Below are 57,671 nucleotides of genomic sequence, written 5' to 3' on the forward strand. Positions count from 1 at the left end.
ATGGAGATCAGCGCACAGATCGGCGCCGCGCTGGATCGGCTAAGCAAGGAGAACTGGACCAACACGCAAAGCCGGATGTGGCAATGACCCAAGGAAGGCCGTCGTGGGCGCCCCTAAAAAAAGTATCTTGGCCCCGAGGTCGAATCGATCTGTCCGTGGAAACGGGTCTACTTCAACCTGCCCCGTTTTGGCTTACATGCGAATGCCCAAACCTATCAGCGCCACCCTCTATCAGTGCAACGTGGAAGGCTCAATGGGCTGCATGACAGTGTCGATCATATGAATGACGCCATTGCTTGACACAATATCGACCCCAATCAGGTTGGCACCATCGATTCTGATCTTGTCGCCTTCCTTCGTGATGACGGCGGATTGGCCTTGCAACATTTTGGGATGCGACATGGTGCCCACGTCAGCGGAAGATGCGAGGCCAGGAAGGATGTGATACTTGAGCACGGACAGCAATTCGGCCCTGTTTTCCGGCCTTAGCCAATCCTCGACGGTCCCCTTCGGCAGCTTGGCGAATGCCCTGTCGTTCGGGGCAAACAATGTGTAAGGACCGGAGGCACTCAGCATCACGGTAAGCCCAGCGGCATCCAGCGCCTTTCGCAATACGATGAATGAACTGAGGGACTCGACCGAATCAACAAGATTGTCATTCGGGGTGTGGTTGTTGACATGAGTACTCATGACTTCTCCTGCGGAAAGGGTCCGCCTGCAACGCCGGAGCGGCCGATACGGCGCCGGTGTCTCAAGGCGGCAAAAGTAGGTTTATTGAGTCGTGTCCAAAACGTACCGGATGCTCACCGCTTCCGCGGATGGGTAGATGCTCGCTCATCCGGCTAGAGTCCTATCTCTCTGTTGACGACGTACCGTTAGACGCGACGGGCACTCATTGGCCATGAAGATCGCGTCGATACGTTCTTCCGCCTCATCGACGAGCAGGGCTAGCACGAGCTCGGCAGGAACATCCAGGCGCAGGTACTTGCGCGCAAAGTGATCGATCCGGCCTTGATCGTGAAGAACCTCGCAGGCCTCCCCGATAGCGATAATTTGATAACCGCGATAGTTCTCGCACATGGAATTGCTTTGCATAAAACAATCCTCACCCTCACTCCACAGATCTGCACTGGCAGCGCCCGAGTGCCTTCCATGGCGTGTTCAGTCGATGCGTTGTGGCGAGGTTTCCCCCGCCACAAACCCCTGTCGGTTAGTGTTTGGTTGGCACGATGACCGTATCGATGGCGTGGATGACGCCATTGCTCGATGCGATGTCCCGCTGAGTGATCTGGGCACCACCTATGCTGAGCGTCTCGCCGTCTTTCGTTACCGTTGCGCTTTGACCCTGCATCATCTTCGGCGCGGTCAATTTTTCGACCTCAACGGACGATGCCCGGCCTGGCAGAACGTGATACTTCAATACGGAAATCAACTCCGCCTTATTCTCCGGCTTGAGCCAGTTCTCGAGCGTGCCCTTGGGCAGCTTTTCGAACGCGGCATCCGTCGGCGCAAAGAAAGTGTACGGGCCGGAACCTTTCAGCACAGCGGTCAAATCAGCTGCTTCGAGAGCCTTGCTCAACGTATGGAATGAGCCGTTTGCTGCCGCTGTATCGATGATGTTCTTGGAAGAAACTTGAGAGGTGCTGGAATCATGAGTAGACATGAGTTCGCCTTGAGTGGTAATCCGCATGGCGGATTTTGAGCGGCCGAAGCCGCAGCTCCGATATGGAAATCGGAGAAATACTCAGTTGGCGTTAGGGGATAGGACCGCGCGGCTGAGACGCCTGCCAAGGAGAAGCATTTACTTTCCCGGCGCCTTGGTAGCATGCGCTTACAGTTGTTAGTTAAGGGTAACGCACCGAGGACGCCTTGGTTCCAATAAAGGACTATGCTGGGATCGCGACTATCCCAAAGGCAGCGGTCATGACGAGTGTTTCTGGCACGACGAAAAATGGATTTACGTACGAAGGCGACTACGAACAAGCAAGTACAGACCGCGTCACCTGGACAGCCACCTATCGACGCGGCGGTCATTTCTATGGAATGCGACACGGCCGAGTCAACGAGCTTACGGGTGTATCCGTGGCGGAGGTTGACGATGCTGTGAAGGACGACATTGAGTCGACGTGGACCCGGCCCATGTAAATGTGGATGTCGATATGTATCGCTATTTGATCGTGCTTGTTGCGTTGCTGCTCATGCCAAGGGCATTGCTTGCGGTTGCGCCAGCCGGTAACGCCGGACCGGCGGCAACGGTGGACGGTTTCTATCGCGCCAACGCGCAGCTCAAGGTTCAAGGCTTGCCCAACGACGAACAGTTGCGTGTATTGACGCCGTATCTAAGCGCTCGACTGCTGTCGGCGATGCGGGCAGCCAAGGCGCAGCAGCAGATCTGCATCCAGAAGCATCCGGGCGACAAGCCGCCGCTGATCGAGGGGGATTTGTTTTCCAGCTTGTTTGAAGGCCCCACGGGCTTTCAGGTAGGAGTCGCGCGTGTTTCCGGAATGCGTGCGCAGGTTCCAGTGCATTTTCGCTACGACCAGGCGGGAACAAAAGATCATCCGCGCTGGACGGATACGGTTTTGCTAGTGCGCGAGGGTAAGGCGAAACGGCTTTGGCGTATCGACGATCTGCGCTATGGCGGCAATTGGGGGTTTAGCCATGGAACGGGCGCGCTGTTGTCATCCATGCTGACTGATCCGGCGCTTTGCAAATAAAGCTTTTTGATTTCACCCCAATTCACGCACCACCACAGCCGGTGGCTTGCCGCTCATCTGCATTAGCCGAACGGCCTCGCGCTTGAACTCTGCCGTGAATCGTTGAGGCTTCTCCATCAAACACCTCCGTGAGAGTCCTCACTTTCAGGTGTCTGCAAAATCAGGAGTGGTCCATCTTCAGGCCCCCCTTTCCCGCCCCCTCCCCTTTTTTCCCCTTCCTACGCACAGCCCTATGGGCCTCTTTTTCGCAAAACCTACCGCTCACACCAGCACACGACTACACAAAACCTATACATCGGCCAACGCGCTGAGCACTCATTTTTTGCAATGCTTCCCAACCCGAGGCGACATTCTCTCTTGTTTTTCGCCACGGGAAAGTTACGCGCCGTGCATGCGCCATGAATCGAGATAGCTCGAGTCCTTGATAGAAATTGGAAATTGAAAATGTGAGGATACGTTTGTGTTTGATCTTAGGAAGCATCAGTACAACTATTTCTACGACTTGGTAACTGTGGTGGAAAACCTCATTCCCGAATATATCTGCGACCGGCTCGCCGCGCGGGTAAATGGTGTGATCGCGGAGGATCTTGTCGACCACGTCAAGCACAAGGCATTAGGCACCAATGCTGTTTCCGACCTCGGCGGTGAATACGACCACCATATTTTCAAGGGCGACGACATCCGGGCGCACTTGCCCGAGCTGAACGTGATCTACCATGCCGTACTTCCGTTAATTAGCGTGATCACGTGCGCAGACGCGGTAGTCTCGCCGTACCCGGTGTCGGATATCAATATCAAAGCATATCCACCCGGCGGCGGCACTCTCGGCCTTCACTACGATACCAATGGAATTACGGTCTTGTTGTTCCTGACGGACAATAAAGAGGCGCCGTTACGGATGCAGATCGAAAGGTCTCATCCGAGCAAGAAGGATCCGTGGATCGAGACGCGCAAAATTTACGCGAAAAAAGGCGCACTAGTGGTCATGCAGGGTCGAAAGACACTGCATGACAGCGAGCCAACAAGTACCGAACAGAAGCTCACGGTGGTCTACAACTACTACGAGCGTCACGACACCTATCGTCACGAGGACTTCGACAAATTCGTTTACTACGGCGTAAAGCCGACAGAACTGGCCTGACGCAAACTTAAGCTTACGAATTAATCGATTTCGCAGCGCGCAATGGAACATGCGCCGATAGCACTCGGCGCATCTTTAATAGGTGTCATCAAGGTGAAGAGATCAGATCTGATTATCGGTGCACTGGTCACGATCATGTGGGGGGCAAACTTCTCCGTGATCGAGATGGGCCTGAAAGCCCTCGATCCATTTACGCTGACGTTCCTGCGCTTTCTGTTCTCAGCAGTGCCGGCAATAATCTTTGTACCGCGCCCCAAGGACGTCGAGATCAAATATCTCGCACTTTATGGAACACTATTCGGCGCCGGAATGTGGTGGGTCGTGAACTTTGCGATGTACAACGGGCTGTCCGCTGGGATCTCGTCTGTCTTCCTCCAATTCAGCGCATTTTTTACGATCGTCCTGAGCAAAATCCTCTTCAACGAGAAGATCAACGCCATCCATGTGGCCGGCATGGCTTTGTCGGTCATCGGCCTGATCAGCGTCTTTCTTCTCTCTCACGAGCCATCGACAAACACAGGCGTAGCTCTGGTGCTGCTCGCCGCAGGCTCTTGGGCCGTGTGCAATCTTATTGTCAAGTCCAAGAAGCCGAAGAACATGATTGCGTTCATCGTCTGGTCGAGCGCATTTTCTGCACCCGCAATCTTCATCATGACGGTGGCAGTGAAGGGTTTCGCCCCATTCATCGAGATCAAGGACAACTTGACGATCCCGGCAATCATTTCGGTCTTGTTCCAGGCCTACGTGACGACGATCCTGGGATACATGGTTTGGAATAACCTCATGAAAAAGTATCCGTCCTCTGAGGTCGCCCCGCTTTCATTGCTGGTGCCGATTTCCGGAATGCTGTCATCCCACTTTTTCTTCAGCGAGAGCCTCGATCACTACCGGATTCTTGCCATTGCCCTGGTAATCGTCGGCCTTGGTGTATTTATCAATTCAGGGAAAATCTTGTCGCAGCTCAAGCGGATTGAATTGCGAAGTGATCGTCAGGCATAGATCCCGCGCTCTTAGCTCACGGCTTGCTGTTGCATTGCACTCCCACGGAAGGAAAAAAATGAGTAATGCTATTCGACGCCTCGATAGCGACCGGATGTTCGTAAGTACCATTGAGCGGTTTGAGAAATACGAATTTTCAGATGACCGGCATTCAGTACGAATTATATTGACCACTGGCAAGGCAGCCACGCTGGAAGCGGAAGCGAGCCATTACGTAGTGGTCTGTGATGGTGAATTTCAAGTTTCGCTGAAGAATGCGACGCATCATCTCTCGGAGGGCTGCTTCGGTAGTTTTCCGGGGGTTACTCAGATTAAGGGTGAAGGGCGTGCGTTTGTTTTGTCGAGCTTAGGCTATCGCAGCCCACTTCTCGCTGGCGGACCGGCTGAAGAGCAGGGACGCCTTCGCTACGTTGATGGTTGTACGACCAGCCTTTTGTTGCCTCCACCGGTCCGTGGCGAACCATGTCTCAACTTCATGCATTTACCGCGCAACGTTTCTCAGACGATGCATACGCATCCCTCACTTCGCGCAGGGATCATTCTGTCAGGGAACGGACAATGCAAGACAAAAAAAGGCGTGCTCGGATTCCATCCTGGCACAACCTTCTTCATTCCGCCCTACCTTCCACACAGCTTCCAAAGCAATGACGAAACTTTGCGCATCGCCATATTCCATCCGGATTCCGATTCTGGGCCGACGCACACGAATCACACGATGCTAAACCGCACCTTTGTTGGCGGTAAATCGGCACAGTTCATCACAAAACTTCATACGACGGACGGTGCGCAACAATGATACGCGCGAGTTCTCAACTGCAAAATTGGAGCCCGCAACTCTACGCCAACAACGCTCGATTCGTGGGCGACCTGGCTAGTGCAGCTGTAAAGCTATTGGATCCACAAGCTGGGGAGCGCGTTCTCGACATCGGTTGCGGCGATGGTTACCTGACGAAAAAAATTGCAGCGGGAGGTGCGCAACTCGTTGGCATCGACTACAGCCCCGAACTGGCAAGCGCAGCTCGTGCCCGGGGACTCGAAGTGCATGTTCTAAGCGCGGAAGTCATGGAATTTGACAACGAATTCGATGCCGCCTTTAGCAATGCAGCACTCCACTGGATGCTGAATGCTAAGGCACTGGTGGCAGGTGTCGAGCGGGCACTTAAACCGGGTGGGCGGTTCGTCGGTGAGTTTGCAGGCGCAAAGAACGCCTACCATATTCGGCGCGAGGTTCATGGTGCGCTTGCAAGGCGGGGAATTGACCCAGTGAAGGTCGACCCTTGGTATCTCCCGACAGCGGAAGAGTACCGCGAAGTGCTTGAAAGCGGTGGGCTTCGTGTCGCGACGATTATGCTGTTTGATCGCCCAGTGACCATCAATTACCCGATCGCAGATTGGATCAGGACGTTCGGCAGTCCGTATTTGGCGGCGCTAAAAGACGATAAGACTCGCGTTGAATTTCTTAATGAGGTAACGCGGAAACTAGAACCATATCTCCTGGGTAGTGATGGTCGTTGGACGGTGGATTACACTCGCGTGCGCTTCCGCGCAGAGAAGCTCCTATGAGAATAGCCCCGCACTGTCATTGTTAGCTCACCGAGCAGTCCAACCCTCTCAATGAGCTAACAATGACAATTGTAGTTACCAAGCCCGCCAAGCGCCTGTGAAAAGCTAGCAACTCAAACTCTTCGCATCGAGCGCTTCCGTCAACGAGAATATGCGCCTCATCGGCACCCACTTCTGCCCCGCTTCGCTCCACGGCAAACGCTGCTGGTAGCGATCCATCAACTGCTCCCACGCCTGCGTCTTCGCATCACTACCGCGCGTAGCGGATACGTCGTAATCGTCCGGCACCTGCACGGCCATCACGAGGCGGTTGCCGGTGCGGAAGATTTCCATCTGCTCGATGCCTGATGCGCGGATGGACGCCACGATTTCCGGCCACACGTTTTCCGGGCGATGCCAGCGTTCGTATTCGGCAATCGCTTCGGCGTCGTCTTTCAGGTCGAGCGCATAGTAGAGACGTGCCATCAGCGTGCAGCCTCCGCCACGTTGCGACGGCGCTGCCAGGCGAACAGCAGGACCACGGCGAAGCAGCACGCCGGTACGCTCATGGCCGTGGCGATGCTGGAGTGATCCGAGACGGCGCCCATCACTGCGGTGAGTACGGCGCCGCCGATGATCGTCATCACGAGCAGTGCGGAACCGAGTTTGCGTTCGTCGTCGCCCCGCCCTTCCACGCCCAGCGCGAAGACCGTGGGGTACATCACCGACATGAAGAAGCTGCACGCCGCCAAGGCATAAGCGCCGCTGCTGCCTGGATGAAGCACCGCGTACAGTGTCAGGCACACGTTGATCGCGGCGAAGGCCATCAGCAGCCGCACGGGCGCTATGTACTTCATCAGTGCCGTGCCGGCGAATCGTCCTGCCATGAAGCACACCAGTTCTGCCATGAGGAAGTTGGCGGCGTCCCTGGACGACGTGCCCGTCATCGTCGCCTGCACATAGCGGATGGTGTAGCTCCAGACGCCGACTTGGGCGCCGACGTAGAAAAACTGCGCGCACATCGCGCCGACAAAGCGTCGGTCGCGCAACAGCTTGCCCAATACGCCTGCGCCCGCGTGCGTGGCGGACGAGGTATGCGCCGTCACCGATTTGGGAAAGCGCGTCAGCATGATCAACAACGCCCAGCCGAGCACGACCAGGCCGATCACCAGATACGGCCACTGCACGGCATGCGTTTCGCTCGTGTAATACGCCGTGCGCTCGGCCGCGCTCATGGCCGAAATCTGCGCGGGTGATCGCTCTATACCCGAGAAAATGAAATGCTGGCCGATCAGCACGCCCGCGATCGAACCCAGAGGATTGAACGCCTGGGCCAGGTTGAGTCGCCGCGTCGCCGTTTCGCGCGGCCCGAGCAGGGTCACGAAGGGATTGGCCGAAGTTTCCAGAAACGCCAATCCGCTGGCTATCACGAACAAGGCGAGCAGAAACAGTTCATACGTGCCGACCGATGCGGCGGGCCAGAACAGCAACGCACCCACGCCGTAAAGCGCCAGGCCGAAGATCACCGCGCTCTTGTAGCCGAAGCGGCGCATGTACATGCCCGCCGGCATCGCCACCAGGAAGTAGCCGAGATAGAAAGCGCTCTGCACCAGCCCTGCGCGAAAATCGCTGAGCACGAAGGCCTTCTTGAATTGCGCGATGAGCACGTCGTTGAGGTTGTTGGCGCCGCCCCAAAGAAAGAACAGGCTGACGATCAGCGCCAGCGGAAGCCAGCCGGGCCGGTCGTTTTCGGCGGCGCCGGCCGCGGACACGGGAACCTCTTCTGTCACAGTGTGCACATCCACCCTCTTCTCCCGAACCACGCCTACCCGCGCGTGACGTTGCCGCCCATTTGTGCAAATATGAAACCGTTATTCATGGATACTACAAGACGCGCCGCAACATGCTAGCCCTGGACAGCTGATCGAAGACGCCTATTAGAGTCAGCAGCCGGTGACCAAAAGGGGAAAAAACCATGGCCAACCCACCTCCCAAATACCGTGCGCCCGCCCTGGACAAGGGCTTGGACATCCTCGAGCTTCTCGCCGGCGCGAAGCGCCCCCTGAGCATCGCGGAAATTTCCGAAGGCGTCGGGCGCTCGCGCGGCGAGATATTCCGCATGCTGCAGGTGCTGGAAGAGCGCGATTACATCGCGCGCGGCGAAGGCGACATCGGCTATTCGGTCACCCCGCGCCTGTTCCGTCTGGGCATGGAGCAGCCGCCCGTCAAAAGCACGATCGAGGCGGCCATGCCGGTGATGCACCGGCTCGCCGATATCAGCGGCCAGGCCTGCCATCTGGTGGTGCCGTCGGGCGAACAGATCGTGGTGGTCGCCCGCGTCGATCCGCCCGGCGAAGTGGCACTGGTGGTGCGCGTCGGGCATCGCCGTCCGATGGCGAAATCCACGTCCGGCCATGTGCTGCTGGCCTTCCAGGAAGAAAAGGTGCGCGAACGCTGGCTGGATCTCATCGCCCGTTACGAACCCACGCTGGAACGCAAAAAGCTGATGAAGCTGCTGACGCAATTGCGCACGCGCGGCTATGCCACGGAACCGAGCAACGTCGTCGACGCCGTGACGGATATTTCCGCGCCGGTGATGCAGCACGGCAGCGCCGTTTGCGCACTCACGATTCCGTATATCGAGCAGCAGACCACGGCGCAAACCATGGAAGACGTCATCGCCGAGCTGCTGAGTGCCACCCGCGAGATTTCCGATGCGTTGCAGTTCGGCATGCCTTCACGGCCCGACTGATCGTCTGCGCACGCCACCCACCACACGCACGAAGTCCTCGACTGCCTGACAGGTTCTGAAGCCATGCTCCTAAATCGACGTTTTCTTTTCGCCACTGCTGCGATGGCCCTATCCGTTGCCGGCAGCGCTTCGGCCCAGAATTTCGTCGATGTCAAACCTTCGCCGCAGCAGTTGCATTGGCAGGATCTTCAATTCGGCGTGATCGTGCATTTCGGCACCAACACGTTTCTGGATCGCGAATGGGGCGACGGCACGGCCGATCCCAAGGTGTTCAATCCCGATCATGTCGATCCGGACCAGTGGGCGCGTGCAGCCAAGTCTGCTGGCGCAACGTATGTTGTGCTCGTCGCCAAGCATCACGATGGGTTCTCGCTGTGGCCGACGGATCAGAGCGACTATTCGGTCAAGGCGAGCCCGTGGATGAATGGCAAGGGCAACCTCGTGCAGATGACGGAAGAAGCCGTCCGCAAAGAAGGCATGGAATTCGGCGTTTATCTCTCGCCCTGGGATCGCCACGAACCGCGCTACAAGGATTCCGCCGCCTACGATAAGTACTACCTCGCGCAGATGGACGAGCTGGTGCAGGGTTACGGCCCGCTGGTCGAATGGTGGCTCGATGGCGCCGGCAGCGCGGGTCATGTCTACGACTTCAAGAAATACGTCGAAGAACTGCGTACCTACCAGTCGAACACCATGGTCTTCGCCGATGTGTCGCTGTTCGGCTATGGCGACATCCGCTGGGTGGGACAGGAAGACGGACACATCCACGGCGAAAACTGGAACGTGATCGATCGCCATAGCGAACTGCGCTGGCGCCCGGTGGAAGTCGACACGCCGCTGCACAAGCTGCAATGGTTCTGGCATCCCGACAGCGACAAGACGCTCAAGAGCGTCGATGAGCTGGTCGACATCTGGGAAAACAGCGTCGGACGCGGCGGCCAGTTGATGCTTGGCATCGCGCCGAATCGCCATGGCCGGCTGCCGGATGCCGACGTGGCGCGTCTGAAGGAGTTCGGCGAAGCGCTGGAAGCGCGTTACGGTGTCGACAAGGATCTGGCGAAAAACCATCTCGCCGCCGATGCCAATGTCGCCGCCGCGCTGGATGGCGATCGCGATACGTTCTGGTCCGCGCCGGATGATGCTCATCACGCCACGCTCGAAGTCGATTTCGCCAAGCCGGTGACCTTCGATCACACGCTCACGATGGAATGGCTGAACGAAGGTCAATGCGTGCAGAAGTACGCGGTCGAAGCATGGACGAACGGCGCATGGACACCGGTGGTCAAGGCGGAAGCCATCGGCCATATGAAGATCGATCGCTTCGCACCCACCACGGCCACCAAGGTGCGGCTGAACATCCTGTCCAGCACATGCACGGCGCGCATTCGCGAGTTCCAGCTATTCGACGTGGGCGATCTTCACGCGACGACCAACTCGTAGGGACGATAGCGCGGCTCCCAGACAATCGCCTGAATGCGCTTGTCGAGCGTCGCCTCATCGCAAACGTCGGCTACGCCGTCGGCCTGGGCCTGGATAGCCACGGCCCTCGCCACAGCCACCGACACGGCACGCAATTGATCGACGGGCGGCAGCAGACGCCCGTGCGGGTCACTGACCGTCGGCGACATGTCCGCGACGACTTTGCCGGCGACCATGAACATCGCATCCGTCACGCGTTTGGCGCCCGCCGCCAATACGCCAAGGCCTACGCCCGGAAAGATGTATGAGTTGTTGGTCTGGTCGATGTCGAAGCGCCTGTCATGCCACTGCACCGGCGCAAAGGGACTGCCTGTACCGATCAACGCACGCCCGTCCGTCCATTCGATCAACTGCTGTGGCGTCGCCTCGCTGCGCGAGGTGGGATTGGACAACGGGAAAATCACCGGGCGCTCCACGTTCTGCGCCATCTCGCGAACCACCGGCTCGGTGAAGGCGCCCGTCTGACCTGACACGCCGATCAGCACGGTAGGTTTCGCGTTGCGCACGACATCGAACAAGCCGATCTGATCCGGCTTGCCCAGCGACCAGTCCTTCACGACGTCGCGTTGTTGCACGAACGGCGTCTGCGCGGGCGTGATGCCTTCCATGCCTTCTAGCAGCAATCCATTGCGATCGACCAGGAAGAACGCTTTGCGCGCCTGTTCTTCGTTCAAGCCCGCATCGACCATCACCCGCAGCAGCAACGAGGAAATGCCGCACCCTGCCGAACCCGCGCCCAGCACGGCAATGCGCTGATGGGTCAGCGGGATGCCCGTGACGTTGATCGCCGCGAGCAGCGTGCTCGCCGCAATCGCGGCGGTGCCCTGGATATCGTCGTTGAACGTGCAAAGCCGGTCGCGGTATTTGGCCAGCATGCGGCTGGCGTTGGAGCCGGCGAAATCTTCCCACTGGAGCAGCACGTTCGGCCAGCGCTCGATCACCGCGCTGACGAATTCCTCCACGAACACATCGTATTCCGCGCCCACGATGCGCTCGTGACGCCATCCGATGTAAAGCGGATTGGTAAGGCGCTCGTGATTGTTGGTGCCCACGTCCAGCAGGATGGGCAAGGTCAGATCCGGATGAATGCCCGCGCAGCCTGTATAGAGCGAAAGCTTTCCGATCGGAATGCCCATGCCGCCCGCGCCCTGGTCGCCCAGTCCGAGAATGCGCTCGCCGTCGCTGACGACGATCACCCGCACATGGTCGAAGCGCGAATCGGACAGGATCTCGCGAATGCGGTGCCTGTTCGGATAGCTCAGGAACAGACCGCGCGGCTTGCGCCAGATCTCGCTGAAATGCTGGCAGCCTTCGCCCACGGTGGGCGTATAGACCAGCGGCAGCAGTTCGTCGAAATGCCGTATCAGCACGGCGTAGAACAGGGTTTCGTTGGTGTCCTGCAAATCGCGCAGGAAGGCGTAGCGCTCGAAGTCGGTATTGAATGCGCGCATGACGCGGAGGCGGCGCTCGATCTGTTCGTCGATGGTGCCGATGTGGGGCGGCAGCAAACCGTGCAATCGGAAGACGTCGCGCTCTCGCTCGCTGAAAGCCATGCCCTTGTTCAACATGGGCTTGGTGACGAGATCGTAGCCGGTCAGGTGGGTCCTGATGGGCGAGTCAGAACCGAATGCGGGGAGTTCATACATGGCGCACGGTCTCCGTTGGCAATACGCGCCACTACACCACATTCTCCGTTACAGACGTGTCGCACATCGCGGCAACAACCGGGGATTGTATTCAGGAACAATCGATAACAATGGCCGGCAGTTAGTGACATATCCCTAACGAGCAAGGGTGTTGAATGCTCGCACCATAAGGAGGAGGAACGCTCATGAAAAAGCAAATCGGCGGTATTTTGGTGATCGGATTCGGCCTTGCCTGCAGCGCAAGCTTCGCTCAGGACCTTGGCAGCCTAGGCAGCAAATTGGGCGGCATGGTGCCCGGCGGCGGCTCGATGACGTCCGGCAGCATGGGGAACGTGGCCGGCCTCCTGGGCTACTGCGTCAAGAACAATTACCTAGGCGGCGGTTCCGGCGCATCGGGCATCCAGAATCAGTTGCTTGGCAAGATGGGTGGCCAGGCCAGCAGCGACTCGGGTTACCTGAGCGGCTCCAAAGGCATTCTGCAGGGCGGAAACGGCAAGACCATGGACCTTGGCAGCGTCGGCGGCGGCTCGAGCGACATGAAGTCGAAGATCACCACCAAGGTTTGCGATACCGTGCTCAAGCAGGGTAAATCGTTCCTGGGGCATTGAAGAACGGGCAAGCCGCTTCGCTTGCACGGAACATCCGCATCGGCGATGCATGCGCCGATGCGGATCGCCGGTTTCAGCTGCGCAATGCCGCTGCGTGATACGCGATATGCTCGCCGATAAAGCTGGCGATGAAGTAATAGCTGTGATCGTATCCGGGCTGCATGCGCAGCGTGAGCGGATGACCGGCGGCCTCCGCAGCCGTCTTCAGCAAGTGGGGACGGAGCTGCGTTCGGAGAAACTCATCCGCGTCGCCCTGATCGATCAGCAGTGGTAGCCGCTCGCTCGCTGTTTGTACGAGTTCGGTGGCATCCCACGCCTTCCAGGCTTCCCGATCGTCGCCGAGGTAGGCGGCGAACGCCTTCTCTCCCCACGGCACTTGCGAGGGTGCGACGATGGGGGAAAACGCCGACACGCTGCGATAGCGGCCTGGATTCCTCAAGGCAATCGTCAACGCACCGTGGCCACCCATGGAGTGACCGCTGACCGCACGCGCATTCGTCACAGGGCAATGCGCCTCGATCAAGGCAGGCAATTCATGCACGACATAGTCGTGCATGCGGTAATGCCGCGCCCAGGGTTCCCGCGTGGCGTTGATATAAAAACCGGCGCCGATGCCGAGATCGTAACCCTCGGCATCGGCAACACCTTCTCCACGCGGACTGGTATCCGGTGCCACCAGCGCAACGCCCTGCTCCGCCGCGTAGCGCTGCGCGCCCGCCTTGGTGATGAAGTTCTGTTCGGTGCACGTAAGGCCGGACAACCAGTACAGCACGGGCACCGGCTTCTTGGCGGCCTGCGGTGGAAGGTAAACCGCAAAGCGCATGTCGCAGCCAAGCACTTCGGAACGGTGCCCGTATACATCCTGCCAACCGCCGAAACAGGCGCGATGTTCAATGCGTTCCATGTTTGCGACGCCCTGGCTTAGAAATGGATGACGGTGCGAATCGATTTGCCCTCGTGCATGAGATCGAAGGCTTCGTTGATCCGTTCCAAAGGCAGCTTGTGCGTAATGAAGGGATCGAGCCGGATCTCGCCGCGCATCGCCTGCTGCACCATGCTGGGCAACTGAGTGCGGCCTTTCACGCCGCCAAAAGCGCTGCCGCGCCATACGCGCCCCGTCACCAACTGGAAGGGTCGCGTATGAATCTCCTTGCCCGCACCCGCGACGCCAATGATCACGCTCTCGCCCCAACCCTTATGGCAGCACTCCAGCGCCGCGCGCATTACGTCGACATTGCCGATGCATTCAAAGCTGTAATCGACGCCGCCATCCGTCATCTCGACGATCACTTCCTGAATCGGCCGGTCGTGATCTTTCGGGTTGATGACATCGGTCGCGCCCATGTCGCGCGCCAGGTCGAACTTCGCCGGGTTCATGTCGATCGCCAGGATGCGCGCGGCCTTGGCCTGCACGGCGCCCTGGATCACGGCAAGGCCGATTCCGCCCAGGCCGAACACCGCCACCGTCGCGCCGGGCTCGACCTTGGCGGTGTTATGCACCGCGCCGATCCCCGTCGTCACGCCGCAACCGAGCAGGCAGACCTTTTCCAGCGGCGCCTGCGGATCGATCTTCGCCAGCGATATTTCGGGCACGACGGTGTACTCGCTGAACGTGCTCGTGCCCATGTAGTGATAGATGGGCTTGCCTTGATAAGAAAAGCGCGTCGTGCCGTCGGGCATCAGGCCCTTGCCCTGCGTCGCGCGCACGGCCTGGCAAAGATTGGTTTTGCCCGACAGACAGAATTTGCACTTGCCGCACTCGGCCGTATAGAGCGGAATGACGTGATCGCCCGCTTTGAGCGTCGTCACGCCCTCGCCCACCTCGACCACCACACCGCCGCCTTCATGCCCCAATACCGCCGGAAACACGCCTTCGGGATCGTCGCCCGACAGCGTGAAGGCATCCGTGTGGCAAACGCCTGTGTGAGTGATTCTCACCAGCACTTCGCCCGCGCGAGGCGGCGCGACGTCGATCTCGACGATTTCCAGAGGTTTGCCGGGGGCGAATGCGACGGCGGCGCGGGATTTCATGGCGGTACTCCTGACGAACCAACTAAAGACGAACGATTATCCAACGATGCGGCGACGATCGAAATGGCTATATTGCCGCGCATGAAAGTGGTCATTGGGCACGCATGTCGCCGGGCGTAACGTAGACCCGGCTTCAGCCAGGAGATGACCATGACGACGTACGGGAAAATGGCGCTGCTCGGCATCGCGTGCATCGCAAGTCTCGCGCTATGTACGGGACGCGCGTCCGCTCAGGCGACTGACGCACACGCCGGCCCGTCATACCGCGATGGCGCGCATGATTTCGACTTTGAAATCGGCACCTGGAAAACGCACCTGACGCGCCTCCTTCATCCCTTGAGCGGCTCGCATGCCTGGGCCACGTACGATGGCACCACCGTGGTTCGCAAGGTCTGGGATGGACGAGCCAACCTCGTGGAACTGGAAGCCGACGGCCAGGCCGGTCACCTCGAACTGCTTTCGCTGCGCCTCTACAATCCCGATGCGCATCAATGGAGCCTCAATGTCGCCAGCAGCCGCGGCGGCAGTCTCGGCGTACCGACCATCGGCGAATTCAAGAACGGGCGCGGCGAATTCATCGACCAGGAAACCTTCAACGGCCGCGCGATCCTGGTCCGATTCGTGATCTCCGATATCAAGCCGGATTCGTGTCATTTCGAACAGGCGTTTTCCGACGATGGCGGCAAAACCTGGGAAGTGAACTGGATCGCCACGGACGTTCGGGTTAAAACAGGCTGAAAGAGCTGCGAAGCTCTGTCCACCGAGAGTGCTGATGTCTGCGCGCCGGGTAGCCGCCATCGGATGCGTGCTGTGGATGGCCTCCACGGCGACGTCCGTTTGTGCGCAATCGGAAAACGAATGGACAGCCGAACAGGCTGCCGCCGCGCAAAAGTCCGACAAGATCATGGCGCAGGCCAACGCCCATAAAGGATTGCTTGCGCAATACCTTGTGCTGCGACAGGCCTATGCCAGCGACAACTCTCGTGCGTTTCGCATGATCTTCGGCCAGTACGTCAGCTGGTATCAGAGCTTTCTTGGCGACTACCCGCTGGCCGTCAAGAGCTTTTCAATCGCACAACCCGCGCAGCCGGACGACCATCCATCCCCATTGACGACAGGCATCTACACTGCACGCCCCGCCGTGGAAGCTATACCGGAACTCGCCCGGCACTATCGCATCGTGCTGTTCAACGAAGCGCACAACGTGGCGCTCACCCGCAGCCTCACGGTGCAACTGTTGAGCCGACTGCGCGAGGAAGGCTTCGACTACTTCGCAGCCGAAACGCTGGTCCAGAGCGACACGGCACTTGCATCGCGCGGCTATCCCACCGACGACAGCGGGTTCTACACCGAGGAACCCGTGTATGCGGAGATGGTGCGCACGGCGCTGAAGCTTGGCTTCAAGGTTGTCGCTTATGAAGCGACGTCCAGTGCATTGAGCGGCGACGCGCGCGAGGCCGAGCAGGCGCGGCATATCTACGAACAAGTCTTCGCGCATGACCCGAAGGCGCGATTGATCGTCAATGCGGGCTACGACCACATCGTGACGTCCGGGCCCTACCTTGGTGGCAAGTCGATGGCGGAATATCTGTCCGCGCTCGCCAAGGAACCCATGCTTTCGGTGGAGCAAACCATGCTGTACCCGCGGCCATCGAGCAACGACGATCATCCGTACTACACCACGGTGATGCAAAAACTCCATCCGGATGAACCCATCGTGTTTGTCGACGCCAAGGGGAAGCCCTGGTCTCTGCGACCTGGCTACGACATCAGCGTTTTCTTTCCGCCCATCAAGCTGGAGCATGGACGACCCGGCTGGCTCAGCCTGGGCGGATTGCGCCGCCCTTATCCGGTGACAGCGGATAACTGCCGCGCGCACTACCCCTGCCTGGTCGAAGCGCGCTATGACAACGAAGGCGCCGATGCCATTCCTGCGGATCGGATGCTGCTGGAACAGGTGCCGCTAGGTCTCTCCGACACCCACATCGCCGTGTACAGCAGCAATCAGGGCGTACCGTCCAGCGATCTCTACCTGCGGCCCGGGAAGTACCAGGTGAGTTTTGAGACCGACAACGATCGCGTCATCCACCGGGAAGACATCGTCGTACCCGAAGCAAGTCACTGAGAAGCTACCCCCCGAAAATCAGGAACAAATACGCGACAAAGAGAATCAGGTGGACAGCACCCTGAAGAAAGTTGGTGCGTCCGCTGGAGAACGTAATCATGCACAGCGCAAGCGTCAGCACGAAGAGAAGCAGATCGGTGTGCTGCAGGCCAAGCATGATGGGATGCTGCGTAAGTTCGCTGATGACAATAATGGCCGGGATGGTCAAACCGATGGTCGACAGCACGGAACCCAGGAAAATATTCATCGACCGCTGGAGATTGTTTCGTCCTGCGGCACGCACGGCACCGATGATTTCCGGCGTGGCCACCAGAACCGCCATCGCAAGACCGGCGAGGGCGGCAGGCTTGCCCATCGTCTCCACCACGTAATCGACCGGCGGCGCCAGCTTTTGGGCCAGATACACCACCAGCACCATGTAAATCGCGAGCATGACGACGTGAAACGACAGCGGCGCTGTCGCCGCGTGAGCCTTCGCAGCACGCGATTCCGTTCTCTCTTCCTGCGGCACGAAGTAGGTGCGGTGCCTGCTGGTCTGCAAAAACAGAAATGCCACGTAAAGGCCAAGCGACACGATCGCGACAAATATTTTCTGCGCTATGGAAAGCCTCGGCGGACCCGATGCCGTGGCGATAAAATCAGGAAGCACCAGACACATCACGCCGAGCGGAATAATCACACCCAGATACGCATTCGCACCTTGCAGATTGAAATACTGCTCCCGATAGCGCAAACCGCCCAGCAGCAGCGACAACCCGACCATGCCGTTGAGAACGATCATGGTCACGGCGAACAAGGTATCGCGCGCCAAGGTGGGATTGTTCTCGCCGTGCAACATGATCGCCGTGATACTGACAACCTCGATCGAGGTGATGCAGAGCGTAAGGATCAGCGTGCCATAGGGTTCGCCCAGCCGTTCGGCCAGATGCTCACCATGCCGCACCACGGCCAGAGCGGAACCCAACACCACCGAAAACAGCCAGAAGAAAATCAGGGCCAGCCGATACAGATTGGGAAATTCGCCCAGCAACGTATCGCCATGGAACGCGAAGGCGAAAGTCGTCAGCACGCTGAGCGCAAGAAACCGTTCGCCGCGTATCAGCGCCGGCACGCCAGTCATCTGCATAGCATTTCCCCCGCCGCGTGGAGCGAACCGTTACAGGAAACCACTGGGCCGAAGCGTGTTTATGTGCGGCAGCAGCGTAAACATGGGCACTCTTTATGTCAAAGCCCATTCATGCGGAATTTCCGGCATCGAACGGATTGAGTACGGCAAGCGAAAGATGCGAAGCTGCCCCATCGGTGCATTGCGCACACAAACCCTGAGAAACGCCATGCGAAAGGTTCTGGTCCTTGCCTCTTTGGTTGCAGCGCTATTGGCAGGGTCCCCGTCCTTGCGTGCCCAATCGCCCAACGATGGCAGCGCTGCCACACAGGGACCGATTGTCGTACTCATCACCATCGACGGATTTCCAGCGCGCGCACTGCGCGATCCCAAATTGCCGATGCCTACGCTGCGCGCCTTGATCGCCCACGGCGCGCATGCCGACGCCATGCTGCCGATCAATCCAGCCATTACCTGGCCCAATCACACGGCCTTGATCACCGGCGTCGATGCGAGCGAGCACCACGTGCTGTTCAACGGCCTGCTTTCCTTTCCTGCCGACGGTGGCGCGATAGAGGTCAAACCCTGGGTACCCAGGGATGAACTCGTGCATGCGCGCACCTTGTACGACGCGCTGGCAGAGAAAGGCATGACCACGGGTCAGGTGGATTGGGTGGCGATATATGGAGCAAGGAACGTACGCCTGCAATTTGCCGAGAAACCCACCGCGGATAGCGCGATCGTGCAGGATCTGATCTCCCAGGGACTGGTCACCCAGCAGGACATCGCAACGTTCGATGACAGCAGTCCCGCCTGGCGCGATCAAATCTGGACGGATGCCGCGATCAATATCCTGACCCGGCACACGCCCAACCTGCTGCTTTTCCACCTTCTGCAAACCGACACGCTTCAGCACGAATACGGCGCGCTCTCGCCTGCTGGGTATGCCGCTTTCGCCTACGCCGATAGCAGCGTTGCACGGCTGATCGATGCAGCGCGCAAGGCGGGGCTGCTTGATCGCATCACGTTCATCGTCGCCTCGGATCATGGCTTCACCAACTATACGCACATGATCCATGCGAACGCCGCGCTGGTGCAGCAGGGTTTCTTGCGCATGCAGGATGGGCGCTACAAGGGCGATGTATGGATACAGCCGGAAGGTGGCGAAGCATCCTTGTATGTTCACAACCCAGCGCAACGTGCAGCGCTCGTTCCCAAGCTCAAATCCTATTTCGAAAAGCTGCCTGGCATCGCGGCGGTCTACACCAACGAAGAAGCCCGTAAGTTCGGCATCCCGTCATCTGATTCGACGAATCAGGCGCCGGATCTTTATCTCGTCGCCAAGCCCGATTACGCGTTCATGGACGGCACGGATGAGCCGGTGATCCAGAACGTGACGCCGGCCCGCGGGGCCCACGGCTACCTCAACACCAACCCCGATATGGATGCGCTTTTCGTTGCATCCGGCGCACATATCCGTGCCGGAGTGGACCTTGGCACCATCAGCAATCTGCGTGTGGCGCCCACCATTGCAAGGATTCTCGGAGTCTCGCTGCCTGCGGCAAAACAGCCTCCGCTCACTGGCATGCTGCCATAGTGTGGCTTGCGTTACAGAATTTTTGCCCCATGTCGATAGCCTTGCATAACTCGTTCAACCGCGATTTCCAGTAAAACTGTCTCGCCGGTATCAGCTGCCCATTAAGGGTGTAAGTGCTCATGCAGAAAAAAAAGCAGTTCTCCAAGGTCTTTGCGCTGGCAGGACATCGCATTTCGAAAATCATCGGTTGGGGTATCGGCATAACGGTCATCGGGCTGGCCAGCCATGTTTCCACGACCCATGCCGCGCAGATTCCGACACCACCGGGCTGGGTGTTGCAGTGGAGCGACAATTTCGACGGCCCTGCCGGCACACTACCCTCCAGCAAGCTTTGGCGCTTCGACATCGGTCATTCGTATCCGAATGGTCCCGTCGACTGGGGCACTTCCGAGACCGAGTCCTTTACGGACGACCCGAGCAATATTCATCTCGATGGCCAGGGGCATTTGCTGATCATTCCCCAGCGCGATGCCAGCGGCCAATGGACCTCCGCGCGCATCGAGAGCGTGCAGGACAACTTCATGGCGCCGGACGGAGGCATGTTGCGCATCGAGGCACGCATTCAAATGCCCAATGTGAACGGTCCTCAAGCGCTCGGCTACTGGCCCGCGTTCTGGGCACTGGGCAGCAACTATCGCACTGACATGTCGTGGCCGCACGCCGGCGAATTCGACATCATGGAGAGCGTCAACGGACTGGACAGCGTGTGGGGCATTCTTCACTGCGGCATCAATCCGGGTGGCCCTTGCGCGGAGCCGCAGGGCATCGGCAGCCGCGTTCCCTGCCCTCACGAGGCCTGCACGGGCGCATTTCACACTTATACGTTCGAATGGAATCGATCGGTCACGCCGGAAAGAATGCGCTGGTTCGTCGATGGCGTGCAGATCAACCAGGTCACCGAAAACCAGCTTTCGCCCAGCGTGTGGCACGACCTGACCACCCAGCGCGGCTATTTCGTATTGCTCGACGTCGCGATGGGCGGGGGATTTTCGTTCGTCATGGCGGGCTGGCGTCCCACGCCCACGCCGACCACCGAACCGGGGCACGCCATGGTCGTGGACTACGTCGCGGTGTGGACGCGTGCCGGTACCGGCAAGAAAGTCCCCGCCGAGCCGGAAATGACCGCCAACGGTACCAAAGGGTCTTCGAGCTCCGCACCGCGTTGATGCTGCACTGCGGTTCGATGAATACTCGGTTGCCGCCACCGTAACGTGTAGCCATGACCGAGTTACTTTCTCCCGACACACTTGCCTCGCAACAACTCGATCACGCGCTGACGCTGCCCGCGCGGTTCTATACCGATGCGCGCATGCCCGGCTTGGATGCCACTGCCATCTTCGCGCGCAGCTGGCAGCTTGTGTGCCATCACTCGCAACTTGCCGGCGTCGGCGATCACGTCGTCACGGAAATTGCGGGACTGCCGCTGCTGATCGTGCGCAGCGACGCATCCCGCATCCGCGCATTCCACAACGTGTGCCGGCATCGTGCAGGCCCCATCGCCACCTGCGACGGCCGCGGCGCGGAAAACCTGCGCTGCCGCTATCACGGCTGGACCTACGGACTGGACGGCGTGCTTCGCGGCGCACCGGAAATGGGGCGCACGCCGGACTTCAACCCCGCCGACATTCGCCTGCCGGAAGTGCGCGTGCATGTATGGCAAGGCCTGGTTTTCGTCGCCATCGGCGACGCCCCACCCTTCGATGCGTTTGTGGCGGGCATCGACGAGCGCCTGGGCCCGAACCGTTCATTGCACGACTACGAATTCCACCATCGCGTCGGCTACGACGTCGCGTGCAACTGGAAGGTCTACGTGGATAACTATCTGGAAGGTTATCACGTGCCGCATATCCATCCCGGCTTGAACAGCCTGCTCGACTATCGCAGCTACATCACCGAAACCGCCGAGTGGTATTCATATCAGTTCAGCCCCCTTGAAAGCGGCGACGATCTCTACGGCAGCGGCGAAGCGCTCTACTACTTTTTGTATCCGAACGCGATGCTCAACATCCTGCCCGGCCGCCTGCAGACCAATCGCGTGTTGCCGCGAGGCGTGGATCGGTGCCGCGTCGAATTCGATTTCTACTACGCGCCCGACGGCAGTGCGGAAGCACAGGCCCGGCGTGCGAAAGACATCGAATTCAGCGATGAAGTGCAGGATGAAGACGTCACCATCTGCGAAGACGTGCAACGTGGCCTGGCCTCTGGCTCCTACGAAGCCGGACGCCTGAATCCGTTACGAGAGAACGCCGTGCATCATTTTCATGAAATGGTTCGGCGCGCTTATCGCGATTCGCTCGTTCGTACCTGAAGCCAGGCCAAGTTATAGCGGACCGATCCATATCGGCCCGCCATCCGAACGTCACTACCAAATCCTCACCCGGTCGTCCGGTGACAGATAAAGCTTGTCTCCCGGTTGAACGTGAAACGGTTCGTACCAGCCGTCGATATTCCGCACGGCCTGCGCGCGGATGTTGTCCGGCGCGTGCACGTCCGTCGCCAGTCGCTGGCGCAATTCCTCATCGCGGATCTTGACGCGCCAACCCTGCGCGTAAGCCAGAAAGAAGCGTTCATCGCCGGTCAGCCCGTCGATCACCGGCGCCGGCTTGCCGTTGAGCGAACGATGATAAGCGGCATACGCGACGGCAAGGCCCGCTACATCGGCGATGTTTTCGCCCAGAGTCTGCTGGCCGCTCACATAAAGGCCGGGCAGCGCCTGGTAGTGGTTGTATTGCTCCACGAGCTTTTGCGTCGTCGCCTTGAAATGCGCGGCGTCCTGCGGCGTCCACCAATTTTCAAGTTTGCCTTGCGCGTTGAATTCCGCACCGAGATTGTCGAAGGAGTGGCTGATTTCATGCCCGATCGTGGCACCCGTGGCGCCGTAGTTCACCGCGGCGTCGCCGTGCGGAAAGAAGAACGGCGGCTGCAACACGGCAGCCGGGAAATTCAGGGCGTTTTGCACGGGCAAGTTCACCGCGTCCACCGTCTGCGGCGTCATCCACCACTCGCCGCGATCCACCGGCTTGCCCAATTTGGCAAGCTGATAACGGTAACGATGGGCCACGGCCCGCTGATGATTGCCCAGCGCATCGTCGGATCGGATCGCAAGCGAGCCGTAGTCGCGCCATGTATCCGGATAACCGACGCCCACGCGCAGCGAGGCGAGTTTTTCCTTAGCCTTGGCACGCGTGGCGGGCGTCATCCATGCCAAGGTGTCGAGGCGTTCGTTGAAGGTGGCGATGAGATTCTTGACCATCGCCTGCACTTCCGCCTTGGCCGGGGGCGGAAAGTACTTCTTCACGTAGACCTGCCCCACCGCATAATCCAGATCGTCGCTGGTGGCGTCGACCGCTCGTTTCCACCGTGCAGGTTGCGTGGGTACGCCCTGCAACGCGCCGGAATAAAAACCAAAGTGGAGATCGTCGTACGCTTTGGGCAACAGCGGCGCGGCCGAATCGATGGCGTGATAGCGCAGCAGTTGCTTCCACGTCTCGATCGGTTCGCCGCTCACGAGCTTTGCGATCGCCGCGGTGGCGGCAGGTTGCCAGGCATCGATCGCCTTCTGATCGCCAAGACCGGCAGCCTTGAAATAAACCGCCCAATTCATGCCCGGAGCATTTTTCGCGAAGTCGCTCATGCTCCACACGTTATTGGCCTTGTGAATGTCCTCGCTATCGATGAGGCTTTCCTGCGCCTGCGCAATCTTGGTTTCCAACGCCACGATCGACTTGGCCTGCGCATCGGCATCGGGCGTGCCTGCCAGGGTCAGCAATGCGCTGACATAGGTCTGATACTTGGCACGGGACGCAACCATTTGCGGATCTTGCGACAAGTAGTAGTCGCGACTCGGCATGCCAAGACCGCCCTGCAACAGGTAGGCCATGTTGCGCGAGGGATCTTGCAACGCCTGCGCCACGAAAAGCCCGAACAGGTTTTCCGTCTGGAAGTTGGTGGCGTTGATGGGATCGACATCCGCACGCTGTTCGCTGCCAAGCTCGCGGGCGAGATCGTCGCGTGTCTTGATGGCATCGATGCGGTCCAGCTCGGGCTTGATGGCAATCAGGCCTCGCTTTTCAATGGTCGCCTCATCCATGTAAGCCGCGTAGTAGTCCGCGATCCTGCGTTCGTTGGTGCCTGACGCTGGATGCAGCTTGGCCATGTTCTGGATCAGATCCGCGGTGCGCTTGGCGGTCAAATCCTCCAGCTCTTGCGTGGGACCGGTGCTCGAACGATCGGCAGGTATCTGCGCCGTTTTCACCCACGCGCCGTTGGCGTAGCTGAAGAAGTCGTCGCCGGGCTTCACCGAGTGATCGATATAGGAAAGATCGATGCCGGCATTTGCGCCGCCCGTCGTCGCCGGTTGATCCGCGCCCAGCACCACCGGAGTCGCCACCAAGGCTGCGGCAGCACCAAGCATCGCTGCGGTGAGAATCCTTTGAATGGGCTGCATGGCGGCTACCTGATGGGAAGTGAGTCAGCAAAAGATAATCCGGCGCCGCAGATATGCGCGTGTGGCTTTCGGACTAGGTCCCGGTGTCGATGCCATACCGCAACGCAACATGCATCAAGCCCCCGCATCGCCGGGAGTTGCCGCTCACCTGTACCAAGCCTTGCGCTACGGCGCGATACTTGGCAGACCCGTCGCGCACCTCGCGCGACTGGCTCCACCGCTAAACGATGAGAGAGGAGACACCTCATGATGGATTGGCTGGAGTATCGCAAGCAATTAATGGGCCGCATCGGCGAAGTCGGCAAACTCAGTCCCGACACGCTGGCCGGATACCAGACCTTGTCCAAGGCCGGTCAGAAGACGGGGCATCTCGATGCAAAGACGCGCGAACTGATTGCGCTGGCTGTTGCAGTGACCACTCGCTGCGATGGCTGCATCACCGTGCATACCGGCGAGGCACTCAAACATGGTGCCAATCACGGTGAAATTGCCGAAGCATTGGGCGTCGCCATCGCACTCAATGCAGGTGCCGCACTGGTGTACTCCGCTCGCGTGATGGACGCAGTCAGCGCCCATGAGGCAGTGAGTACCGCCTAGCGTTATCGGCGCCAAGCCCGGGTTGTAAAAAAATCACCCATCGCGGTCATATTTAGGTAAAGTTCGCTCGTTCGGGCGGAGCTGGCTGAACAGCTGTCCGCAGCATTGCAGCGCAGCAATCCGCCAAGGTGAAACAACGCCTGAAACGATCTGTCATCGAGCAGCACATACCCCGCCCGCTCGACTGATCCGAACGCTAAAAAGGGAGGAGCCATGTTGATACTGGTGCACACCCTTTCCACGACAGCACACACGCTGCCGCGTCGTACAGGCTTACGCCGATGCAGGTTTCTCTTCACCTCTTATCGACATAACGGTTTGCTTTAAGACTCCGACGCTTGCCGGAGCCGCAGGTAGTCATGGCGATTGCGCCTGCAACGCTGGCCGGCCGCCGTAACGAAGCAAGAAACCGATGCTGGCAACGGGAACATCGCCCGCACCGGCGCTAGGGATACAGGAGATAAGCCACCGCGGATGACGCGGGTTACTCACTTCATCCAATCTTCGGGGAGGTTCTTGCAATGAGCAACGAACAGGCTGTTGCGCGATTCTCGAATCCAGCACCACTAGGTCTGGCAGGTTTCGCGCTGACGACATGGTTGTTAAGCATGATCAACGCCGGATGGTTCACCGCCGATGCCATGGGCATGGTATTGGCCGTAGCGATGGCTTATGGCGGAACGGCGCAAATCATTGCCGGTGTCATGGAATTGCCGCGCGGCAATACGTTCGGCGCCACCGCGTTTGTGAGTTACGGCGCTTTCTGGTGGTCGTTTGCCTTGTTCGTGCTGTTTCTGCACGACAAGGTGCCTGGTGCTTTCGTAGGCTGGTATCTGTTTATGTGGGGCGTATTCACCTTTTACATGTGGATCGCCTCGCTGCGTGCGCCGCGTGCATTGCAGCTGGTTTTCCTCGCTTTGTGGATCACATTCTTCCTACTGGCCGCGGGGGAATGGACCGGTATGAGCGGACTGCATGTCGCGGGAGGCTATGTGGGCCTTATCACCGCACTGCTGGCGTTCTATCTCTCTGCGGCGGAGGTGATCAACGACATGCACCAAAAGAAAGTTCTGCCCATCGGTGCACCCTAACAAGATGCGGATACCACGCTCGCCTACTGCACGGGAGAATTCCATGAAACGACAAGCTTTGTTTCTGGCCCTCACTACCCTGGGCCTGACGTTTACAGCCCCGGCGTTTGCGCAATCGAACAGCAGCAGGGATGCCGAAATCAAGGCGCTGAAAGCCCTGGTGGAAAAACAGCAGCAGCAACTCAATCAACAACAGCAGGATCTGGCATCCATGCATGCCGCGTTGTCGAAACTGGAAAATCAGCAGAGTCAGCAACAGACGCAGATCCAGCAGACGCAGCAGGCGCAAGCCACCATGGCCGCGGCGCAGCCGGCACCAACGACGCCGACCTTTACCAGCGCGCCAGGTATATCGGTCGCTTTCCACGGCTTCATCGACGCAACGGCCTTCTCGCAGACAAAAAGCTACACCTACGGCAACGGCCAGAATACGGAGTACCCGATTCCTGGCTCGAAAGGCGATCTGAGCGGTGTCGATGTGCGCAACACGCGCTTCTTGTTCGATCTGACCGGCGCCAAGATCGCCGGTGACTGGACCGGCGGCGCGCATCTTGAGATGGATTTCTTCGGCGGCAACAACGGCACGGGTGCGTATTCGCAGCAACAACCCATACCGCGACTCCGCCAGGCGTATATGGTGCTCAATAATCCGGTCAGCGGCAGCAACATCAAGATCGGTCAGATGTGGGATCTCATGTTCCCACTCGACGATCTACCCGAATCGCTCAGCCACATCGCGTTCCCGCTGGGCTATGGCGCCGGCATCATCGGCTGGCGTTTCCCCGGCGCCATTTATTCGCAAGATCTCAACCACGGTTCGGATGGTCCGAAGTGGCGCGTGGATGTTGGCGCCTTCGAAGGCAACTGGAATGGTCCCGGCAGCAACATAAATTATCTGACCGCGGGCAATGCCGGCTTCCGTCCGCAGATCGAAGCCAAGCTGCATGTCGAGGTGGCCAAAGAGTGGATGGCCTTCCTCGCCGCGCACTGGAGCCAGATCAACCTGAGCGGCGTAGGCGGCACCGAACCCGCGCCGATCAAACGGCAATTCTCCAGCGAAGCCCTTGAACTCGGCGGTGCCTGGACGCCCGGTCCGTGGGTGTTCCGCAGCGTTGCCTATACCGGCAAGGGCATCGGCCAGATATTCGGCGATCTTTCGCAGTTCGGCGATATCAAGGACAAGGGCGGCTACGTGCAAGGTGGCTACAAGTTCACGCCGAACTGGAGCTTCAACCTGTTCTACGGCATCAGCAAGCCCAATTCGCATGACGTCATTCGCTGGATGGGAAATGGCGCGACGGGATTGTTGAAGGTGGATTCGTACGCGGCGAACGTGGAATATTCGGTAGGCGATTATTCGTTTGCGCTGGAATGGATCCACGCGATCCTGGACAGCACCACGAACGGTACCAATCGCCAGACGACCAGCGGCAATCAGGTCAATCTGAGCGCTTATTACAAGTTCTAGCCTGAGCGCATGGCAGGTTGGGGTTTATGCGCCCCAACCTGCTAGTCCTTCGAGGTGCTGGACAGCGTGAATCACTGCGCGCTGACCTTAGGTTGCACGCTACTGGAAGCATTGGCCCCATAACCGCCGCCCAGTGCATCGATAAGCCGAATCGAGAGATCGGCCTGCTGGCTCTGCAGTGCGGCCAGCCGCTGATCGGCGGCCAACAGTTGCTGCCGGCTCGCCAACGGCGTCAATGGACCGCTCACCCCGCCCTTGTACGCGGACATCGCGTCCTGCCAGCTCTTCTGCGCATCCTGCTTGGCGCGTTTTTCAAGCTCGATCTGCGTGTGCACCGACGACAATGCCGACACAAGATCCGACACGTCATTGACTGCGCTGATCAGCAGGCTGTTGTATCGCGCGACGGCTTCGTCGTAACGCGCATCGGCACCCGCCAGATTGGCTCGGCGCTGACCGCCGTCGAAAATCGGCAGGCTCAGCGCAGGTCCCACGCTGTAGGTGCGTGCAGGCAGTTGGAACACATTGGTCCTGTCGCCGACAGCCACGAATCCCGCCATCGCGCTCAGGCTGATATTGGGCAGGAATTGAGTCTTCGCGGCCTTGATGTCCTTGGATGCCGCCTCGACTTGCCAGCGCGCCGCCACCAGATCGGCGCGGCGGCCAAGCAGATCCACATTCAGCTGATCGGGCAGTGCTATCTGGCCGGATTCCAGCATGTGGGGCTGAGTAATGCTCAAGCCACGGTCGGGCCCCTGCCCCAGCAATACGGACAGACTGCTGCGCGCTGCATCGATATCGCGATCCGCCTGCGCCTTCTGCTGTTCCGCGCTGGCGACCTCGGCATCGGCGAACTCCAGTTGCTGCGACGTACCGAGGCCACCCTCGAACAGGCGGCGCGTCAGGGTCAAGGTCTGGCCGGAGCGCTGCAACTCGCCGTCGGCGACGTCACGCAGCGCGAAGGCATAACCCAGGTGCACATACGCGCGCGCCACGTTCACGGACAACTCGATGCGCGCGGCATACGCGTCGATCTCCGCCGCGCGACTCCGGCCTAGAGCAGCTTCCCACGCATCGCGCTTGCCGCCCCATAGATCCAGATCCCACGAGAAACCCGCGGTGACGGATTTGGCCCACGCGAACGAGCCCAGCGCATAACTGGGATAGAGCGGGTCCTTCTCGGAAAGCCTTGCACCCTCGGCCGCGGCATCCAGCTCCGCTTGCGGCGCGCGTGCTGCATCCACACTGTCGGCGACGGCCTGGGCCTGTTTCGCACGCGCCTGAGCTTCGGCAAGCGTGGGGTTGTTCTTCAGCGCCTCGTCGATCAGCTGTGTCAGCTGCGGGTCGCCGAATCCGATCCACCAATCCTGCGCAGGCCACGCCGTGGGACTGAGCGGAACGTCGGCGAAGCTTTGCTGGCTCTTGAGACTGCGCGCATCGAGCGTGGTACCTGTCGGATGCAAACCGCCCGATGTCGCGCATCCGGCGAGCGCCGCGCAGAGCGTGAGCGTCAGCGTCGCGAGGGAAACCGGTTTGATAGGGTTGAAGGATCGCATCGCCGTTTACCGTGATGCCTCGGCCAGTTCGCCGTTTTCGTGAGGGTGAACGATCAAGGTCGCCGTTTGCCCCGCCACCAGCACTGTTCCCGCGGGCATGTGATCCATGTCGATACGAACACGCACCGGCACGCGCTGCGCCAGCCGCACCCAGTTGAAGGTCGGATTGATGTTGGCCAGCAGATCCGTACTCGTCGGATTGGTGGCGTCTGCAATACCGCGGGCAATGCCTTCCACTGTGCCGCGCAGTTGCACGCCGCCGCTCATCAGACGGATATCCACTTCGTCGCCGAGATGCACATGCGGCAACTTCGTTTCTTCGAAGTAACCGTCGATCCAAAACGAATGACTGTCGATCAAGGCAAGTCGCGGCGCGCCTGCGGTGGCGTAATCGCCGACACGCACCAGCAGATTGGTCACGTATCCGTCCACCGGCGAGCGCACCTCGGTGCGCTCGAAATTGAGTTCGGCCGTTGCCAACGCAGCCTGGGCCTGCTTCACCGCAGCCAAGGCCTGTTGCTGACCCGCGACAGCCTGTTCCTGGCCGGCCTGCGACTTGCTCACCGTGGCACGTGCCGCATCGGCAGTGGCCTGCGCATTGGCGCGATCTTCGTTGGAAACCACGTCGGCCAGCGCCTGACGACGCTTGGACTGCGCCGCATACATCTCGTAGTTGGACTTGCTTTGCGCCGTGCCTGCCCTGGCCGCATCGATGTTGGCGCCCGCCGCCGCCACCGCAGCCTGCGCCGCCGCCAGATTCGCCTTCGCTTGGTCGAGCGCGTCGACATAACGCGCCCGGTCGACCACGAACAGCACATCGCCTTTCTTGACGATCTGGTTGTCGACCACATTCACCTGCGTGACCAGGCCGGCAACATCCGGCGCGATACGCACGACATTGGCACGCACTACCCCATCGCGAGTCCAGGGCGAGTACATGTAATGCTTCCATAGCGCGCGCGATAAAAGCACGGCGATCAGTACCACGATGATCGTCAAGGCAACGCGGATAGTCAGGGCAGTTTTCATAACAGTCTCTGTTGAAACATTCGTCGTCAATAAAGCAGCAGCGCAAGGCTGCCGAAGATGCAGACAAACAGCGCAATCCGAAACAGCGACGGATGCCAGACGAAGCGATAAAGGCCAAAACGCCCGATGACCACGTCGATCAGCAGAAGCAATCCCAGCGATACCACGAACCAGACCAGCAGCCCGGGAATCAGCGCGTCGCCGAAAGCGATTTCACGAGGCATGAACGGCTCCCGGCGTGTTGGTCTTGGGCGGCATGTATTCGGCCAGCACGGATTGCTCGTCAAGCAGCGCCATGCGCAGCAGGTGCAGGTGATCCAGAAGAGGCCGCGCTGCGTCGTCCTTGCCGATGTGCTCGATGGCAACTTGGATGGCATCGCGCGCCTGGACGTACCCGACGCTACTGGGTTCTTCGTAGAAGCGCGCAAGTGCGGCAATGGCCGGCTCGACAGCCCGATGCATATCGTTGGGCCAGGTACGATCCGCCATGTCGCTGCGCAATTGAATCAGAGCACGCCCCGTTTCGTGCACGGCAAGAGCCCAGGCGACCAGCATCCTCGAGTCCCTGCTGCCACGTTCGGTCTGCGCGACGATCTGACCATAAAGATCGTGGTTGACGCTTTCAAAGCGATGTCGCAGACCCAGCAAAGGCGCTTCGGCAGCGACGCTGACTTGCCTGCGCAAAAGTTCCAATTGATGGCGACGGAACCACGGACTTCCGAAGGTCGGCGGTACGAACACGAACGCGATGGCCGCACAACCGAGGCCGACCAGGTCCGCCAGCGAATCGTTGGCGAAATGCACGATGTCGAAAGCCATCAAGTTCCTTGCCGCGAACGTAAGCGCAAAGCCCATCGAGTAACCCAGACCCACCGCCGCCAGTTTCGGCCACATCATCATTACCAGCCCGATCATCAGGAACGGCGCGGCTCCCGCGACGAACAGGCCGTAGCCGTCCATGCTGGGAAGCACGAAGAATTGACAGAGGAAGCTGGCCAGCGTGCCAAAGGAAAAGCCGATGATGGTCGACCCGATCGCCTTCGTCGGATTGGGCGCCGATGCAAACAAGCCCGCGAAAACGGTCGCGATCAGCATCGCCGACGAACCGAAAGGCCAGGCGGATGCGAGCCAGAACACGGCGAGTGCCGCCATGGTCATGGATGTGCGCAACGTAGCCAGCCCGGCGCTGTAGAAATCGTTGCCGCGCGTGAAGCGCACTCTTTCGACCGTGCCGGGTATACCGCCGGGCGTCTGCAACAGCGCGGAAGTATCCACGTACGCATGCAATTCTTCGGCGAATCGATGCAGCAGGTTGGCGCCGGTATCGAAATCGCGCACATCGTCGCCGGGTGTCAGGCTGCTGCGTACGACTTGCGCGCGTGCGTCCATGGTCCGCTGCGCCGTCTCCAGGCGCGGCAACAGGGTTCTGGCTGGAATGAGAGGATCGACCGCGACATCCAGCGCCACGGCAATCGGCGCGTAGAGTGCTATAAGCGCTTTCGCCGGCACGTCGCGGCCATTCCGCTGCAGGCGGTTGATCAGGTGGTGCAGCGACTGCAGGCTGGTGGAAGCCGCCATGAAGCGCTGATTCATCAGCAGCATATGACCGCTGCGCGCACGCGCCTCGGGATTTTCGAAGATCACCGAACTGCGCATGTCTTCGAGGGTCACCGCATCGCGGACGAAGCGCAAATGCGCGTTTTCGATATCGCTGCGCGCAATGCGGCCGCCCATGGCTCTCTGCACGAACTGAATGAAATGCATGAACTGTTCGCGCGCCGTTCGACGCAATACTTCACGGATGTGGATCGGAAACACCACGTCGCTCACCACGGCGGAGACCAGCAGGGCAAGCAGCACTTCGCTGATGCGCGCCACGGCCCCGTCGAACACGTCCGGCGGATGATTGATCACGGGAAGCGTAACGATCGCCGCCGTGTAGCCGGCCAGCACGAACGCATAGGACTTGAAATTGCGGTACAGCGCGGCGCCGCCCGAACACAGCCCTACCCACAGTGACAACGCACCGAGAAACAACACGCGCTGTTGAGGAAAGAGCGCAACGATCAAAAGCGCGGCGGCGGCCCCGCCCAGCGTCCCCAGGGCGCGATAAAAGCTCTTGGCCAGCACCATGCCGGATTGGCGATTGGCGACGATGATGGTGGTGATCATCGCCGTCGACGGCTGCGGCAGCGCAAGGCGCATGGCCAGCCACCCGGCGATAAAGAATGCCAGCAGCGTCTTGACGACGAAAAGCCACGTGTCGGCTTCGGCACGCAAACCCGCCATGACGAGTTCGCGCGTTGCAGGCACCGCTGCATGGACGTCGGTTACGGACATCGGTGACTGCCTCAGTCTGCCAATCCGCTCAAAAACTTCTTCAACAGCTTTTCAAGCTGGGTCTGCTCGGCGACCGTCAGATGACGCACCTCCCTCGCGAGCAAACCGCAGATATCCGGAAGAAAACTTTCGATCAATGCCAATCCTTTGGGCGTGAGGCTCAGGTCCAGCTTGCGACGATCATCGGCGCTTGCGGCCCGGGCGATCAATCCCATGTCGCAGAGTTCGTTGGTAAGGCGCGTGATGTTGGCCGACTTCTCGCCGGTCGCATCCGCGAGCTCCGACGGCGACATCGTACCGCTCGCCGTACCGTACAACATCATCAGCAGGTTGTATTCCGGGTGGTTGAGGCCGTAAGGCTTCAGCGTCGCGTTCGCGCTGTCGTTCACCAGCTTGTGGATGTGCTTCACCAGCCTCACTACCGTCGCCGAGCGGCGCGGGAAGTCAGGATAGCGGCGGCACGTTACCGCCAGTCGTTGCTCGGTGGCTGCAAAATCGGCCATGGCTCACCCCATGTCGCTTCAGTTCTATATATTATATAAATGTAATATATATTTGTAAACGAGCGGCCGCGCCGAACCCGGCATGGCGTCTTCAAGGGAGCCAGAATGCGCTTAGGCGGTTGCTTTCGCCAACCGCTGGCGTGCCTGGGCCGCCAGTTCGAACGAGCGCTTGCGCGCCTGGTGATCGAACACGTTCGCGGTCAGCATCACTTCGTCGGGGCGATGGCGTTCCATGAAGGCGGACAGCCCTTCCCTCACCGTATCCGGGCCGCCCACGATGGCACAGGCCAGGGCGCGTTCCACGCCGTATTTCTCGGTGGCAGTCCAGTAGTTCTCGATGTCGTCGATGGGCGGCGGAATCAGTCCCGGCCGACCGCGACGGAGGTTGATGAAGCTCTGCTGCTGCGTCGTGAACAGGCGTCGCGCTTCGCGATCGCTTTCCGCCGCGACTACATTGACGCAAAGCATCGCGTAAGGTCGGTCAAGACGTGCGGAAGGCTTGAAGTCGCGGCGGTAGATCATCAAGGCTTCATCCATCGCATCCGGCGCGAAGTGCGATGCGAAGGCGAACGGCAGGCCGAGCGCCGCCGAAAGCTGTGCGCTGAAAAGGCTCGATCCCAGCAACCAGACAGGCACGTCGATGCCGGCGCCGGGTACGGCGCGCACCGCCTGCCCTGGCACCGTCGGCTCGAAGAACGCGAGCAACTCGCGCACGTCATCGGGAAAGGTTTCGGCGCCTTCGTAATAGCGCCTCAAAGCGCGCGCAGTGGCCTGATCGGTACCGGGTGCGCGCCCTAATCCCAGGTCGATGCGTCCCGGATAGAGCGAAGCCAGCGTCCCGAATTGCTCGGCCACCTGCAGCGGCGCGTGATTGGGCAGCATGATGCCGCCTGCACCGACTCGAATGGTCGATGTTCCGCCGGCGATATGCCCGATCAATACCGCCGTGGCCGCGCTCGCAATGCCAGGCATGTTGTGATGCTCGGCCAGCCAGTAGCGCGTGTAACCCAGGCTCTCGGTCCATCGCGCGAGATCGAGCGAGTTGGCAAAGGCCTGCGCAGGCGTGTTGCCTTCGGTAACCGGGGCAAGATCGAGTACAGAAAAGGGAATCATGCAAAGAACCTTGATGACGAGGTCCCTATCTGGGGACTGGCGGCACGATTCCCAGATGCACGATGTCGATCAGGCGACGCGCCCCGGCATCAAAAGGCCTGCTGCTGCGGATAGGCTCCCGTGAAGTCGTTGTCCCACAGGAAGTTGGTGAACGACACCGTCACTGAAACATCCAGACCTTCCACAAAATGCCAGCAGCCTACGGGCAGGAACAGCACCTCTCCGGGATTCAGCACGCATGAGAGCATCTGCACGTCGGCCATGAGCGGATAGCGCGCCAGATCGACCTGTCTTCCATCGACATGCGTAAAGCAATGTTCGTGGTTATAGACATGCGCGATCTCGCAAGCGGGCATCAGCAACACACGCTTGCGCCCCAGGACCTGGGCCATGAAGTTATTGGTGAGATCGTGATGAAACGGCGTGATGGTGCCGGACGGTCCAAACCAGAGAAATCCCTGAGTGGAACCTTCGCCATTCAGATACTCGGGAATCTGCACGATGTCCTGCCACAGCTCGGCCAGCGCCGTGCGATTCATGCCTTCGTTGTACGCCGTCATGTAGAAGTTGTTGCTGCGGCCGGCGCTGCGAACCAGTTCCACATATTCGCCGAACAGCATGGTCTTGCGATGCGCCGTCTTGCGCAGCTCGTACTGCTCGTCGGCATCGCGATTGAACTGGATTTCCACCTCGCGATCGCCGCAACGCTGCTTGAAATAATCGAGATTCCATCCCGTCATCGCCGGCCAGTCGTCCATCATGCCGGTGATGATCACGGGGCGACCGGCCGTGTAGTAGGCATCGAAAAATTCGTCGCGCGACAACTTGTGCCGACGCGGCACTTCCGCATCGCGCAGATGATTCATGCGGCGCTGGCTGTCGAGCACCCAGTCCCGCTTGGCGAGACGGTTCTTCAGTCGCTGCGCGCCGAGCAGATACGGGCTGGCCAAGGCCTGTTGAAGTTCGTGCACGGCCTCCTCATGAGGAATGCCGATGCGAACCATCTGTTCGTAGATGGCCTGCGGCTGGCCATCCAGCAGCAGATTCTCCGCAATCCAGCGGCGCCATTCGTTGTCGACATGGACGACTGGACGCAATTCAACATGAGTCATGACACTCCCTCGCCACGTTGCCAAACAGTTCGTGGGCCGAGCTTAGCGCATGCGTCGAAGCACGGATGCGTACGTCGTCGTTGAACGTACAACCCGGCACGCCGCCTCTTGGACGGCGGCGCACAAAGAATATAAGTCACTTCAAATTATAGTTTTAAACTATTGATTTAAAACATAGAAATCAATCAGAAAGCGCCGCATCCACAATCTTCTGCGCCTCTTGCAGGATCGCCTTCAGATGCGCCTCGCTTTTGAAGCTCTCGCCATAGATCTTGTAGATCTCCTCGGTGCCCGACGGGCGGGCAGCGAACCAGCCGTTGGCCGTCATCACCTTGATACCGCCGATCGCCGCGTTGTTGCCGGGCGCGCGATCGAGCACCTGCTCGATCTTTTCTCCCGCCAGTTCGGTGCTTTGCAGTTGCTGCGGCGACAGTTTGGAAAGCCTCGCCTTCTGCTGCGCATTGGCGGCCGCTTCGACGCGATCGGAATACGGCTTGCCGAGTGTATGGGTCAACTCCACGTACAACTCGCCCGGGTCCTTCCCGCAGCGCGCAGTCATCTCGGCCGACAACAATGCGGGCACGATGCCATCCTTGTCGGTGGCCCAGACGCGACCGTCATGGCGCAGCAGCGACGCACCCGCGCTCTCCTCGCAGCCGAAGCCCAGCGATCCATTGAACAGCCCATCGGCGAACCATTTGAAGCCTACCGGCGATTCATAAAGCTTGCGGCCAAGACGCTTGGTCACGCGATCGATCAGCGAACTGCTGACCACCGTCTTGCCGACACTCGCCTGCTCGTTCCATTGCGGACGATGGCGGAACAGGTAATCGACCAAGACCGCAAGATAGTTGTTCGGCAGCATCAAACCGCTGCTGCGCGTCACGATGCCGTGACGATCATGGTCCGGATCGCATGCGAACGCGACGTCGTAGTGATCCTTCAGTCCGATCAGACGCTGCATGGCGTAAGGCGACGACGGGTCCATGCGAATCTTGCCGTCCCAATCCACGGTCATGAAGCGGAAAGTCGGATCGACCGCCTCGCTGACCACGGTAAGGTCGATCCCATAGCGCTTGGCAATCGGCCCCCAGTAATGCACGCCCGCGCCACCGAGCGGATCGACCGCCATGTGCACGCCCGCATTCCGGATCACATCGAAATCGACGATGTTCTTCAGATCATCGACATAGGTCGTGATGTAATCGTGCTCGCGCACCAGGCTTGAGCGCCGCGCCTGCGGATAACTCACCCGTTTCACGCCATCGAGGCGGCTTTCCAGCAACGCGTTGGCGCGTTGCTGGATCCAGCTGGTGACGTCGGTGTCGGCGGGTCCGCCATTGGGCGGGTTGTATTTGAAGCCGCCGTTGTCGGGCGGATTGTGCGACGGCGTGATCACGATGCCATCGGCCAGACTGTCCCGATGATCGCGGTTGTGAACGAGAATGGCATGCGAGACGGCGGGCGTCGGCGTGTAGGCGTCGCCTGCAGAGATGGCAACGTGCACGTCGTTCGCGACCAGCACTTCCAGCGCGCTCTCGAACGCCGGCCTGGAAAGCGCATGCGTGTCGACGCCGATGAACAACGGACCGCCGATGCCTTTGTGCCGACGGTAATCGCAGATGGCCTGCGTGATGGCCAGCACATGCCATTCATTGAAGTTGCGGTCGAACGAGGTACCGCGATGACCCGAGGTACCAAAAGCCACTCGCTGTGACGCTTCCGCCGGATCCGGCTGCAACGTGGCGTAGGCGTCCAGCAGCCTCGACACGTCCACCAGCATGCTTTCCGGTGCCAGTTTTCCAGCGTATTTGTCGACTTTTGCGCTCACCCGGCCATGCCCTCAATGATCGATGTCATCGGCGCATTATGGCAACGACGCGTCCGTCGAAGGGTTCAAAACCTGTAATTTGGTTGGGCCAGTCGTTGTTCGTTCAGGCCACGGGTTCCGCGCGTGTACGCATCAGGCCATCGGCAAGCTGCTGCAGGTCGCCTATCTCCTCGATGCTGTGATCGGGCGCTGGCTGGATGGCTGCAAGATCGGCCTGGGCCGCGTAGTGCCCCTGGCGCACGAATACGGTGGTGAGCCTGTCGCCGAGCTGGCGCTTCATCGCCGCGAGCAGCTGGGGCTTGTCGTCCACCATCACGTAATGTTCGGCCGGGTAACGCGCCTGCATCGCATCCAGTGCGCGTTCCTTGTGAACGAAGATCAGCACGCGACCGCCCACAGCGCCATAAATACCCGACGATTCGATCTTGTAGGGCTGAAACACCATATCGCCATCGGAAAGTATGACGGCACTCCCCAGCGTATTCAGGTGCTTGATGGTTTCCAGGGCATTCGCAAACAGCAGGTTCTCGAACGGATAGTTGAGCAGCCATGCCGACAGTGCGAGCAGCTCGGGGCGAGCGTCGTTCTCCCGCCGGAAATGCTGCAGAGCGCCCAGGTAATCGGCGTATCCGACCGTATCGCGAAGTTGCTCGTAGACAGACCAGTAGCGTTCGCACTCCGCCTGGCCGAACTGATAGGTCAGATACGCGCGCAGGTCGGCCGCAAAACGATCGTTGTCGAGCAGCGTGTTGTCGACATCCAGCAAAAACACCGTAGAAGCTGTCGCTGTCAGTTCTTTCACAAATAAATGTCCACATCATTTCGGGCAGCGGCCACCGCCGATCGACGCTGCTCCCCGTCGATCCACTGGCCACGCTGCCTCGTCATTCTGCTGCAACATGGAGCCAGTCGCTGGTCGGCCGTCGAAAGTGTAATCGCTTTCACGGGAAATTCCGACCTGAACGCCCCACTTTTCACCTTTACGTCACAACCAGGCAAGTGCGTCGGCTCAGACTTGCGCCAAACCCTTGGGCGGATTGAATATCAGCCCGCAAATCGACATCACGGATCGCTGCCATAAAGGGGATACCCATGCGCCTGTTCCGGCTGTTGGCATGTATGGCGTCTTTCGTTTTGACCGGTGCGCTGCTCCATGCGCCCGTGATACCTGCGGCTTCGGCCTGGCCTGGCCACGCTACGCGAAGCACATCGCAGCCGTCGAGCGACACGCTGACGAATATTCAAAAGCACGGCGTGATTCGTGTGGGTGTGGCGCTCAATGCACCGTGGGTCTTGCGTGATAAGAACAACCAGTGGCTGGGACTGGATATCGATCTGGTCCAGCAGTTCGCGCAAGACATGCGCTGGAAGATCGAGCTGGTGCCGACAACCTGGACTGCGGGCATCGATGACCTGCGTGCAGGTCATTTCGATGTGCTCGCCGCAGGACTCAGCGTCACGCCGCTGCGCGCATTGTCGTTGAAATACAGCAGACCTTACGGCACGTATGCATTGGGCCTGGTCGTCAACCGCAAATCGCTCGGCAAGGACGATCTGCTGGCATTGGAAACCGGCAATGGAAAGCACCGCATCGGTGTGCTTTCGGGCACGATCACCGCCGCAACCGCCAAGGAACATCTGGGCAATAGCGACCTGGTCGAGATCAACGACGAAAGCAAAGCCATCCAGGATCTTCGTAACGGCGACCTGGATGGCTTGCTTGCCGAACAACCCCTGCCGACCGCCCTCGCCCACTCCTATCCGGACCAGTTGCAGACGCTCGACGTCAGCACCTACGGCAAGACCGCTCATGCATTCGCCGTGCGCCGCAACGATCAGGATCTCCTCGACGTGATCAACGCATGGCTGATCTATCAAGATGCTGCCGGGTGGATCCAGTCGCGTGAGCAATTCTGGATCCACAGCCCGGCTTGGGTCGAGTTGATGTAAAAATTCACCGCGCTAGAGGTGTCCCTGCGTCAGCTCGTCGGCAAGGCGCGGCAGGTTGTAGACTTTGCGTACGGATTCCACCAGCGCGGCGGTGTCGACGGCGACGGAGCGGTTGTTGCTGCCGTCGTAAACGAAATCGCCGCCGATCGAGTGGATGTTGCCGTCAAAAATCAAACCGACGGCATGCCCTTGGCGATCGATCACGGGACTGCCCGAATTGCCACCGATGATGTCGTTGTCGCTGACGAAGTTCATCGGCGTCGACATGTCCAACGAACCCTGCGCCTTGATCCAGCTGTCGGGAAGCTTGAAGGGATCGGCACCCGTCGCGCGCTTGTACAGACCGTCGAAATGCGTGAAGGGAGGCACTGGCTCGCCGTTTTCGTTCCAGCCGACCACCTTGCCGTAGGACAGGCGCATCGTGAAGGTGGCATCCGGATAACTGGACGTGCCTTCGCGGTCGAAGCGCGCCTTTGCAATGGTTTCGTCGGCCTTGTCCGTCGGCGCCTTGACCTCGTCTTCGTATTCCTTGCGCACTTTGCGCGATTCCGCATCGACCTTGCGGGCAAGCAGGATCATCGGATCGCTGGAGGCCTCGATGGCTTTCTCGCCACCGTCCCACAGCTGCTTGCGCACGGCGGCGTCACCCAATTTGCTGCCGCTGACCAGTTGTTGCGCGAGCTGCTCCGGCGACTGCTTGCCCAGCACCTCGTGGACGGTCGGATCGTCCGCGCCGAGCGCCTGGCGTAACTTGCCCAGCGACCATGCAAGCACGGTCTGCTCGTATTGCGGATAAAACGGCACGTCCGACTCCACCTCATGCTGCACGGCAGGAAGGTTGGCCTCACGGAATTCCGGCAGGCGCTGGCCATCGGGCTGATTGCGCTCGGCGGCCGCGCGTACGAGAGTGCGCGCGTCCTGGAACAGCTGGGCGAACTGACCAAATCCAACGCCTCGTTCCAGCATCCTGAAACGCACGCTCAGGTCCTTGCTGCGTTGCTGTGCGTGCTGGAGATCGGACCACGGATCGCCATATTTGGCGCGGCGCTCGGGTGTCGCCGCCATCCATTGGCGCAAGCCGGCATCCTGTTGCTGCTTCTGCTGGATGAACTTTTCATCGTTCAGCGTCTGCAACCAGCCGCTGTACACCTTGATGGCATTTTCGATGCCGAACTGGAGCTCCTCCGACTCCTTGGTTTGCTGCTGGCCGGCACGCGCGTATTGCCACAGCACGCCGCGTACTTCCGAAAGCAACGCATAAGTGGGTACCAGCTGATCGTCACGCAGCGCGGACAATTCGCTCCACGTCAGACCGCGCCGCGTCGAGCCGGGATTGCCGACCACGAAGGTCATGTCGCCGTCTTTCGGTCCTTGCGTGTCGAATTTGAAGAACTGCGGCGTATTCGCCGGCTTGCCGTCTACATAGGCGCGGAAAAACGTGACGTCCAGGTCGTAGCGCGGGAAATTGAAATTATCCGGATCGCCGCCGAAGAAAGCGATGCTCTGCTCCGGCGCAAAAACCAGCCGAACGTCTTGATAGCGACGATATTTGTACATCGCATAACGACCGCCGTTGTAGAGCGTGATCATGTCGCAACGCCAGGTCTTCGCATCGCCACTGACGCAAGCCTGTTCCAGCTTGCTGCCGATTTCACGCTCCGCCTTGATACGGTCCGCGCCATTCTTTCCCGCCGTGGCAGCATTCACCTGTGCGGTCACATCGGTGATCGACTCGAGCTGATTGAGTTCCACATCCGGACATTTCGGCTCGTCTTCCTGCTTGAGCGCGACGTAGCCGCTGGACATGTAGTCTTCATGCCCTTTGGAAAGTTGCGACAGGCAGGCATTGGCGCAGTGATGATTGGTCATCACCAGGCCGTTGGCGGATACGAATGAACCCGAGCACCCCTCTGCGAGACGCAACGCAGCGTGTTGCACCAGGTCGATCCATTGAGGGCTTGGCGTGAAACCGTAACGCTGTTGCATCTGCTTGGTCGGCAGGTGGTCCATCGTCCACATGCCTTCATCAGCGATCGCCGCCCCGGCTCCGGCAGCGAGCAGACCCGTCAGTGCGAAACAAATCACCTGCTTCATGACGATCTCCCGGTGGTGCGAGGGGCTCGGTACGGCCCTCCGCGACAGGAACCGAGTATGAGATCGTCGTTACACTATAACAACGTGACTGATGGCAGAGAGACCGGCGTCCGCCCGCCATTTTCCAAAAAAAGCCCGGGCTGCGACCCGGGCCAAGGCTTTGCGGCCGAATGGAACTCATGCCACGCGGCGTATTCCGCTCAATGGGCGCCGGATGCCGTCGCGGAAGCGTCACCGCCGCCGCCATGCCCTGGTCTCCTGGCGATCCACAGCAACGCGATCAACGCCACGAACAGGATCGCGGAGAGGTAGAACAGATCGTCCACGCCCAAAAGCGCCGCCTGCTGATCGAGCACATGATTGAAGACGCCGTAGGCCTGTTCGCGATTGTTTCCTGCCAGTTGCACTTGATGAGTGAACTGCTGGAACGTCGGGTTGTAGTCGGTCGTCACTTCGTTGAGTTGCGCGTGATGGAGGATGGACCGGTGATCCCACGCCGTCTGGAAGATCGAGGTACCGATACCGCCGCAAAGAATGCGCAGGAAGTTGAACAGACCCGATGCCGCCGCAATGCGGGATGGCGGTAGACCCGCATAACCGATACTGAGCAAAGGTACGAAGAACGTCGCCAGGCCTACCCCTTGAATAAGGGTCGGCGCGACAAGCGACCATGGATCGACATCGCTCGTGTAACCGGCTCGCCAGAAAAAGCACACGGCGAACGACAACAGCGATACGGTGGCGAGTATGCGCGGGTCGATACGTCCGACCAGCTTCCCCGTGAACGGCGTCAACAGCACCGCCACCAGACCCGCGGGTGCCAGTACCAGGCCTGCATCCGTGGCCCGATAGTTGACGAACTCTTGCAACCACAACGGTAGCAATACGATGTTTGCAAAATAGAGCCCGTAACCCGTCGACAATGCGACAGTCGCCGCCGAAAAATTGCGATTCTTGAAAAGGCTCAGGTCGACGATGGGATGACGGTCGGTCAATTCCCATGCCACGAAATACACGAAGGCAACGGCGGAGGTTACAGCCAACGCAATGATGATGGGCGAGCTGAACCAATCGAGGTCCTTGCCTTTGTCCAGCATGATCTGCAGGGCGCCCACCCAGATCACCAGCAACACCAGTCCAAGCTTATCGATAGGCAACTTGTGAGTGGCCGACTCGCGATCGCGGAAAATCAGCCATGTGCCGACCACGGCAAGCACGCCCACCGGAATGTTGACGTAGAAAATCCATGGCCAGGTGTAATTGTCGGAAATCCAGCCACCCAGAATCGGACCGGCCACGGGCGCCACCAGCGTGGTCATCGACCACAGCGACAACGCCAGCGACGATTTGCTGCGTGGAAACGCCGCCAGCAACAGCGATTGCGACAGCGGAATCATCGGCCCGGCCACCGCGCCCTGCAGGACGCGCGCAAGCAGGAGAAACGGCAGATTCGGCGCCGCGCCGCATAGCCATGATGCAATCACGAACAGCACTGTGGCGCCGAGGAACAAGCGCACCTGCCCCAGGCGCTGCGACAGCCAACCCGTCAACGGCAAGGCGATGGCGTTGGAGACCGCGAACGACGTGATCACCCACGTTCCCTGATCCGACGACACGCCGAGATTGCCGGAGATGGTCGGAATGGAAACGTTGGCGATCGACGTGTCGAGCACGTTCATGAAAGTCGCCAGCGATACGGCAACAGCACCGATGGCAAGCTTCGCCCCTTGCAAAGGGGGATGATCGATGTGCTTCTCGCTCATGACGGCCGGCCTCAACGCACTGCGGCAACACGCGGCGTGCCACGCAACACGCGCGGAGCCGCGGCGACCTGTGTCACGTCATCGCCTGCATTCTGCGTGATGATCTGCGCGATCCGGGCGTCGGCCTGAGAACCGTAGTCGGCAAACACCGGCGTCTGATAGACCGTGTTCGGGGCATCGTTGAGGGCCGCGCCGTTTTCGTTGTGCAAGTCGACCTCGGCAATCACCGAAAGGCCGATGCGCAGCGGATGGGCTTCCAGCTCTTTGGGATCAAGCGCAATGCGTACCGGCAGGCGCTGAACGATCTTGATCCAGTTGCCGGTGGCGTTCTGCGGCGGCAGCAGGGAGAACGCCGAGCCCGTACCGGCGGAAAAGCCGACCACATGGCCGTGATACGTCACCGAGGAACCATACACATCGGCATGCAACGACACCGGCTGGCCGACGCGCATGTGCTCAAGCTGCACTTCCTTGAAGTTGGCATCCACCCAGATTTCGTTCAGCGGCACCACGGCCATCAGCGGCGTACCCGGTGCGACACGCTGACCCACCTGCACCACGCGTTGAGCTACGTAACCGGTAACGGGCGCCGGCAATGTGTTGCGCGCGTAAGCGAGATACGCATCGCGCACTTTCGCTGAAGCAGCCAGCACGTCCGGATGATTGGCAATCGAGACATTCCAGGTCAGCGCCTGATTGGATGCAAGTTGCTGATTCGCCGCAGCATACGCAGCCTGTGCATTGCTCAATGCATCGCGGGCGTGAGTTATCTCTTCCGTAGAAATCGCACCGGTCTTCGCGATATCCATGCGGCGGCTGTAGTCTTCCTGAGTGCGAGCGAGATCGGCCTTGCGCTGATCGAGCACTGCACGATACTGAAGATTGTTGACATACAGCGTATGCACCTGGCGCACGGTCTGCGCCAACGCGGCTTCCGACTGCTGCAAAGCAATTCGCGCGTCGGCGGGATCGAGCTGAACCAGCGGCTGTCCTTGCTTGATGGTCTGAGTGTTGTCCGCGTTGACGGCAATCACCGTACCGACGACCTGCGGAGTGACCTGCACCACGTTGCCATTGACGTAGGCATCGTCCGTGGACTCGTAATAACGCGCCACGGCCAAGTAATAAGCCGTGGCGGCTGCCGCGATGGCAACGACACCAAATGTGATGAGCGCAAGGACGCGGCGACGGCGACCTTTACTCGGCGAATCACCGTCATCGACGGGATTAGTTGCAGCTTGAGCGTTCATGGCTGATTCCGGGGAATGGGGAAATGAATGAAAAAGCGAGAAGTTCTGTGTGTCAGGGAGTCGTGCCGCCGTGCTCGACGATGGCGACGTCGTCGGATGAGGCATAACCGCCACCCAGCGCCTGGATCAGAGACACCTGCGCATCGAGCCGCTGCATGCGCAGCGTGGCGACGCGCTGGCTTTGCTCCAGACGCGCAACGTCGGACGACAGCACTTGCAGTTGCGGGTCGAGCCCGGCCTTGTAACGAATGATTTCCAGGTCGTAAGCGCGGCGGCTCGCTTCATAGGCGCGCTGTGCCGTGGTCTGCTGCTGTTCGACCGCGCGGATCTCGGCAACCTGGGTTGCCACATCATTGAGCGCACTGATCAATGTCTGGTCGTAGGCCGCGACGGCCGTGTCGTAGTCGGCATAGCGATCCTTGAGCTGCGCGCGCAACGCACCGCCGTCGAAGAGCGGCAAATGGATGGCCGGTCCCGCCTGCAGCTGTCGGCTGCTGGCATTGAAGAGACGCCCCCAACCAAACGCGTCGTAGCCGAACGCGGCAGCCAGATTGATATCCGGGAAGAAATCGGCCTTCGCCACTTTCACGCCGTGTTTCGTTGCATCGATGCGCCAGTGCGCAGCGACGACGTCGGGGCGACGCGAAAGGAGATCGGCGGGAAGATTGTTTGGCAGTGTGTCGTCCGGCGCATCCATCAGCACCGGACGCGCGATCTGCAAACCGCGATCGGGACCTTTGCCGAGCAGCGCTGCCAATTGGTAACGCGTGGTGGCGATCTGGCCGTCGAGTTCCGACACGTCGGTCTGCGTCGCATCGATCGTAACGTCCACGGTGCGGCTTTCGACCTCGTTGTCGAGCCCGGTCTTGACGCGCTCCTGCGTCAGCGAACCAATCGTCACGCGGCTGGCAACCTCGTTCTGCGCGACATCGCGCAGTGCATACAAGAGCGCAAGATGCACATAAGCGTGCGCCACCGATGTCGACAGGATCAGGCGGGCTTGCTGCTCTTCGGCTTCCGCCGCTTTGCGGTCTGAGATCGCCGAGCGAAGCGCCTCGTGGTTTTTGCCCCAGATATCCAGGTCGTACGAGGCACCCAGCATCAACGAACTTTCGTTCTGCGTGCTGTTGCCGATCGGCGGTGGCAGAAACGTATTTCCGCTCAAGTGCTCGTGCGTGAACGCGTATTTGACGTCGGCGCTGGGGCCGGTGGCGGCGTCGGCTTGTTGCACATACGCGGATGCCTTGGCGACACGCGCCTTGGCTTGGGCAAGCGTCGGACTGTTGGCAACGGCTTCCTGGATCAACGCAGTGAGTTGCGGATCGCCGAACCGTGCGGACCAGTCCATGGCCGGCCATGCGCCGCCTTGCGTGGGTATGCTCGCGGAAGCCGGGTAATCGGTAACCGAAGCCGGATGGCTGTCGCTGTGAATGCCGCGATAGTTCACGCACGCCGCGAGCGCCGTGGCAAGCAAGGTCACAGCCATGACGCGCAGGGAACGACGCGGCGATGCAAAGACACGAAGAGTCGAACGGTTCATGAGTGATATGCCTAAGGGAGCGATACGTGGACAGGCGACGTCACGGGGTCCGCTTGATGCGCGCATCGCGACGTTGCTTGGGGGAATGTGCGTGCGTCTGGCAGTTGTCTGCCATCTGCTTCAGGCCGCGCTGCAGTGCCTTGAGATCCGACTGACTGATGCCGCGAGTGATGGCATCGAGAATGTGTCGAGTGATGTCGATCGTGCGCCGAGCCATGCGCTTGGCGCGTTCGGTCAGCGCAATGCGCACGACGCGGCGATCTTCCGTACAGCGCATGCGCGTGAGCAGGCCGGACTTTTCCATGCCGTCCAGCGCATGGCTGACCGTGCTGGCGTTGACGCCGACGACCGCGGCCAGATCGTTGCCCAGCATGGCGGGCGCGGTCGCCAGCAACATCAGGATTTCGGCCTGGATGCCCGTGATGGCGAATTCTTCTTTCATGCGCTGCGTCGTGAGCCGCTTGAAGGCCGACGAGGTGCGCACCAGCGCGTGGGCAACGTGTTCGTGATGATCGCGCGTGGCCGAGCGGCGCGCGCCTGCCTGCTTGGCAGTCGCGCCGCGCCGGGATGCCGACGCGAGCGCTTCAGTGAGGTGTTTGCGGGTTACGGAGGTATCCACAGCTGCATACCGGCATGAAGGCTATGAGGCTGCCGAATCCACGGCAGCGATGGCGGCACGGCGGCCGGCTTCCAGAATGCGGTCGGACATCTGCGCGTCATCGACCGCGCGCGCAAGGATCATCGCGCCGACCATGCTGGACACCACGGACATCGCTTTCATCTCGCGCTGCCTGGGTTTGAGCGATTCGTCGAGCACCGAACCCACCAGCTTGACCATCTCGCTGATGCCTTCGGTCAGCTGCTCGCGCACAGGCCCTTCGCTGCGCCCTGCTTCAATGGCGACCGTGGTCAGCATGCATCCGCTCGCCACGTTGTCGCGGTGATGCGTGCTCAGGTAGCCATCAACCAGATCTTGCGTTCGTTCGCTGCTGCTCTGGCCGCTTGATTTGCGCAGACGCTCGCGCGTGCGTTCCAGTCCTGTTGCGAGCGCTTCGCGAACAAGGTCATCTTTCGACTCGAAGTGGTTATAGAAACCACCCTGCGTCAAGCCGAGGTCGCTCATCAGGTTGGCGACGCCGACGGCAGCGATGCCTTCCTTTCGGAAACGCGCGGCAGCCGTTTCGATGATGCGTTGGCGCGTGGCTTCTTTATGTCCTTTTTCATAGCGCATGGGTGGCTCCTCGAAGAGTTGAACCTGCAAAGGTTGCAATTGAATTATGGCCATCATATTATATGACGACCATCATGTAAAGACTCCCCGGCCACTTTTTTTGTGGCCAGCGCCCCTCCCCAACACGACGAGATCACGCATCATGAATATCCAAGGCAAAACTGCCCTCGTAACCGGCGCCAACCGCGGCCTCGGCACGGCTTATGCGAAAGCGCTGCTCGCTGCCGGCGCGCGCAAGGTGTACGCCGGCGCACGCGACCCCTCCACCGTCACCCTGCCTGGCGTCGTTCCGGTGAAGCTCGATGTCACCTCGCCCGAGGACGTTGCCGCCGCCGCGGCGCTGTGCAATGACGTGGACATCGTCGTCAACAACGCCGGCATCGCCATGATCGGTAGCACGCTGTTTGACGAGGAAAGCGAAAAGGCATTGCGCGCCCAGCTCGACACCAACATGTGGGGCATCCTGAATGTCAGTCGCGCGTTCGCGCCCGTGCTGAGCGCCAACGGTGGCGGTGCCCTCGTCAACATGCTTTCCGTGTTGAGCTGGCTGAGCCGCCCGCACACGCTCACCTATTCCATCTCCAAGGCCGCGGCATGGGCGCTGACGAATGGGCTGCGCAACGAACTGCGTGATCAGGGAACGCTGGTTGTCGGCGTGCATGCCGGATTGATCGATACCGACATGGTCAAAAACCTCACAGGTCCGAAGAGCAGTGCCGAAGACATTGCACAGCGTGTGATCGAAGGTTTGCAGAACGGCGACGAAGAAGTCCTGGCCGACGGCGTCTCCCAACAGGTCAAGGCCAGCTTCGCCTTGTCGCCTTCTGCTTATCTGCGCGATCAACGTGCCTGATTCGACACGGAACCCCTACCCCACGGTGATTCCCATGAAAACCATTCAACGTGTCGCCATTCTTGGCGGCGATCGTATTCCCTTTGCCCGTTACAACACGGCATACAAAGATCTCTCGAACAAGCAGATGTTCACCCAGGCGCTCACCGGATTGGTGCGCCGTTTCAATCTTCAGGGAAAGCGCATCGGCGAAGTGGTCGGCGGTGCGGTGCTCAAGCACGCGAAAGACTTCAATCTGACGCGCGAAAGCACGTTGAGCAGCGGCCTTTCGCCGCAAACGCCCGCCTACGATCTGCAGCAGGCGTGCGCAACGTCGGTGCAGGCGACGGTCGCCGTCGCCAACAAGATTGCGCTGGGTCAGATCGAGGTGGGTATTGCGGGCGGTGTCGACTCCGCTTCGGATGTACCGCTTGCTGTATCGGATGGACAGCGTTCGCTGTTCCGCGAGCTGTCGGCGGCGCGCACTGCCCTGCAGCGCTTCAAGGCGTGGAGTACGTTTCGCCCCGCCATGTTGAAGCCGTCCGTCGCAGACGTCGACGAGCCGCGCACCGGCCTGTCGATGGGCCAGCACACTGAACGCATGGTGCGCGAATGGAACATCAGCCGCGAGGAGCAGGACGCGCTCGCCCTGGCCAGCCATCGCAATGGTCTGGCCGCATATGAGCGCGGTTTCTACAAAGACCTCGTGACACCATTCGGCGGCCTCGAACGCGATGGCATTCTTCGCCCGGATACGTCGAAGGAACGCCTCGCCAAGCTCGCTCCCGCTTACGACAAAACCTCGGGATTCGGCACACTGACGGCAGGCAATTCCACGCCGCTTACCGATGGCGCATCCAGTGTGCTGCTGGCGAGCGAAGCCTGGGCGGTTGCCAACCGTCATCAGCCGTTGGCATGGTTTGTCGATGTCGAAACAGCGGCAGTCGACTTCTTCACGGAACAGGCCGACGGTTTGCTTATGGCACCCGCTTACGCCGTTGCGCGCATGCTCAAGCGCAACAATCTCTCGCTTGCCGATTTCGACTACTACGAAATCCACGAGGCTTTTTCCGGCCAGGTGCTTTGTACGCTCAAGGCCTGGGAAAGCGACGCTTATTGCCGTGAACGACTGGGGCTGGATGGCGCACTCGGCTCCATCGATCGCAGCCGCCTGAATGTCAACGGCGGTTCCGTGGGCCTGGGACATCCGTTTGCGGCAACCGGCGCGCGCATCGTTGCCGCGGCGGCGAAACAGCTTGCCGAACATCGCGCGGCAACCGGCCGCTCGGGTCGTACGCTGATCTCGGTGTGCGCAGCGGGCGGCCTGGGTGTCGCCGCGATTCTGGAAGGTTAATGAGTGTTGCGCGATAGCGTCAGCGGGCATGCCCTGACGCTATCGTTACGCTCGACAGGTCGATATTTTCCGTAGCAGGCAAGAATTGAATCTCGTAGCCCGCATCGGCCCACGCGTCCAGACCGCCCAACAGGGGACGCACGCGGCGATAACCCTGCATCATCAGGGTCTTTGCGGCCTTTGCGGCGGACACTTCATTCGGGCAACTGCAGTAGATCACCACGGCCCGGTCGATCGGCACGTGGTCAAGTTCCTGTTCGATGCCGCCGAGATTAACCATCACGGCGCCGGGGATGATTCGATTGTCGACGACGCGGGTGGCTTGCGAACGCACATCCACCACGACCGGTTCCTCGCCGCCCTCGATCATCCCGTGCAATTCATCGACCGTGATGCGCGCCAGGCGTAGCGACAGCAACAAACGCCGACGTTGCCACCACTTCACGAGGATATAGGCCATCAACAGCGCGCCGACGAATTCGATGGCGACGATGCCGGCGCTCGCCAGCATCATGAGCACGTGATCGATCTGCTGCGCGAAGACATAGCCCAATCCGACCATCACACCGGCCCAGATCAGCGAACCGAGGCCGTCGAGAAATAGGAATACATGCGGCCGGAGCTTCAACGCGCCCACCATCGGCGGCGCAATGGTGGAAAGCCCCGGCACGAACTTGGCGATCAGCAGGATCTGCCCGCCCCAGCGCTGGAAACGCAGTTCGGACTGCTTCACGCAGGAATCGGGCGAAAGCGAAATGCGGCACAGCGTGCGCAGCACCGCCGCCCCGAAATGACGTCCTGCCCAGTACCAGACCAGGTCGCTCAGCAGACAGGCAATCAACGCCACCAGCAACACCGGGACCAACGGCAGTTTGCCGGCCGAGATCAATGCGCCGGCTACCACCAGCGTTGGCACGGCCGGAAGCGGAGCACCGGCCTGCTCCACCAGCACATTGAGGAAGACCAGCAGTACGCCGTATTCCGCAATCAACTCGACAATCGTATGCGTCACGGTCGTGACCCTCTGGCGGGATTCTCGTGTTACTCGATGTGCGCCACTTTGGGGTGGCAGGCAGCGATTGCAAGCAGTTTACGCCAGCCAGAATGAGGCGGGTGGCCTGCGGAGGGCACCCGCCTCGACCTATTTCCGGTGGTCAGGACTTGGCGGTGTCTTCCGCCAGCAAAAACTTGAAAATGAGGCCGCCCACGGCGCCGCCGATCAGCGGCACGACCCAGAACATCCACAGCTGCTGAACGGCCCAGGTGCCCTGGAACAGCGCCACACCGGTGCTGCGCGCCGGATTGACCGACGTATTGGTGACCGGGATGCTGATCAGGTGAATCACGGTCAGGGTCAGGCCGATGGCCAGCGGGCCGAACCCGGCAGGTGCCCGGCGATCGGTCGAGCCGTGAATGACAATGAGGAACATCGCGGTGAGCACGAACTCGCTCATCATGCAGGCCGGCAGCGAAAACCCGCCCGGCGAATGCTCGCCATAACCATTGGACGCAAAGCCGCTCGTCGTCGCATCGAACCCGGCCTTGCCGCTGGCGATCACGTACAACACCGCCGCCGCGGCGATGCCTCCGATGACCTGCGCAACGACATAGGGAACGACATCCTTGCCGCTGAAACGTCCACCGGCGAAAAGGCCGACTGTGACGGCTGGATTGAAATGCGCACCGGAAATGCCGGCACAGGCGTAGGCCATCGTCACCACCGTAAGGCCGAACGCCAGCGCCACGCCCAGGAAGCCTATACCTAAGCTTGGGAAGGCGGCGGAGAGCACTGCACTGCCACAGCCTCCAAGTACCAGCCAAAAGGTTCCAAAAAACTCAGCAGACAGTCGCTTGAACATGGTCGTCTCCCATCAATGAAGTAACTAGCGAATCACACATGCGAGGATTGCTGCGGACTTCCCTCGTCCGACGCCTTGCTGCCATGGGTCCCCCTTGCACGACTGCCCCTGTACCCGATGGCTGCGTGCGTAATAGCACGGAGTTCGCCGATGCGGAAGTGGGAGCTGCTCCTGTCGCATCGGATGCGGGTGGGCAAACAGCCAACGCAAACGGACGGCTAAACATCAAACCATGCACACTTTACGTTCACTTGACCACGGTCATTTGCCTTTGCTTTAAAGGCCCCGGATTGCGTCAGCGACGCTTCTCACCCTTGCGCTTGCGTTCATCCATCTCTTCGCGGATGCGTTCGATGTTTTGGATGCGCACCACACTTCCGCTTCAGTGCCGCAGTTGTGCATGAAGCTGCCGGGAACGTCGTTGTCTGCGGTTGCGCGCAATACGCGCGCGAAATCGGCCCCTGAACGATCGATTTCCACCTTGGGATAAAGGTTGATGTAGATATCCGGTGGCGCCTCCAAGGCAGCATGGCCGGTGACGCTTCCAGCGCGGCATCGCGATCGCTGCGGCGGAGGGTGTAGATGCCTGCATGCGACTCTGTCCCGACCCCGACCCGTTCGTGACATACGGCTCTTCATAACTCAAAAGCGGCACCATCGCGCCCCGGCAAAAAAGCTAGGATGTCCGCGCGATCAACCTCCGAGGCCATGGCATGTCGACGGCTCACGACGATCTGGACAATGAGCACACCATTTTGCCCAGCTGGGAACGGAACGCTTACGCGTGGACACACAGCGTAAGAGACGGGCATATCGAAAGTCGGCGCATGGTGACCGATGGCGCCATCATCGATGTCATCCTGGATGGCGAGCCACGTTTCGTGCTCGATCTGGGCTGCGGCGAAGGTTGGTTGGTGCGCGCGCTTGCCGCGCGCAGGGTACGTGCCTTGGGGGTCGACGCGGTGTCGGATCTGGTCGCACAAGCCCGGGCGGCGGGTGGCGATTTCCGGTTGGCGTCCTACGAGGACATCATCGCTGGACGCCTGTCACTGCGGGCCGATACCGTGGCGTGCAATTTCGCCCTGCTCGGGAAGGATTCCGTGGAACGCCTGATGCCCGCCGTGGCATCGCTGCTCGAAGCAGGCGGACGCTTTGTGATTCAGACCGTGCACCCGCTTGTCGCAGGCGGCGACCATCCCTACAGCGATGGCTGGAGACAGGAAAACTGGACAGGATTCGGCGCGGCGTTCCCCTCGCCTGCTCCATGGTATTTCAGAACATTGGCCAGCTGGGTGGCGCTGTTTACGCGTTCCGGATGGCATCTTTGCGAGATGCGCGAACCCTTGCACCCGGGGACGGGACGTCCCGCTTCGGTGATTTTTGTCTTACGACGTCGTTAGGCAACACACCGCACATCACGATTGTGCACCAGCACAAAATCGGGATGCGCTGCCGGAAGGTAACGCATCCCGTTGGTTTCCAGGCCAGCCCATCAAGAGCCGGCCTGGAGCGAAGATCAGAGTGCAGCGTCCTTGAGCTTCTTCAGCGGACGGATCTTGACCTTCACGGTGGCCGGCTTGGCAGCGAACCACTGTTCTTCCTTCGTGAAGGGATTGATGCCCTTGCGCTTCGGCTTGGCCGGAACGTTGACGGCGGTGATCTTCAGCAGACCAGGCAGAGTGAACATGCCGGCGCCCTTCTTGTGGATCGAGGCGTGGGCAGCACCCTCCAGCGCGGCGAGCACCGCACGCACGTCCTTGGATGCAACACCTGTCGACTCGGCCAAATGGGCCACCAGACCGGACTTGCTCAAAACTTCCTTGATCGGCTTCGGAGCGGCGGCGGCTTTGGATGCCGACTTACCTTTTGCTGCCTTCTGCGTCTTTGCCATGGACTACCCCATCGTTGTATTGGTTATTGAAATGCCTCTCGGCGAGCAGGAATGTAGGGGAAAATTGCTGTGGCGCCAACTAGCAAATGCAAAAAAACGCATAAAAGATGCGTTTAGTAATGCCTGGGCCACCCCAAAACCTAGTGAAGCAAGCTCTTTGCCAGCATAAACAGGGCAACTGCCACGATGACGGCGGCGAACAGAACAGTGAGCGCACCGCGCGTTTTGGACAATTTTTGAGCACCCGCCATACCAAGCCAGCCGCCGGCGATACCTCCGACAATGAATTCCAGTGCAAGCGTCCATTGCACCAATCCTGAAGCGGCATAGTTGAGCGCGGCCGTAGCGCCGAACGCACCGACGCAAAACAGCGACGTGCCGATCGCATCGATCATGGCCATGCCGCTGGCCAGGACCAGACCCGGCACGATGAGAAATCCACCGCCAATACCGAAGAAGCCTGCGAGCGCGCCTGCACCCAGCCCCACCAGCCCCAGGCGTGGAAACATGTGCTTGCGGGGATAGCCCGTTCCGTCGTGCCCGCGTCTTCCTCGCAGCATCAACACGGCGATCACCAGCATCAGCAGGGCGAACAGCATCAGCAAGCGCTGGCCGTCGACGATCTTGCCCAGGCTCGAACCCAGAAACGCGCCGATCACTCCCGTCGCGGCGAACGTAAAAGCCGCAGGCCAGCGTACATTCCCCGCACGCGCGTGCGGGATCAGGTTGGCAAAGGCGTTGCTGGCCACGGCCAACGCGCTCGTCCCGATGGCCTTGTGCGGGTCATGCAGACCGACCACATAGAGCAACATCGGCACGGCCAATATCGAGCCGCCACCGCCGATCAGGGCCAGCGAAAAGCCTACGACGGACCCGCACAGAACGGACAGCACGTCTTGCATCGGGAACCAGGAGGGCATGCCGGGGAATCGTCGAATGAATGCGCCCATTAAACCCTAATCCATGGTGCAGCATCCGACTCCGTAACCCTCCCCTGCTGCCCCGGAGACTCTGCATGAGATCGCTGTATGGTGTATTGCTGGCGCTTGGCATGGCCTTCACGTGCCTTCCTGCCAGCGCGGACCCCATTCCAGGTTCGATGGACGTGCACTGGAATGAAGGCGCCGCCGATTGCAGCAAGACACCCGAGCCGCCCCTGCAGGTGTATCGCTATAACGCGCAGACCTACATCCTGCGCGAAAGTCCTTGCGCCACGTTCGAGGCGCCTTTCATGTACCTCTTGATAGGCTCCAAACGTGCCCTGTTGATCGACACCGGTGATGTGGCCGACCCAGGGCAGATGCCGCTGGCCAAGACCGTGATGGATCTGTTGCCGGGCGACGCCGACGCCAGGATGCCGCTGCTTGTGGTGCACACGCACGGCCATCTGGATCATCGTGCGGCCGATCCGCAATTCCAGTCGTTGCCTCACGTGCAGGTGGTGCCGACCGACCTGGAGCACGTCAAGCAGTTTTTCGGCTTCAGCAACTGGCCCGACGGCATGTCGCAGATTGATCTTGGCGACCGCACCATCGATGTATTGCCTACGCCGGGGCATTATCCATCGCATGTTTCCTATTACGACCGAAATACCGCCTTGTTCTTCTCCGGCGATTTCTTCATGCCTGCGCGTTTGATCATTGACGATACCGCCAGCGACATCGCCAGCGCGCGACGCGTGGTCGACTTTGTCAGGGACCGCCCGGTGAGCTACGTACTGGGCGGCCATATCGAATTGGACAGTCATGGCGACACCTTTGCATGGGGATCGAACTATCACCCCGACGAGCACGTGCTGCAGCTGACCAAACAGGACCTGATGGGATTGCCCGCCGTCCTCGCCAAGTTCAACGGGTTCTACAGAGAAGACGGGATGTATGTGATGTTCAACCAGTACCGTCTGCTTGCCGCGGAATTGGCGGTGGTCGTATTGGTGCTCGCAGCCATGGTGACACTGACCTGGAAATACATTCGGCGGAGAAAGCGCCGGCGCCTCGCACGAGCATGAGCGCGGCGTTCTTCCGCAGCTCACGCCTGCGCGCGCAGGCCAGGGTCAGCGCTATTTCTTCTGCATGCCGTCGCCCATGTCCATATCCTCATCCGGTGGTGCCTTGGCGACGATGTCCTTGTACTGAGCAGGCGTCATCGAGGGCAGTTTCTGCAGGAATGCGACCATGCTCCAGATGGTCATGTCGTCATGAGTGGCGCCCCATGCAGGCATCGCACTCATCTTGATGCCGTGCTTGATGGTCCAGAAGGCTTCACGCGGATCGACCCGCGTCTGCGACAAATCGGGCGGCTGAGGATAAAGCCCCGCGCGTATCTCGGAATCGTGCATTCCGGGCGCCAGATGGCAACCCGTGCACATGGCCGCGTACTGCCCCGCCCCTTTGAGGATCAATGAAGGATCCTGGAGATTGGGAACACCGATCGACTTGGCATGCCGCTGCACGGAATGTTCCCTGACCATCGTCAGAAACCGATACGTAAACGGCGAATGCGGCACATCGGCTCCGATGTTGTAGAAGCCCGACCACGCAAACCCGAGAACCGCCAAAGCAATGAGAGCGACCAACAGGCCGATGCGATAAACAATCCGATAGTTCATGAAAGATCCTATAACCAGATGCGAATGCCCACGAGGATTTGACGATCGAAGACAGGCACGTGATCCGCACGTGCAAAGCCGGCTGTTCCGCCGAAACGCCGCGTCCATGCCAACCCTAAGTAAGGCGCCCATTGCCGGCTGATTTCGTAGCGAAGACGAAGGCCAAGCTGCGCCGTTGAAATGCCACTGCCAATCTGCTGCGTTACATCGCCCCTGTTGTAGGCGTTGAGCTCGAACTCGGGCTGCAACATCCAGCGCTGGGTAAAACGCAGCGTGTATTCCGCGCGCATGCGCGCAGCGAAACGGCCTGATTCGCCAGCATACGCCGTAGCCTGCAGGTCGACCCAGTAAGGAGCCAGGCCCTCCACACCGAACGCCATCCAGTTGCGCTTCGCTCCGATGCCAAGATCGTGTCGAATGCCCAGCTGCGCATCCCAGAATGAAGAGACGGGGCGACTCCATAACGCCTCGATATCGCCACTATCGATGCGCCCTTGACTGCCCTCGCCTTCGCTGCGTAGCCAGAACTTGTTGCTGTCGTTGCCATACCACGCCTCCGCCTCCCACATGGGACCATTACCGTGGTAGCCGCTTGCATATTCCAGCTGATCGATAAGCAGCATGCCGTGTGATGCGTTGTCGTTCATCTCCATGCTTTTCATCGAAATGTCGCCCGACGAGGTAGACGATGCCGGTTGAACCGGCGAAGTGGGCATGGATGTCGTGCCGTCCATAGTCGTGGACATGCCCTGAGGCATGGGTGTGCTCTGTGCGGAGGCGGTCATGGATAACCCGCAGGCGATGCATGCCATCCATGCGCGGCACCCGTTTCCAGGCGCAAAGCCAGGCCCGCTCATGCCACCACCACCTCGCGGAACATGCCCGCTTCCATATGGAACATCAGGTGGCAGTGATAAGCCCATCGTCCAGCGTTGTCCGCGGTGACGGCGTAGCTGATTCGCTGCCCCGGCTGGACGTTGATGGTGTGTTTGCGCACCTGGAAACGCCCATCGGCATCCTCCAGCTCGCTCCACATGCCATGCAGATGAATCGGGTGATTCATCATGGTGTCATTGACGAGAACGACACGCACCCGCTCGCCGTAGTTGAAACGCAGGGGCGCGGCGTCTGAAAACTTCACGTCGTCGAACGACCATATGAAGCGCTCCATGTCGCCGGTAAGGTGAAGCCTGATCTCCCTGCCCGGCGTTCGCGTGTCGATGGGACCGCCCTTCGTGTGCAAATCGGCGTAGGTAAGCACGCGTCGCCCATTGTTGCGCAAGCCGACGCCGGGATCGTCCAGATTGACGCGCGGATGGGGCACACGCATGTCGACGCCCAGGCCGGTCTTGAGCTCCGTGTTGGCCGCAGACGCTTCGGCCGGTGTCGGCATGGGCATCTTGTCCATGCCGGGCATGTTCGACATATCGCCCCTATCGCGCATGCCATGCTGCATGGGCGATGCACCCCCCATCATGTCCTGCATGCCCAGCCACACACGCGCATCGAGCGCGGGGACTATGGCCTGCATTCCGTAGCGCGGCGCCAGCGTTCCGCGTGCGTAACCGCTGCGATCGATCGATTGCGCGAATACGGTATAGGCACGCTCGTCCTGCGGCTCGACGATCACGTCGTACGTTTCCGCATTCGCTATCCGAAATTCATCCACCTGAACCGGCTCGACCTCCTGGCCATCGGCACTCACGACAGTCATCTTCAAGCCGGGAATGCGCACGTCGAAAATCGTCATGGCGGAGCCGTTGATGAAGCGCAGACGGATCTTTTCGCCGGGCTTGAACAACCCGGTCCAGTTGCTGGCCGGTGCATGGCCATTCACGAGATAGGTATAAGCGAGCGCCGAGACATCGCTGAGATCGCTGGGATTCATGCGCATGGCGTTCCACATCCTGCGCATGGCCAGCGCCCTGCTCCATCCCATCGTATGGGCATCGCGCATGAGATCGGCAAGTGTGGGTTGGGCCAGGTTGTAGTAGTCGCTGCGTGTTTTCAGGTGCGCGAAGATCGTGGCCGGATCGTCGTCCGTCCAATCGTTGAGCATCACCACATAGTCGCGATCAGCCGCAAGGATCTCCCCCTGCCGTGGCTCTACAACGAGTGCGCCGTACAGGCCGGTCTGCTCCTGATAGCCGGAATGTGAGTGGTACCAGTAGGTTCCCGATTGCTTGACGTCAAACTGGTAGACAAAGGTCTCGCCAGGAGCAATGCCGCCGAAACTGAGACCGGGCACGCCGTCCATCTGAAACGGCACAACCATGCCGTGCCAGTGAATGGACGTTGGAACATGCAACCTGTTGGTCACACTGACTCGAACGCGTGTACCTTCCCGCCACCGCAAAATAGGTCCTGGCGTGCTGCCATTGACGGCGGTGGCGATACTCGGTTTGCCCGTGATGTTGACGGATGCCTGGGCGATCTCAAGCGCGAAGTCGGTGCCGCGAAGTACGGTCGG

Annotated in this window: 53 protein-coding genes and 1 pseudogene (1 of these 54 only partly in view); 21 read left to right on the plus strand and 33 right to left on the minus strand. The window is 60.1% G+C overall.

Annotated features, from left to right (window positions below):
* Positions 1-231: 231 nt before the first annotated feature.
* From DWU99_RS02770 to DWU99_RS02780, 3 genes are all read right to left on the minus strand, one after another.
* The gene (locus DWU99_RS02770) at positions 232-690 is read right to left on the minus strand and encodes a fasciclin domain-containing protein (RefSeq protein WP_115476456.1); all 459 of its coding nucleotides are present in this window, start codon (positions 688-690) and stop codon (positions 232-234) included.
* 144 nt (positions 691-834) lie between these two features.
* Complete coding sequence (locus tag DWU99_RS02775) at positions 835-1,095, minus strand: hypothetical protein (RefSeq protein ID WP_115476457.1); 261 nt, start codon at positions 1,093-1,095, stop codon at positions 835-837.
* Between the two features lie 115 nt (positions 1,096-1,210).
* Positions 1,211-1,663, minus strand: a complete 453-nt coding sequence (locus DWU99_RS02780) for a fasciclin domain-containing protein (RefSeq protein WP_115476458.1) — start codon at positions 1,661-1,663, stop codon at positions 1,211-1,213.
* A 496-nt stretch (positions 1,664-2,159) separates the two neighbouring features.
* On the opposite strand from DWU99_RS02780, the gene DWU99_RS02790 reads away from it, so the two are divergent.
* The gene (locus DWU99_RS02790; RefSeq protein ID WP_115476459.1) at positions 2,160-2,717 is read left to right on the plus strand and encodes a YqhG/Tai3 family protein; all 558 of its coding nucleotides are present in this window, start codon (positions 2,160-2,162) and stop codon (positions 2,715-2,717) included.
* A gap of 12 nt (positions 2,718-2,729) precedes the next feature.
* Here DWU99_RS02790 and DWU99_RS21485 read toward each other — a convergent pair whose 3' ends face one another.
* Complete coding sequence (locus DWU99_RS21485) at positions 2,730-2,834, minus strand: transposase (protein WP_233510832.1); 105 nt, start codon at positions 2,832-2,834, stop codon at positions 2,730-2,732.
* A gap of 343 nt (positions 2,835-3,177) precedes the next feature.
* Here DWU99_RS21485 and DWU99_RS02795 point away from each other — a divergent pair, with 343 nt between their 5' ends.
* The 4 genes from DWU99_RS02795 to DWU99_RS02810 are packed head-to-tail and all read left to right on the plus strand — an operon-like array spanning position 3,178 to position 6,420.
* A complete protein-coding gene (locus DWU99_RS02795; protein ID WP_115476460.1) occupies positions 3,178-3,858 on the plus strand; it encodes a hypothetical protein in 681 nt (226 codons plus the stop codon).
* A gap of 42 nt (positions 3,859-3,900) precedes the next feature.
* Entirely contained in the window at positions 3,901-4,857 is a 957-nt protein-coding gene (locus DWU99_RS02800; protein ID WP_115476461.1) for an EamA family transporter, read from the plus strand.
* A 58-nt stretch (positions 4,858-4,915) separates the two neighbouring features.
* Positions 4,916-5,653: a cupin domain-containing protein gene (locus DWU99_RS02805; RefSeq protein ID WP_115476462.1), complete on the plus strand. Its 738-nt coding sequence runs from the start codon at positions 4,916-4,918 to the stop codon at positions 5,651-5,653.
* Positions 5,650-6,420, plus strand: coding sequence for a class I SAM-dependent methyltransferase (locus DWU99_RS02810; protein ID WP_115476463.1), 771 nt, complete (start codon positions 5,650-5,652; stop codon positions 6,418-6,420). Before DWU99_RS02805 ends, DWU99_RS02810 begins: the two co-directional genes overlap by 4 nt.
* A gap of 105 nt (positions 6,421-6,525) precedes the next feature.
* On the opposite strand, the gene DWU99_RS02815 is transcribed toward DWU99_RS02810, so the two are convergent.
* Entirely contained in the window at positions 6,526-6,885 is a 360-nt protein-coding gene (locus DWU99_RS02815; RefSeq protein WP_115476464.1) for an L-rhamnose mutarotase, read from the minus strand.
* Positions 6,885-8,171, minus strand: coding sequence for an L-fucose:H+ symporter permease (gene fucP / locus DWU99_RS02820; protein ID WP_115477158.1), 1,287 nt, complete (start codon positions 8,169-8,171; stop codon positions 6,885-6,887). The genes DWU99_RS02815 and fucP overlap by 1 nt, the downstream gene beginning before the upstream one ends.
* 203 nt (positions 8,172-8,374) lie before the next feature.
* Here fucP and DWU99_RS02825 point away from each other — a divergent pair, with 203 nt between their 5' ends.
* Together DWU99_RS02825 and DWU99_RS02830 are read left to right on the plus strand one after the other, a co-directional pair.
* Complete coding sequence (locus DWU99_RS02825) at positions 8,375-9,151, plus strand: IclR family transcriptional regulator (protein WP_115476465.1); 777 nt, start codon at positions 8,375-8,377, stop codon at positions 9,149-9,151.
* A 63-nt stretch (positions 9,152-9,214) separates the two neighbouring features.
* Complete coding sequence (locus tag DWU99_RS02830; protein WP_115476466.1) at positions 9,215-10,591, plus strand: alpha-L-fucosidase; 1,377 nt, start codon at positions 9,215-9,217, stop codon at positions 10,589-10,591.
* Here DWU99_RS02830 and DWU99_RS02835 read toward each other — a convergent pair.
* Complete coding sequence (locus tag DWU99_RS02835) at positions 10,570-12,276, minus strand: NAD-dependent malic enzyme (protein ID WP_115476467.1); 1,707 nt, start codon at positions 12,274-12,276, stop codon at positions 10,570-10,572. The genes DWU99_RS02830 and DWU99_RS02835 overlap by 22 nt on opposite strands.
* Before the next feature lie 185 nt (positions 12,277-12,461).
* Between DWU99_RS02835 and DWU99_RS02840 the strand changes: the two genes are divergently transcribed.
* On the plus strand, positions 12,462-12,884 hold the full coding sequence (locus DWU99_RS02840; protein ID WP_115476468.1) for a DUF2501 domain-containing protein: 423 nt from the start codon (positions 12,462-12,464) through the stop codon (positions 12,882-12,884).
* Positions 12,885-12,957: 73 nt separating this feature from the next.
* Here the strand turns inward: DWU99_RS02840 and fghA are convergent, their stop codons facing one another.
* Both fghA and DWU99_RS02850 read right to left on the minus strand, forming a co-directional pair.
* On the minus strand, positions 12,958-13,788 hold the full coding sequence (gene fghA, locus DWU99_RS02845) for an S-formylglutathione hydrolase (protein WP_115476469.1): 831 nt from the start codon (positions 13,786-13,788) through the stop codon (positions 12,958-12,960).
* 17 nt (positions 13,789-13,805) lie between these two features.
* The gene (locus tag DWU99_RS02850; RefSeq protein WP_115476470.1) at positions 13,806-14,915 is read right to left on the minus strand and encodes an S-(hydroxymethyl)glutathione dehydrogenase/class III alcohol dehydrogenase; all 1,110 of its coding nucleotides are present in this window, start codon (positions 14,913-14,915) and stop codon (positions 13,806-13,808) included.
* Between the two features lie 150 nt (positions 14,916-15,065).
* On the opposite strand from DWU99_RS02850, the gene DWU99_RS02855 reads away from it, so the two are divergent.
* Both DWU99_RS02855 and DWU99_RS02860 read left to right on the plus strand, forming a co-directional pair.
* Positions 15,066-15,653: a hypothetical protein gene (locus DWU99_RS02855; RefSeq protein WP_233510833.1), complete on the plus strand. Its 588-nt coding sequence runs from the start codon at positions 15,066-15,068 to the stop codon at positions 15,651-15,653.
* Between the two features lie 34 nt (positions 15,654-15,687).
* Positions 15,688-17,040 (plus strand): hypothetical protein, encoded by a 1,353-nt coding sequence (locus DWU99_RS02860; RefSeq protein ID WP_115476472.1) that lies wholly within the window; start codon positions 15,688-15,690, stop codon positions 17,038-17,040.
* Positions 17,041-17,044: 4 nt separating this feature from the next.
* Here DWU99_RS02860 and DWU99_RS02865 read toward each other — a convergent pair whose 3' ends face one another.
* Positions 17,045-18,166 (minus strand): calcium:cation antiporter, encoded by a 1,122-nt coding sequence (locus tag DWU99_RS02865; RefSeq protein WP_115476473.1) that lies wholly within the window; start codon positions 18,164-18,166, stop codon positions 17,045-17,047.
* Positions 18,167-18,434: 268 nt separating this feature from the next.
* Here DWU99_RS02865 and DWU99_RS02870 point away from each other — a divergent pair, with 268 nt between their 5' ends.
* The 3 genes from DWU99_RS02870 (at position 18,435) to DWU99_RS02880 (ending at position 22,050) form a co-directional block, all read left to right on the plus strand.
* Positions 18,435-19,742: an alkaline phosphatase family protein gene (locus DWU99_RS02870; protein WP_199535687.1), complete on the plus strand. Its 1,308-nt coding sequence runs from the start codon at positions 18,435-18,437 to the stop codon at positions 19,740-19,742.
* 119 nt (positions 19,743-19,861) lie between these two features.
* Positions 19,862-20,908, plus strand: a complete 1,047-nt coding sequence (locus tag DWU99_RS02875) for a family 16 glycosylhydrolase (RefSeq protein ID WP_115476475.1) — start codon at positions 19,862-19,864, stop codon at positions 20,906-20,908.
* 53 nt (positions 20,909-20,961) lie between these two features.
* Positions 20,962-22,050: an aromatic ring-hydroxylating oxygenase subunit alpha gene (locus DWU99_RS02880; RefSeq protein WP_115476476.1), complete on the plus strand. Its 1,089-nt coding sequence runs from the start codon at positions 20,962-20,964 to the stop codon at positions 22,048-22,050.
* 54 nt (positions 22,051-22,104) lie between these two features.
* Here DWU99_RS02880 and DWU99_RS02885 read toward each other — a convergent pair whose 3' ends face one another.
* On the minus strand, positions 22,105-24,189 hold the full coding sequence (locus DWU99_RS02885) for a M13 family metallopeptidase (RefSeq protein ID WP_115476477.1): 2,085 nt from the start codon (positions 24,187-24,189) through the stop codon (positions 22,105-22,107).
* Between the two features lie 246 nt (positions 24,190-24,435).
* Here DWU99_RS02885 and DWU99_RS02890 point away from each other — a divergent pair, with 246 nt between their 5' ends.
* The 3 genes from DWU99_RS02890 (at position 24,436) to DWU99_RS02900 (ending at position 27,345) form a co-directional block, all read left to right on the plus strand.
* On the plus strand, positions 24,436-24,786 hold the full coding sequence (locus tag DWU99_RS02890) for a carboxymuconolactone decarboxylase family protein (RefSeq protein WP_115476478.1): 351 nt from the start codon (positions 24,436-24,438) through the stop codon (positions 24,784-24,786).
* A 521-nt stretch (positions 24,787-25,307) separates the two neighbouring features.
* Complete coding sequence (locus DWU99_RS02895) at positions 25,308-25,877, plus strand: acetate uptake transporter (protein WP_115476479.1); 570 nt, start codon at positions 25,308-25,310, stop codon at positions 25,875-25,877.
* 43 nt (positions 25,878-25,920) lie between these two features.
* A complete protein-coding gene (locus tag DWU99_RS02900) occupies positions 25,921-27,345 on the plus strand; it encodes an OprO/OprP family phosphate-selective porin (protein WP_233510834.1) in 1,425 nt (474 codons plus the stop codon).
* 71 nt (positions 27,346-27,416) lie between these two features.
* Here DWU99_RS02900 and DWU99_RS02905 read toward each other — a convergent pair whose 3' ends face one another.
* The 9 genes from DWU99_RS02905 to DWU99_RS02945 form a co-directional block, all read right to left on the minus strand.
* Positions 27,417-28,901, minus strand: a complete 1,485-nt coding sequence (locus DWU99_RS02905; protein ID WP_115476480.1) for an efflux transporter outer membrane subunit — start codon at positions 28,899-28,901, stop codon at positions 27,417-27,419.
* Positions 28,902-28,907: 6 nt separating this feature from the next.
* Entirely contained in the window at positions 28,908-29,930 is a 1,023-nt protein-coding gene (locus tag DWU99_RS02910; RefSeq protein WP_115476481.1) for an HlyD family secretion protein, read from the minus strand.
* Positions 29,931-29,956: 26 nt separating this feature from the next.
* On the minus strand, positions 29,957-30,154 hold the full coding sequence (locus DWU99_RS02915) for a DUF1656 domain-containing protein (protein WP_115476482.1): 198 nt from the start codon (positions 30,152-30,154) through the stop codon (positions 29,957-29,959).
* A complete protein-coding gene (locus DWU99_RS02920; RefSeq protein WP_115476483.1) occupies positions 30,144-32,270 on the minus strand; it encodes an FUSC family protein in 2,127 nt (708 codons plus the stop codon). Before DWU99_RS02920 ends, DWU99_RS02915 begins: the two co-directional genes overlap by 11 nt.
* 11 nt (positions 32,271-32,281) lie before the next feature.
* Positions 32,282-32,773 carry a MarR family winged helix-turn-helix transcriptional regulator gene (locus DWU99_RS02925; protein ID WP_115476484.1) on the minus strand — a complete coding sequence of 164 codons (492 nt, stop codon included), beginning with the start codon at positions 32,771-32,773 and terminating at the stop codon, positions 32,282-32,284.
* 111 nt (positions 32,774-32,884) lie between these two features.
* Positions 32,885-33,886 (minus strand): LLM class flavin-dependent oxidoreductase, encoded by a 1,002-nt coding sequence (locus DWU99_RS02930; protein WP_115476485.1) that lies wholly within the window; start codon positions 33,884-33,886, stop codon positions 32,885-32,887.
* Positions 33,887-33,975: 89 nt separating this feature from the next.
* Positions 33,976-34,998 carry a cupin-like domain-containing protein gene (locus tag DWU99_RS02935; protein ID WP_115476486.1) on the minus strand — a complete coding sequence of 341 codons (1,023 nt, stop codon included), beginning with the start codon at positions 34,996-34,998 and terminating at the stop codon, positions 33,976-33,978.
* Between the two features lie 181 nt (positions 34,999-35,179).
* Positions 35,180-36,829 (minus strand): phosphoglucomutase (alpha-D-glucose-1,6-bisphosphate-dependent), encoded by a 1,650-nt coding sequence (gene pgm, locus DWU99_RS02940; RefSeq protein ID WP_115476487.1) that lies wholly within the window; start codon positions 36,827-36,829, stop codon positions 35,180-35,182.
* Positions 36,830-36,932: 103 nt separating this feature from the next.
* Complete coding sequence (locus DWU99_RS02945; protein WP_199535688.1) at positions 36,933-37,631, minus strand: HAD family hydrolase; 699 nt, start codon at positions 37,629-37,631, stop codon at positions 36,933-36,935.
* Between the two features lie 290 nt (positions 37,632-37,921).
* Here DWU99_RS02945 and DWU99_RS02950 point away from each other — a divergent pair, with 290 nt between their 5' ends.
* Positions 37,922-38,779 carry an ABC transporter substrate-binding protein gene (locus DWU99_RS02950; protein ID WP_115476488.1) on the plus strand — a complete coding sequence of 286 codons (858 nt, stop codon included), beginning with the start codon at positions 37,922-37,924 and terminating at the stop codon, positions 38,777-38,779.
* Between the two features lie 12 nt (positions 38,780-38,791).
* On the opposite strand, the gene DWU99_RS02955 is transcribed toward DWU99_RS02950, so the two are convergent.
* The 6 genes from DWU99_RS02955 to DWU99_RS02980 all read right to left on the minus strand — a co-directional run bounded on the left by DWU99_RS02955 (position 38,792) and on the right by DWU99_RS02980 (position 46,657).
* Positions 38,792-40,873, minus strand: coding sequence for a S46 family peptidase (locus tag DWU99_RS02955; protein WP_115476489.1), 2,082 nt, complete (start codon positions 40,871-40,873; stop codon positions 38,792-38,794).
* 200 nt (positions 40,874-41,073) lie between these two features.
* Positions 41,074-42,636 carry a DHA2 family efflux MFS transporter permease subunit gene (locus tag DWU99_RS02960; RefSeq protein WP_115476490.1) on the minus strand — a complete coding sequence of 521 codons (1,563 nt, stop codon included), beginning with the start codon at positions 42,634-42,636 and terminating at the stop codon, positions 41,074-41,076.
* Positions 42,637-42,647: 11 nt separating this feature from the next.
* Positions 42,648-43,886: an HlyD/EmrA/EmrK family protein gene (locus tag DWU99_RS02965; RefSeq protein ID WP_115476491.1), complete on the minus strand. Its 1,239-nt coding sequence runs from the start codon at positions 43,884-43,886 to the stop codon at positions 42,648-42,650.
* Positions 43,887-43,938: 52 nt separating this feature from the next.
* Positions 43,939-45,426 (minus strand): efflux transporter outer membrane subunit, encoded by a 1,488-nt coding sequence (locus tag DWU99_RS02970; protein WP_158543220.1) that lies wholly within the window; start codon positions 45,424-45,426, stop codon positions 43,939-43,941.
* Positions 45,427-45,466: 40 nt separating this feature from the next.
* On the minus strand, positions 45,467-46,045 hold the full coding sequence (locus DWU99_RS02975) for a MarR family winged helix-turn-helix transcriptional regulator (RefSeq protein ID WP_115476493.1): 579 nt from the start codon (positions 46,043-46,045) through the stop codon (positions 45,467-45,469).
* 21 nt (positions 46,046-46,066) lie between these two features.
* Complete coding sequence (locus DWU99_RS02980) at positions 46,067-46,657, minus strand: TetR/AcrR family transcriptional regulator (RefSeq protein ID WP_158543221.1); 591 nt, start codon at positions 46,655-46,657, stop codon at positions 46,067-46,069.
* 142 nt (positions 46,658-46,799) lie between these two features.
* Between DWU99_RS02980 and DWU99_RS02985 the strand changes: the two genes are divergently transcribed.
* Positions 46,800-47,510 carry an SDR family oxidoreductase gene (locus DWU99_RS02985; RefSeq protein WP_115476495.1) on the plus strand — a complete coding sequence of 237 codons (711 nt, stop codon included), beginning with the start codon at positions 46,800-46,802 and terminating at the stop codon, positions 47,508-47,510.
* A gap of 34 nt (positions 47,511-47,544) precedes the next feature.
* A complete protein-coding gene (locus tag DWU99_RS02990) occupies positions 47,545-48,843 on the plus strand; it encodes an acetyl-CoA C-acetyltransferase (protein ID WP_115476496.1) in 1,299 nt (432 codons plus the stop codon).
* Between the two features lie 19 nt (positions 48,844-48,862).
* On the opposite strand, the gene DWU99_RS02995 is transcribed toward DWU99_RS02990, so the two are convergent.
* Both DWU99_RS02995 and aqpZ read right to left on the minus strand, forming a co-directional pair.
* Positions 48,863-49,855, minus strand: a complete 993-nt coding sequence (locus DWU99_RS02995; RefSeq protein ID WP_115476497.1) for a DedA family protein/thiosulfate sulfurtransferase GlpE — start codon at positions 49,853-49,855, stop codon at positions 48,863-48,865.
* Between the two features lie 142 nt (positions 49,856-49,997).
* Positions 49,998-50,702: an aquaporin Z gene (gene aqpZ, locus DWU99_RS03000; RefSeq protein WP_115476498.1), complete on the minus strand. Its 705-nt coding sequence runs from the start codon at positions 50,700-50,702 to the stop codon at positions 49,998-50,000.
* Between the two features lie 713 nt (positions 50,703-51,415).
* Between aqpZ and DWU99_RS03010 the strand changes: the two genes are divergently transcribed.
* Positions 51,416-52,102 (plus strand): methyltransferase domain-containing protein, encoded by a 687-nt coding sequence (locus DWU99_RS03010; RefSeq protein WP_115476499.1) that lies wholly within the window; start codon positions 51,416-51,418, stop codon positions 52,100-52,102.
* A gap of 116 nt (positions 52,103-52,218) precedes the next feature.
* Here the strand turns inward: DWU99_RS03010 and DWU99_RS03015 are convergent, their stop codons facing one another.
* Positions 52,219-52,593 (minus strand): HU family DNA-binding protein, encoded by a 375-nt coding sequence (locus DWU99_RS03015; protein ID WP_115476500.1) that lies wholly within the window; start codon positions 52,591-52,593, stop codon positions 52,219-52,221.
* A gap of 140 nt (positions 52,594-52,733) precedes the next feature.
* Complete coding sequence (locus DWU99_RS03020; protein ID WP_233510835.1) at positions 52,734-53,513, minus strand: sulfite exporter TauE/SafE family protein; 780 nt, start codon at positions 53,511-53,513, stop codon at positions 52,734-52,736.
* 95 nt (positions 53,514-53,608) lie between these two features.
* On the opposite strand from DWU99_RS03020, the gene DWU99_RS03025 reads away from it, so the two are divergent.
* Complete coding sequence (locus tag DWU99_RS03025) at positions 53,609-54,601, plus strand: MBL fold metallo-hydrolase (RefSeq protein ID WP_158543222.1); 993 nt, start codon at positions 53,609-53,611, stop codon at positions 54,599-54,601.
* Between the two features lie 69 nt (positions 54,602-54,670).
* Here DWU99_RS03025 and DWU99_RS03030 read toward each other — a convergent pair.
* The 3 genes and pseudogenes from DWU99_RS03030 to DWU99_RS03040 form a co-directional block, all read right to left on the minus strand.
* Positions 54,671-55,201 (minus strand): annotated as a pseudogene (locus DWU99_RS03030) (c-type cytochrome); the annotation flags it as partial.
* A gap of 8 nt (positions 55,202-55,209) precedes the next feature.
* Positions 55,210-55,986, minus strand: coding sequence for a copper resistance protein B (locus DWU99_RS03035; protein WP_233510836.1), 777 nt, complete (start codon positions 55,984-55,986; stop codon positions 55,210-55,212).
* Positions 55,987-56,054: 68 nt separating this feature from the next.
* Positions 56,055-57,671, minus strand: partial view of a copper resistance system multicopper oxidase gene (locus tag DWU99_RS03040; protein WP_115476504.1) — the 3' portion only. 138 nt of this gene lie beyond the right edge of the window; 1,617 of the gene's 1,755 nt are visible here — the last part of the coding sequence; its start codon lies off the right edge, out of view; it ends in the stop codon at positions 56,055-56,057.

The organism is Dyella psychrodurans, from assembly GCF_003363265.1.
In the GTDB taxonomy this organism is placed as follows: domain Bacteria; phylum Pseudomonadota; class Gammaproteobacteria; order Xanthomonadales; family Rhodanobacteraceae; genus Dyella_B; species Dyella_B psychrodurans.

Coding starts and splice junctions, on each gene's coding strand:
- DWU99_RS02770 (WP_115476456.1), bottom strand. CDS start 690: ATGAGTACTCATGTCAACAACCACACCCCGAATGACAATCTTGTTGAT.
- DWU99_RS02775 (WP_115476457.1), bottom strand. CDS start 1,095: ATGCAAAGCAATTCCATGTGCGAGAACTATCGCGGTTATCAAATTATC.
- DWU99_RS02780 (WP_115476458.1), bottom strand. CDS start 1,663: ATGTCTACTCATGATTCCAGCACCTCTCAAGTTTCTTCCAAGAACATC.
- DWU99_RS02790 (WP_115476459.1), top strand. CDS start 2,160: ATGTATCGCTATTTGATCGTGCTTGTTGCGTTGCTGCTCATGCCAAGG.
- DWU99_RS21485 (WP_233510832.1), bottom strand. CDS start 2,834: ATGGAGAAGCCTCAACGATTCACGGCAGAGTTCAAGCGCGAGGCCGTT.
- DWU99_RS02800 (WP_115476461.1), top strand. CDS start 3,901: ATGGAACATGCGCCGATAGCACTCGGCGCATCTTTAATAGGTGTCATC.
- DWU99_RS02805 (WP_115476462.1), top strand. CDS start 4,916: ATGAGTAATGCTATTCGACGCCTCGATAGCGACCGGATGTTCGTAAGT.
- DWU99_RS02810 (WP_115476463.1), top strand. CDS start 5,650: ATGATACGCGCGAGTTCTCAACTGCAAAATTGGAGCCCGCAACTCTAC.
- DWU99_RS02815 (WP_115476464.1), bottom strand. CDS start 6,885: ATGGCACGTCTCTACTATGCGCTCGACCTGAAAGACGACGCCGAAGCG.
- DWU99_RS02825 (WP_115476465.1), top strand. CDS start 8,375: ATGGCCAACCCACCTCCCAAATACCGTGCGCCCGCCCTGGACAAGGGC.
- DWU99_RS02830 (WP_115476466.1), top strand. CDS start 9,215: ATGCTCCTAAATCGACGTTTTCTTTTCGCCACTGCTGCGATGGCCCTA.
- DWU99_RS02835 (WP_115476467.1), bottom strand. CDS start 12,276: ATGTATGAACTCCCCGCATTCGGTTCTGACTCGCCCATCAGGACCCAC.
- DWU99_RS02840 (WP_115476468.1), top strand. CDS start 12,462: ATGAAAAAGCAAATCGGCGGTATTTTGGTGATCGGATTCGGCCTTGCC.
- fghA (WP_115476469.1), bottom strand. CDS start 13,788: ATGGAACGCATTGAACATCGCGCCTGTTTCGGCGGTTGGCAGGATGTA.
- DWU99_RS02850 (WP_115476470.1), bottom strand. CDS start 14,915: ATGAAATCCCGCGCCGCCGTCGCATTCGCCCCCGGCAAACCTCTGGAA.
- DWU99_RS02855 (WP_233510833.1), top strand. CDS start 15,066: ATGACGACGTACGGGAAAATGGCGCTGCTCGGCATCGCGTGCATCGCA.
- DWU99_RS02860 (WP_115476472.1), top strand. CDS start 15,688: ATGTCTGCGCGCCGGGTAGCCGCCATCGGATGCGTGCTGTGGATGGCC.
- DWU99_RS02865 (WP_115476473.1), bottom strand. CDS start 18,166: ATGCAGATGACTGGCGTGCCGGCGCTGATACGCGGCGAACGGTTTCTT.
- DWU99_RS02875 (WP_115476475.1), top strand. CDS start 19,862: ATGCAGAAAAAAAAGCAGTTCTCCAAGGTCTTTGCGCTGGCAGGACAT.
- DWU99_RS02880 (WP_115476476.1), top strand. CDS start 20,962: ATGACCGAGTTACTTTCTCCCGACACACTTGCCTCGCAACAACTCGAT.
- DWU99_RS02885 (WP_115476477.1), bottom strand. CDS start 24,189: ATGCAGCCCATTCAAAGGATTCTCACCGCAGCGATGCTTGGTGCTGCC.
- DWU99_RS02890 (WP_115476478.1), top strand. CDS start 24,436: ATGATGGATTGGCTGGAGTATCGCAAGCAATTAATGGGCCGCATCGGC.
- DWU99_RS02895 (WP_115476479.1), top strand. CDS start 25,308: ATGAGCAACGAACAGGCTGTTGCGCGATTCTCGAATCCAGCACCACTA.
- DWU99_RS02900 (WP_233510834.1), top strand. CDS start 25,921: ATGAAACGACAAGCTTTGTTTCTGGCCCTCACTACCCTGGGCCTGACG.
- DWU99_RS02905 (WP_115476480.1), bottom strand. CDS start 28,901: ATGCGATCCTTCAACCCTATCAAACCGGTTTCCCTCGCGACGCTGACG.
- DWU99_RS02910 (WP_115476481.1), bottom strand. CDS start 29,930: ATGAAAACTGCCCTGACTATCCGCGTTGCCTTGACGATCATCGTGGTA.
- DWU99_RS02915 (WP_115476482.1), bottom strand. CDS start 30,154: ATGCCTCGTGAAATCGCTTTCGGCGACGCGCTGATTCCCGGGCTGCTG.
- DWU99_RS02920 (WP_115476483.1), bottom strand. CDS start 32,270: ATGTCCGTAACCGACGTCCATGCAGCGGTGCCTGCAACGCGCGAACTC.
- DWU99_RS02925 (WP_115476484.1), bottom strand. CDS start 32,773: ATGGCCGATTTTGCAGCCACCGAGCAACGACTGGCGGTAACGTGCCGC.
- DWU99_RS02930 (WP_115476485.1), bottom strand. CDS start 33,886: ATGATTCCCTTTTCTGTACTCGATCTTGCCCCGGTTACCGAAGGCAAC.
- DWU99_RS02935 (WP_115476486.1), bottom strand. CDS start 34,998: ATGACTCATGTTGAATTGCGTCCAGTCGTCCATGTCGACAACGAATGG.
- DWU99_RS02950 (WP_115476488.1), top strand. CDS start 37,922: ATGCGCCTGTTCCGGCTGTTGGCATGTATGGCGTCTTTCGTTTTGACC.
- DWU99_RS02955 (WP_115476489.1), bottom strand. CDS start 40,873: ATGAAGCAGGTGATTTGTTTCGCACTGACGGGTCTGCTCGCTGCCGGA.
- DWU99_RS02960 (WP_115476490.1), bottom strand. CDS start 42,636: ATGAGCGAGAAGCACATCGATCATCCCCCTTTGCAAGGGGCGAAGCTT.
- DWU99_RS02965 (WP_115476491.1), bottom strand. CDS start 43,886: ATGAACGCTCAAGCTGCAACTAATCCCGTCGATGACGGTGATTCGCCG.
- DWU99_RS02970 (WP_158543220.1), bottom strand. CDS start 45,426: ATGAACCGTTCGACTCTTCGTGTCTTTGCATCGCCGCGTCGTTCCCTG.
- DWU99_RS02980 (WP_158543221.1), bottom strand. CDS start 46,657: ATGCGCTATGAAAAAGGACATAAAGAAGCCACGCGCCAACGCATCATC.
- DWU99_RS02985 (WP_115476495.1), top strand. CDS start 46,800: ATGAATATCCAAGGCAAAACTGCCCTCGTAACCGGCGCCAACCGCGGC.
- DWU99_RS02990 (WP_115476496.1), top strand. CDS start 47,545: ATGAAAACCATTCAACGTGTCGCCATTCTTGGCGGCGATCGTATTCCC.
- aqpZ (WP_115476498.1), bottom strand. CDS start 50,702: ATGTTCAAGCGACTGTCTGCTGAGTTTTTTGGAACCTTTTGGCTGGTA.
- DWU99_RS03010 (WP_115476499.1), top strand. CDS start 51,416: ATGTCGACGGCTCACGACGATCTGGACAATGAGCACACCATTTTGCCC.
- DWU99_RS03015 (WP_115476500.1), bottom strand. CDS start 52,593: ATGGCAAAGACGCAGAAGGCAGCAAAAGGTAAGTCGGCATCCAAAGCC.
- DWU99_RS03020 (WP_233510835.1), bottom strand. CDS start 53,513: ATGCCCTCCTGGTTCCCGATGCAAGACGTGCTGTCCGTTCTGTGCGGG.
- DWU99_RS03025 (WP_158543222.1), top strand. CDS start 53,609: ATGAGATCGCTGTATGGTGTATTGCTGGCGCTTGGCATGGCCTTCACG.
- DWU99_RS03035 (WP_233510836.1), bottom strand. CDS start 55,986: ATGACCGCCTCCGCACAGAGCACACCCATGCCTCAGGGCATGTCCACG.